The sequence below is a fragment of the Prevotella sp. E15-22 genome (genome assembly GCF_023204875.1).
GTDB lineage: Bacteria > Bacteroidota > Bacteroidia > Bacteroidales > Bacteroidaceae > Prevotella.
Genome location: NZ_CP096247.1, coordinates 2,767,947 through 2,824,247, shown reverse-complemented (window position 1 = coordinate 2,824,247; position 56,301 = coordinate 2,767,947). Strand labels below are relative to the sequence as shown.

The following is a 56,301-nucleotide window of genomic DNA, read 5'->3' as shown; positions in this document are numbered from 1 at the left end:
TTGGCAAAGACAATCTCTGCCTGAGGATGGTTGAGCAACACACGGATGAGTTCACCACCCGTATAGCCTGCTGCACCTAAGATACCTACTTTTATCATCCGTTTAATCCGTTAAATTTGTGGTCAAAGTAAATTAGCGTTTCTCGTCTTTGTGAATGCCGTAGTAAACGCGGAGTGGGGTAGAGCTGACCTTGATGAAGCCCTTGGCCTCGTCGGCTGTCCAGCCTGTCTGGGTCTCGCCATATTCGCCCAGCTTACTCTTGGTGAGGTCGTTGGCAGAATCGATGCCTACGGTCTCGAAGCCGTAAGGACGGAGCTTCAGAATGGCTGTACCAGTGACATTGCGCTGGCTGGAGGTGAGCATGGCCTCGATATCGGGCATCACTGGCTCCAGGTACTGACTCTCGTGGAGGAACATGCCGTACCAGTTGGCCACCTGGTCTTTCCAGTACTGCTGCCACTTAGAGAGGGTTGACTTCTCCAGCAGACGGTGTGCTTCGATAATCAGTTTGGGGGCGGCAGCCTCAAAGCCTACGCGACCCTTGATGCCGATGATGGTGTCGCCCACGTTGGCGTCGCGGCCAATGGCGTAGGATGCGCCAATCTCCTCGATCTTCTGGATGGCTTTCACCTTGTCGTCAAACTGCTCACCGTTGACGGCTACAATCTCACCCTTGTCGAAGGAGATCTTCAGCAGCGCCTCGTTTTCCTTGGCTGTGACGTGCTTCAGGTAAGCATCCTCAGGCAGCCCCTGAGTGGGGTCGAGGAGTTCGCCGCCACAGATACTGGTGCCCCAGATACCTACGTTATATGAATACTTCAACTTGGTGAAGTCGGCAAAATAGCCATTGGCGTTCAGGTAGTCGACCTCCTCCTTACGTGTCAGGTTACGGTCACGTGTCAAGGTGATAATCTCGACGCCAGGAGCCATCACCAGGAAGGTCATGTCGAAACGAATCTGGTCGTTGCCTGCACCTGTAGAGCCGTGTGCAATGGCATCGGCGCCAATCTCCTTGGCATAACGGGCAATGGCGATGGCCTGGAAGATACGCTCTGACGATACGCTGATGGGATAGCAGTTGTTTCGCAGCACATTGCCGAAGATCATGTACTTCAATGACTTGGCATAGTACTCCTGTGTAACATCGAGGGTCACATATTTCACAGCGCCCAACTTATAGGCGTTCTCTTCGTTCTTCTTCAGCTGCTCGGCCGAGAATCCGCCAGTGTTGGCACAAGCGGCATATACTTCGTAACCTAACTCCTTGGTCAGATACATTACATTGTAGCTGGTGTCCAATCCACCGCTGAATGCTACTACAACTTTCTTCTTACTCATATCTTTCTTTTTTTTTATTTCTCTTCTAATTCATCCAGGTGGCGAATGCGGGCCAGCACGTCGTCTGTGATCTTGGCTGGCAGATGCTCTGTTGGGTCGTAGAGCATGGCTGTGCAGATGCAGTATTTGCGTCCTGTGCGATGCAGTACATCCACGTTGACACAACCTTCGCAACCCTTCCAGAATGCTTCATCGTCGGTCAGGTCGGCAAAGGTTACAGGCTGATAGCCCAACTTGGTGTTCATGTTCATCACTGCGGCACCACTGGTCAGCGAGAAAATCTTGGCGTGGGGCCAACGGGTGCGGGCTAACGTAAAGGTCATGTCCTTGATGCGCTTGGCTAATCCCAAACCACGGAAGTCAGGATGTACGATAAGACCGGAGGTGGTTACATACTGCTGGTTCTCCCATGTCTCAATATAACTGAATCCGGCGAAGCGTCCGTCGCTCTTGCGAAGGGCAATGACGGCCTTGGCTTCTGCCATCTTCTTGGCCAGGTATTCGTGTGTACGCTTGGCAATGCCGGTGCCTCGTACCTTGGCGGCCTCGGCAATGGTGTCAAGTATGGTGTCTACATAGGCCTCGTGTTCTACATCAGCCACAAGGACTTCAATTTCTTCTTTTTCCATTTATAATAGTAATTGTGTTCATTTCATATTAGGGACGACCTTGCTGAGCGCTTCCGTCACCTCTCTATGGCTGAACCCTTCTTTTATCACCACAAAGATGTTATCGTCGCCGGCAATGGTCCCAAGTATTTGAGGTAGGTCACCGCGGTCTATATTCCAGGCAATGGCACTGGCATAGCCTGGACGCGTCTTGATGACGCCCATGTTGCCTGAAAAACTGATACTAATGAAGCCGGGAATCTGCATCATCTCGCGAGCGGAACTTGGCGTGCTCACGCGCTTGTACATGGATTCGTTGGGGAGTACATAGACGTAGTTTCCACTCATGGTGGCGGCCTTGGCTACCTTTAACTGCTTTAAATCGCGGCTTAATGTGGCCTGTGTCAACTGAAAACCCTCTTTTTGCAGGGCATTTAACAACTCTTCTTGGCTACCCATCTGCTGACTCGAAATGATGAGGCGGAGGGCTTCTAGTCTATTGTTCTTTTCCTTCATAATAGTATATTTATTCAGAATTGCGGTGCAAAATTACAAACTTTTTTGCATATAGCCAAATATTTCCGTATATTTTTCCAAAATAAATATTATTGGTATAAATATTAGTTTTACGGCCTTTGTCTTTAAAAATAATACATTTTTGGAGGCTAAATGCAAAAAATATTAAAAATATCTTGGATAATTCACAAAATAGTCGTACCTTTGCACCCGCTTTTCGTGCGCGCAGTGTGCGCACGCGGGCATTTATGTATAACTATTTAATATTTAAAGTCAAAAAACAGTATGATTATTGTACCAGTAAAAGAAGGCGAGAACATCGAGAAGGCCCTCAAGAAGTTTAAGAGAAAGTTTGAGAAGACAGGTATTGTGAAAGAGCTGCGTCGTCGTCAGCAGTTTGACAAGCCTTCTGTTCTGAAGCGCCTGAAGATGGAGCACGCCGTTTACGTACAGAAGCTCCGCGCTACTGAGGAATAATTAAAATTATTTCCTCAAAAATTTGGTAGTTTCATAAAATTTCCGTAAATTCGTTGCCGAAAACATTAGTTTGATTGCAACGCTTTATGATTGACCAGTTTCTCAACTATCTGCGCTACGAAAGGAATCGCAGCGAACTGACAGTAGAAAGGTATGAGGATAGTCTGAAGGACTTCCAACAATACTTTGAGAGACTAGAAGGTGGGCTCACATGGGCGTCTGTGGATGCCGACGTCATCCGGTCGTGGATGGAAAGTCTGATGGAAAAGGGTAATATCGCCTCGACGGTGAATACAGGGCTTTCGGCCTTGAAATCCTTTTACCGTTTCGCCCTGGCAAGGGGGTTGGTCAGTCGGGATCCGGCGCATATGGTGAAGGGTCCGAAAAAGCGGAAACCGCTGCCGCAGTTTGTGAAGGAGTCGGAACTTAACGAACTCTTGGATCAGACGGAATGGAGTGATACATATATAGATGTACGTGCGCGTACCATTCTTATTACTCTATATGAGGCAGGGTTGCGACGAAGCGAACTAGTGGGGCTTGACGATAAAGACGTTGACCTGACTGCTATGCAGTTGAAGGTTACCGGTAAACGCAATAAACAGCGCGTCATCCCCTTCGGCAAAGAGTTGGCCGAACAGCTGAGCCTGTATAAGGCTTGCCGTGATGAGCAAATCCAAAGAAATTCTTCTGCGTTCTTCCTGGGAACCAGGGGAAATCGGATAACTGCAAACGAGGTGTACAAAGTTGTTAGGGATTGTCTTTCGAAAGTGACAACCTTAAAGAAGAAGTCGCCCCATGTGCTAAGGCATAGTTTTGCAACCGCATTGCTTAATCATGATGCTGGATTGGAAAGTGTGAGGCAGTTGCTGGGACATGAGAGCCTGGAAACGACCGAGATTTACACACATACCACGTTCGAACAACTAAAGCGAGTTTATCATGAGTCCCATCCTAGGGACTAGACCTTTATAGTTTAACTTATTAAAATAGGAGGTAACTATGGAAATTAAGATTCAGTCGATCCATTTCGACGCTACCGAGAAGTTAGAGGCGTTTATCGAAAAGAAAGTCGCCAAGTTAGAAAAGTCGTACGAAGATATACAGAAAGTAGAGGTGCAATTAAAGGTCGTAAAGCCTGCTACCGCCCAGAATAAGGAAGCCAGTTTGCAAGTGGCAGTCCCTGGAAATACACTAAGAGTAGAGAAGGTTAGCGACACATTTGAAGAGAGTATAGATCTCTGCGTTGACTCTATGAGGGCTCAATTGCAGAAATTCAAGGAAAAATTGAGAAATTACTAAAAAAATCAAGGAAAAGTTTTGGTAATTCAAAAATAAGTAGTAACTTTGCAGCCGTTTTCCAACAGGTCGTAAATCTGAATAGAGAACGGCTGCTTAGAAAAGCCTCTTTAGCTCAGTTGGCCAGAGCACGTGATTTGTAATCTCGGGGTCGTTGGTTCGAATCCGACAAGAGGCTCAAAGCAAGTTGGGACGCAAGACTTTTGGGTGTTTTCCAGAGTGGCCAAATGGGGCAGACTGTAAATCTGCTGTCTTTCGACTTCGGTGGTTCGAATCCATCAGCACCCACTCTCACGAGATGGTTTTTGCGGAAATAGCTCAGTTGATAGAGCACTAGCCTTCCAAGCTGGGGGTCGCGGGTTTGAGCCCCGTTTTCCGCTCTATAAACAAAATGCTGTAATAGCTCAGTGGTAGAGCACTTCCTTGGTAAGGAAGAGGTCCTGAGTTCAACTCTCAGTTACAGCTCTCTCTGAGGACCGATTGGAGGAGCAAAAACATAAGTATATTCACAAAATTAATAAAACAACAAAACAATGGCAAAAGAGACATTTGTGCGTACCAAACCGCACGTAAACATTGGTACAATTGGTCACGTTGACCATGGTAAGACTACTCTGACCGCTGCTATCACCACTGTGCTGGCTAAGGCTGGTCTTTCTGAGGTTAAGTCTTTCGACCAGATTGACAATGCTCCCGAGGAGAAGGAGCGTGGTATCACTATTAACACTGCTCACGTTGAGTACGAGACCAAGCTGCGTCACTACGCTCACGTTGACTGCCCGGGACACGCCGACTATGTGAAGAACATGGTAACTGGTGCTGCTCAGATGGACGGTGCTATTCTGGTTGTTGCTGCTACTGACGGTCCTATGCCTCAGACTCGTGAGCACGTTCTGCTCGCTCGTCAGGTAAACGTTCCCCGTCTGGTTGTATTCCTGAACAAGTGCGATATGGTTGAGGATGAGGAGATGCTGGAGCTCGTTGAGATGGAGGTTCAGGAGATTCTCGCTCAGTACGAGTTCGAGGATGAGACTCCTATCATTCGTGGTTCTGCTCTTGGCGCCCTGAACGGTGTTGAGAAGTGGGAGCAGAAGGTGATGGAGCTGATGGATACCTGCGACACTTGGATCCAGGAGCCTCCTCGTGCTACCGATAAGCCTTTCTTGATGCCTGTTGAGGACGTATTCTCAATCACTGGCCGTGGTACTGTTGCTACTGGTCGTATCGAGACTGGTGTTATCCACGTTGGTGACGCTGTTGAGCTGCTCGGTCTTGGTGAGGATAAGAACTCAGTTGTAACTGGTGTTGAGATGTTCCGCAAGCTCCTCGATGAGGGTCAGGCTGGTGATAACGTAGGTCTGCTGCTCCGCGGTATCGATAAGAACGAGATCAAGCGTGGTATGGTGCTCTGCCATCCCGGACAGATCAAGCCTTTCAAGAAGTTCAAGGCTTCTATCTACGTTCTGAAGAAGGAAGAGGGTGGTCGTCACACTCCATTCGGAAACAAGTATCGTCCTCAGTTCTACCTCCGCACCATGGACTGCACCGGTGAGATTCACCTGCCCGAGGGTGTTGAGATGGTAATGCCTGGTGACAACGTTGAGATCACTGTTGAGCTGATCTACGCTGTTGCTCTGAACAAGGGTCTGCGTTTCGCTATCCGCGAGGGTGGTCGTACCGTAGGTTCAGGCCAGATCACTGAGGTATATGAGGACTAATCTCCTCTGATCTCTAGATCATCTAAGAATTCTAGTAACACTAGATAAAAGAAGCCCCCGCTCTAGGGTGGGGGCTTACTTACGGGAATAGCTCAGTTGGTAGAGCATCGGTCTCCAAAACCGAGGGTCGTGGGTTCGAGTCCTCCTTCCCGTGCTAAATAATAAAAGAGATGAATATTTTCAAGAAGTTTTTCAAGTATTGTCAGGTGTGCTATGATGAGTTGGCACATAAGGTAACTTGGCCTACATCTAAGGAGCTCACTGGAAGTGCTGTGTTAGTACTGTCGGCTTCGCTGATTATTGCTTTGGTTGTCTTCGTAATGGACAAGATATTTGAACAAATCATGAGCCTGGTTTATCCGGGCTAATGCTATATAGTAGATTAGGTAATGGCAGAAACTGGAAAGAAATGGTATGTCCTGAAGGCTGTTAGCGGTAAAGAGGCTAAGGTCAAGGAGTATCTGGAGGCACTGATGAAGAATAACGAAATGCTGGCTGCAAATGTAGGCCAGATTTTGCTGCCTACAGAAAAGTATGCCCAGCTTCGCAATGGAAAGCGCGTGGTCAAGGAGAAGTTGTTCCTCCCTGGCTATGTTCTCGTTGAGGCTCGCCTGGATGGTGAGACTGCTCATACACTGCGCTTTATTCCTAATGTGCTTGGCTTTTTGGGTGGAATGGATAATCCCAGTCCTGTTCGTCAGGCTGATATTAATAGAATTCTTGGCACCGTTGAGGATACTGCTATCAGAACAGAAGAGGTAACTGTACCTTACACTGTTGATGAGGCTGTGAAGGTGACCGATGGTCCTTTCAGCGGATTCAGTGGTATTATCGAAGAGGTTAACGCTGAGAAGCGCAAGTTGAAGGTGATGGTTAAGATCTTCGGACGAAAAACACCTTTGGAACTTGGATTTAATCAAGTAGAGAAAGAATAGAGCGTAATTGTTACGTGCGCCGTTCTAGTATACGGTCACTAGAGGCTTCCACTCTATGACTTATATGCAAAACATTCAAAATTATTAAAAAGAAATGGCTAAAGAAGTTGCTGGATTAATCAAATTACAGATTAAAGGTGGCGCTGCAAATCCCTCACCTCCCGTAGGACCTGCTCTTGGTTCAAAGGGTATTAACATCATGGGATTCTGCAAAGAGTTCAACGCCAGAACCCAGGATAAGGCAGGTAAGGTTCTTCCTGTTGTTATCACTTACTACGCCGACAAGTCATTCAGCTTTGTCATCAAGACTCCTCCCGCAGCTGTTCAGTTGCTCGAGGCTGCGAAGGTGAAGAGTGGAAGTGCTGAGCCTAACCGTAAGAAGGTTGCTACCGTAACATGGGATCAGGTTCGCGCTATCGCAGAAGATAAAATGGCTGACCTCAACTGTTTCACAATTGAGTCTGCTATGAAGCTGATTGCTGGTACTGCTCGTAGTATGGGTATTACTGTAAAAGGGGATTTCCCTGGTGAATAACAAATAACTTCAATTTTAAGACAATGAGTAAACTGACAAAAAATCAAAAGTTGGTAGCTGATAAGGTTGAAGCAGGGAAAGCATACTCTTTGAAGGAAGCTGCAGCATTGGTTAAGGAAATTACCACAACCAAGTTTGATGCTTCTGTTGATATCGATGTACGCTTGGGCGTTGACCCGCGTAAGGCTAACCAGATGGTTCGTGGCGTTGTTTCGCTGCCTAACGGTACTGGTAAGGTTACTCGCGTTCTCGCTCTCTGTACTCCTGATCAGGAGGCTGCCGCTAAGGAAGCTGGTGCCGACTATGTTGGTCTCGATGAATATATCGAAAAGATCAAGGGCGGTTGGACTGATGTTGATGTGATCATTACGATGCCTTCATGCATGGGTAAGCTCGGTCCTTTGGGCCGCGTGCTCGGTCCTCGTGGACTGATGCCTAACCCCAAGAGTGGCACTGTAACTATGGACGTCGCCAAGGCAGTTAAGGAAGTAAAGCAGGGTAAGATTGACTTTAAGGTTGATAAGGCCGGTATCGTGCACACATCAATCGGTAAGATCAACTTCACCGCTGATCAGATCTTCGAGAATGCCAAGGAGTTCGTCGCTACTATTATCAAGTTGAAGCCTGCTGCTGCTAAGGGTACTTATATTAAGAGTATCTTCCTTTCAAGCACTATGAGTAAGGGTATCAAGATCGATCCTAAATCAGTTGAATAACTCGTTAAAAGATTAGACAAATGAAAAAGGAAGTAAAAGATACTATCATCGTAGAACTTGGTGAGAAACTGAAGCAGTATCCTCATTTCTATCTGGTCGACCTGGCTGGACTGAACGCTGAGAAGACAAGCGACCTACGTCGCAAGTGCTTCAAGAACGAAATCAAATTGGTTGTTGTTAAGAACACCCTGCTCCACAAGGCTTTTGAGGCTTCGGAGATTGATTTCTCTCCCCTGTATGACTGCTTGAAGGGTAACACTGCTGTTATGTTCGCACAGACAGCTAATGTTCCTGCAAAACTCCTCAAGGAATATGAGAAGGACGGCATTCCTGCATTGAAGGGTGCCTATGCCGAGGAAAGCATCTTTGTTGGTGCTGACAAACTTGCCGAGTTGGTTGCTATCAAGAGCAAGAACGAGCTTATCGCCGAGGTTGTGGCTTTGCTGCAGTCGCCGATCAAGAATGTTGTTTCTGGCTTGAATGCCGGTGGCAAGGTCCACGGTCTGCTTGACGCTATCGCTGAGCGTAACAAATAAGCGAAAAAGTAATTTCATTAACATTAAAAACAATTAAAATTTTAAATAAAATGGCAGATATCAAAGCTATTGCAGAAGAGTTGGTAAACCTTACTGTAAAAGAAGTTAACGAGTTGGCAACAGTCCTGAAGGACGAGTATGGAATTGAGCCTGCTGCTGCAGCCGTTGCTGTAGCTGCTGGTCCTGCTGCTGGTGGCGCTGCTCCCGCAGCTGAGGAGAAGTCTTCTTTCGATGTAATTCTGAAGGAGGCTGGTGCTGCTAAGTTGCAGGTTGTAAAGGCAGTTAAAGAGGCTTGCGGTCTCGGTCTGAAGGAAGCTAAGGACCTCGTAGACGCTGTTCCTGCTACTGTTAAGGAAGGCCTGTCTAAGGAAGAGGCTGAGAACCTGAAGAAGGCTATCGAGGCTGCTGGTGCCGTAGTTGAGCTGAAGTAATTTAAGCACAACAATAACTTTTGGTTAGGGACTCTCCAGTAGAGGGTTCCTAACCTTTTCTTGTCTTAGTCCGGTTTACCCGGATTCCCCGGAAGTTCCGGATCAAACAAATAATCATTTATTTATGACTTCGAAAGTAATAGACAATAGAGTAAATTTTGGCAGCGTCAAGAATCCGATGCCGTTACCTGATTTCCTCGATGTGCAATTAAAGTCTTTCAAAGACTTCCTGCAGTTGGACACTCCGCCTGAGGAACGCAAGAACGATGGTCTGTATAAGGTTTTCGCAGAGAACTTCCCTATCACAGATACTCGTAACAACTTTGTTCTTGAGTTCTTGGATTACTATATTGACCCGCCCCGCTACACCATCGACGAGTGCTTGGAGCGCGGTCTGACCTATAGCGTACCTTTGAAGGCCAAGCTGAAGCTGTATTGCACTGACCCTGATCATGAGGATTTCGGTACAGTTATTCAGGATGTGTTCCTTGGTCCTATCCCTTACATGACTGCTAACGGTACCTTTGTGATCAATGGTGCCGAACGTGTGGTTGTATCGCAGTTGCACCGTTCACCTGGTGTATTCTTCGGCCAGAGCGTTCATGCTAATGGCTCACTGCTGTATTCAGCCCGTATCATACCTTTTAAGGGTTCTTGGATTGAGTTCGCTACTGACATTAACAACGTGATGTATGCTTACATCGATCGTAAGAAGAAGTTGCCTGTTACTACACTGTTGCGTGCCATCGGTTTTGAAACCGATAAGGACATCCTGCAGATCTTCGACCTGGCCGAGGAGGTTAAGGTAAGTAAGAAGGCTCTGAAGGAGGTTATCGGTTGTAAGTTGGCTGCCCGTGTGCTGAAGAGCTGGAACGAGGACTTCGTTGATGAGGATACTGGCGAAGTTGTTTCTATCGAGCGTAACGAGGTCATCATGGACCGTGAGACTGAAATCACGGAAGACAACATGATGGATATTCTTGAGAGCGGTGCTCAGACCATCTTGGTTCACAAGGACGAGTCTGTTGCTCAGGACTATTCTATCATCTTCAATACATTGGCCAAAGACCCCAGTAACTCTGAGAAGGAGGCCGTGCTTTACATCTATCGTCAGTTGCGTAACGCAGATCCTGCCGATGATGCCAGTGCACGTGAGGTTATCCAGAACCTGTTCTTCTCTGATAAACGTTATGACCTGGGTGATGTTGGTCGTTACCGTATCAATAAGAAGTTGGGTCTCGACACCGAAATGGATGTTCGCGTCCTGACTAAGGAAGATATTATTGAGATTATCAAGTATCTCATTCAGTTGATCAACTCGAAGGCTACTGTCGATGATATTGACCACCTGTCTAACCGTCGCGTACGTACCGTCGGTGAGCAGCTGTCTAATCAGTTCTCTATCGGTCTGGCTCGTATGAGCCGCACCATCCGTGAGCGCATGAACGTGCGTGACAATGAGGTGTTCACCCCGATGGATCTGATTAACGCGAAGACTATCTCGAGTGTTATCAACTCGTTCTTCGGAACCAATCCTCTGTCTCAATTCATGGACCAAACCAACCCGCTGGCCGAGGTGACTCACAAGCGTCGTCTCTCTGCTCTGGGTCCTGGCGGTCTGTCACGTGAGCGTGCTGGCTTCGAGGTGCGTGACGTACACTATACACACTATGGTCGTCTGTGTCCTATTGAGAGTCCTGAGGGACCTAACATTGGTCTGATCTCTTCTCTCTGTGTGTATGCTAAGATTAATGATCTTGGCTTTATCCAGACTCCTTATCGTAAGGTGGAGAATGGTATTGCCAATCTGAATAACGACGATATTGTATATCTGACTGCCGAGGAGGAGGAGAACTTCATTATTGGTCAGGGTAATGCACCTCTGAACGATGATGGTACGTTTATCCGTCCTGTCGTTAAGTGTCGTCAGGATGCTGACTTCCCCGTGGTTCCTCCCACAGAAGTGAACCTCATGGATGTGTCACCTCAGCAGATTGCCTCTATCGCAGCTTCGCTGATTCCTTTCTTGGAGCACGATGATGCTCACCGTGCACTGATGGGATCGAACATGATGCGTCAGGCTGTGCCCCTGCTCCATAACGAGGCTCCTATTGTGGGTACTGGTATTGAGAAGCAGGTGTGTGAGGATTCTCGCACCATGGTTACCGCCGAGGGTGATGGCGTGATTGAGTATGTGGATGCTACAACCATCCGTATTCTCTACGACCGCACCGAGGATGAGGAGTTCGTAAGCTTCGAGCCTGCTCTGAAGGAATATCGTATCGCTAAGTTCCGCCGTACCAACCAGAACATGACTATCGACCTGCGTCCTATCTGTAATAAGGGCCAGCGTGTGAAGAAGGGTGATATCCTGACTGAGGGTTATGCTACTGAGAATGGTGAGTTGGCTCTGGGTCGCAACCTGCTGGTGGCTTACATGCCTTGGAAGGGTTATAACTATGAGGATGCTATCGTGCTGAACGAGCGTATCGTTCGTGAGGACGTGCTGACCTCTGTTCACGTGGATGAGTACTCACTCGACGTGCGTGAGACCAAGCGTGGCGTGGAGGAGTTCACCTCTGATATTCCTAATGTGAGTGAAGAGGCTACCAAGGATCTGGACGAGAACGGTGTGATCCGTGTGGGTGCTCGTGTAGAGCCCGGCGATATCCTGATTGGTAAGATTTCACCTAAGGGTGAGAGCGATCCTTCACCTGAGGAGAAGTTGCTCCGCGCTATCTTCGGTGATAAGGCAGGTGATGTGAAGGACTCTTCTTTGAAGGCTAACCCCTCACTGACTGGTGTCGTTATCGATAAGAAGCTCTTCGCTCGTGCTATCAAGACTCGTCAGACCAAGCAGCAGGATAAGATCGTGCTGGCTAAGATTGATGATGAGTACCAGGCTAAGGTTGACGACCTAAAGGATATCCTGGTTGACAAGCTGCTGGAGCTCACGAAGGGTAAGACCTCACAGGGTGTGAAGGACTATACTGGTGCAGAGGTTATCTCTAAGGGTTCTAAGTTCACTATGACAAACCTGAAGAACTTGGAGTACGGTGATATCCAGACCAGCAAGTGGACAAATGATGAGCATAAGAATGAACTCATTGGTCAGCTCATCATCAACTATATGAAGAAGTACAAGCTGCTTGATGCTGAGATGAAGCGTAAGAAGTTTGCTATCACCATTGGTGACGAGCTGCCTTCTGGCATCCTGCAGATGGCTAAGGTATATGTGGCCAAAAAGCGTAAGATTGGTGTGGGTGATAAGCTCGCCGGTCGTCACGGTAACAAGGGTATCGTGTCGAAGGTCGTACGTCAGGAGGATATGCCATTCCTCGAGGATGGCCGTCCCGTTGACTTGGTTCTGAACCCGCTGGGTGTGCCTTCTCGTATGAACCTCGGTCAGATCTTCGAGGCTATCCTCGGTGCTGCCGGTAAGCGTCTTGGCGTGAAGTTTGCTACTCCTATCTTCGACGGTGCTAAGCTTGACGATCTGGCTGCTTGGACCGACAAGGCCGGTCTGCCTCGTCTCTGCTCTACTCACCTGTATGACGGTGAGACTGGTGAGCGTTTCGACCAGCCTGCTACTGTAGGTATCACTTACTTCTTGAAACTCGGTCACATGGTTGAGGATAAGATGCACGCCCGTTCTATCGGTCCGTACTCTCTCATCACTCAGCAGCCTCTTGGTGGTAAGGCCCAGTTCGGTGGTCAGCGTTTCGGTGAGATGGAGGTCTGGGCACTGGAGGCCTTTGGTGCCAGCCATGTGCTGCAGGAGATCCTGACTATCAAGTCTGATGATACCGTAGGTCGCTCAAAGGCTTATGAGGCCATTGTGAAGGGTGAGCCCATGCCTACTCCTGGTATTCCTGAGTCTCTGAACGTGTTGCTGCACGAGCTCCGTGGCTTGGGTCTGAGCGTAACCCTCGATTAAAGGTAATAAGGTAAAAAAGTAAATAAGAAAATTGAAATATGGCTTTCAAGAAAGATTCAAAGACAAAGAATAATTTCACCAAGATTACCATTGGTCTTGCTTCGCCTGAGCAGATCCTTGAGAGTTCTTTTGGTGAGGTTACCAAGCCAGAGACTATCAACTACCGTACCTATAAGCCCGAGCGCGATGGTCTGTTCTGTGAGCGTATATTCGGTCCTACCAAGGACTATGAGTGTGCCTGCGGAAAGTACAAGCGCATCCGTTATAAGGGTATCGTGTGCGACCGATGCGGTGTTGAGGTGACCGAGAAGAAGGTTCGTCGTGAGCGTAGCGGTCACATTGAGCTGGTGGTGCCCGTGGCACATATCTGGTATTTCCGCAGTCTGCCTAATAAGATCGGCTATCTGCTGGGAATGCCTACCAAGAAGCTCGATGCTGTTATCTACTACGAGCGCTATATCGTTATCCAGCCAGGTGCTCTGGAGGGTCGTAAGGATGCTGAGGGTAATCCTCTGCTGGGCTCACAGAAGTTTGACCTGCTGTCTGAGGAGGAATACAATGAGATCCTTGATAATCAGCTTTCTGAGGATAACTACTATTTGGATGATACTGATCCCAACAAGTTCGTTGCTAAGATGGGTGCAGAGGCTATCTACGAGTTGCTCCAGCAGCTTGACCTCGATTCTCTGTCGTACGAACTGCGTGACCGTGCCAACACCGACTCTTCACAGCAGCGTAAGAACGAGGCTCTGAAGCGTCTGCAGGTGGTAGAGGCTTTCCGCTCGTCTGTGGAGAAGGGCATTAACCGTCCTGAGTGGATGATCATGAAGATTATTCCTGTTACTCCTCCTGAGTTGCGTCCTCTCGTTCCCCTGGATGGCGGCCGTTTCGCTACTTCTGACTTGAACGATCTTTATCGTCGCGTGATTATCCGTAATAACCGTCTGAAGCGACTCATGGAGATTCATGCTCCTGAGGTGATTCTCAGAAATGAGAAGCGTATGCTGCAGGAGGCTGTTGACTCACTCTTCGACAACTCTCGTAAGTCGAGCGCTGTAAAGAGTGACAGTAACCGTCCTCTGAAGTCTCTCTCTGACTCACTGAAAGGTAAGCAGGGTCGTTTCCGTCAGAACTTGCTCGGTAAGCGTGTGGACTACTCAGCCCGTTCGGTTATCGTTGTAGGTCCTGAGCTGAAGATGGGTGAGTGCGGTCTGCCTAAGTTGATGGCAGCTGAGCTCTATAAGCCATTCATCATCCGTAAGCTCATTGAGCGCGGTATCGTGAAGACGGTGAAGAGCGCTAAGAAGATTGTTGACCGCCGTGAGCCTGTTATCTGGGATATCCTGGAGAACGTGATGAAGGGTCACCCTGTGATGCTGAACCGTGCACCAACACTGCACCGTCTGGGTATTCAGGCCTTCCAGCCTAAGCTGATTGAGGGTAAGGCTATCCAGTTGCACCCACTGGCTTGTACCGCGTTCAACGCTGACTTCGATGGTGACCAGATGGCTGTTCACCTTCCTCTGTCAAACGAAGCTATCCTCGAGACTCAGTTGCTGATGCTTCAGAGTCATAACATTCTGAATCCTGCTAATGGTGCTCCTATCACTGTGCCTTCACAGGATATGGTGCTTGGTCTGTACTATATCACCAAGATTCGTCCAGGTGCTAAGGGTGAGGGTCTCTCATTCTATGGCCCCGAGGAGGCTATCATCGCTCACAACGAGGGTAAGTGTGATTTGCACGCTCAGGTGAAGGTGATGGTTGACGATGTGGTTGATGGTATCAAGGTCCGTCACCAGGTAGAGACCTCTGTTGGTCGTGTCATCGTGAATGGCATCGTTCCTGCTGAGGTGGGTTATGTAAATAAGGTTATCTCTAAGAAGTCTTTGCGCGATATCATTGCCGACGTAATTAAGAACGTTGGTTTTGCCGAGGCATGTGAGTTCTTGGATGGTATTAAGAACCTGGGTTATCGTATGGCATATCTGGCAGGTCTGTCGTTCAACCTCGACGATATCATTATTCCTAAGGAGAAGGCTGACCTGATTGCTAAGGGTAATGAAGAGGTACAGCAGATTACTGACAACTATAACATGGGCTTTATTACTGACAACGAGCGTTATAACCAGGTTATTGATACTTGGACGCACGTGAACAATGATATCGGTAATATTCTGATGAAGGAAATGACCGAGGCCGACCAAGGTTTCAACGCTGTGTTCATGATGCTTGACTCTGGTGCCCGTGGTAGTAAGGACCAGATTAAGCAGCTCTCTGGTATCCGTGGTCTGATGGCTAAGCCTCAGAAAGCCGGTGCCGAGGGTCACCAGATTATTGAGAACCCAATCCTTTCGAACTTTAAGGAGGGTATGTCTGTGCTGGAGTACTTCATCTCTACTCACGGTGCTCGTAAGGGTCTGGCTGATACGGCCATGAAGACTGCCGACGCTGGTTACCTGACCCGTCGTCTGGTGGACGTCTCTCACGATGTGATTATCAACGAGGAAGACTGTGGTACATTGCGTGGATTGGAGTGCACTGCCTTGAAGAGTGGTGACGAGATTATCTCTTCTCTGTCTGAGCGTATCCTTGGTCGTGTGAGTGTACACGATGTGGTGAACCCCAAGACTGGCGACGTTATTGTTCCTGCTGGTGAGGAAATCACTGAGGCTCTGGCCGACGAGATCGAAAAGGCTGAGATCGAGATGGTTGAGATTCGTTCTGTACTGACTTGTGAGTCGAAGAAGGGTGTTTGCCGCAAGTGTTACGGTCGTAACCTGGCTACCCGTCGCATGGTTCAGAAGGGTGAGGCTGTCGGTGTGATTGCTGCTCAGGCTATTGGTGAGCCTGGTACTCAGCTGACTCTGCGTACGTTCCACGCCGGTGGTGTGGCTGCCAACGCAGCAGCCAATGCGAGCATCGTCTGCAAGTATGAGTCTGCCCGTATTGAATTCGAAGAGGTTCGTACCGTTCCATTTGATGAGGATGGTCGCGAGTGCGAGATGGTAGTGAGCCGTCTGGGTGAAATGCGTTTCGTTGATCCTAATACTAAGATTGTTCTGTCTACGGTGAACTTGCCTTATGGCTCGTCACTCTACTTTAAGAATGGCGATGTGATTAGCAAGGGTGAGAAGATTGCCCAGTGGGATCCCTTCAATGCCGTCATCGTAACTGAATATGCAGGTACACTGAAGTTTAATGATGTTATCGAAGGTGTAACCTTCCGTGCCGAGACCGACGAAACAACCGGTCTGACCGAGAAGATCGTTACCGAGTCGAAGGATAAGACAAAGGTGCCTACCTGTGATGTGCTGGATGCCAATGGCGAGAAGATTGGTACTTATAACTTCCCTGTGGGTGGTCACGTGGTTGTTGAGGACGGTCAGACAGTGAAGACTGGTGAGACGCTCGTTAAGATTCCTCGTGCAGCTGCTAAGGGTGGTGATATTACCGCCGGTCTGCCTCGTGTCACCGAGTTGTTCGAGGCTCGTAACCCATCTAACCCTGCTGTCGTATCAGAAATCGATGGTGAGGTAACCATGGGTAAGGTGAAGCGTGGTAACCGTGAGATTATTGTTACATCAAAGGCTGGCGACCAGCGTAAGTATCTTGTTTCGCTGTCTAAGCAAATCCTGGTGCAGGAGCACGACGCTGTACGTGCCGGTACTCCTCTGTCGGATGGTGCAATTACCCCGAGCGATATCCTCGCTATTAAGGGTCCCACCGCTGTACAGGAGTATATCGTGAACGAGGTTCAGGACGTGTACCGTCTGCAGGGTATCAAGATTAACGATAAACACTTTGAGATTATCGTTCGTCAGATGATGCGTAAGGTACAGATCAACGATCCCGGTGATACTTCATTCCTCGAGCAGGAGATTGTCGACAAGCTCGACTTCGCTGAGGAGAACGACCGTATCTGGGGTAAGAAGGTGGTTACCGATGCAGGTGACTCTGAGAACCTGAAGGCTGGTCAGATTGTGACTGCTCGTCGTCTGCGTGATGAGAACACTTCTCTGAAGCGTCGTGACTTGAGAACCGTACAGGTTCGCGATGCTGTGCCCGCTACATCTACACAGATTCTGCAGGGTATCACTCGTGCTGCATTGCAGACCAAGTCGTTCATGTCGGCTGCATCGTTCCAGGAAACCACGAAGGTTCTGAACGAAGCTGCTATCCGCGGCAAGCAGGATCACCTGGAGGGTATGAAGGAGAACGTGATTTGCGGTCACCTGATTCCTGCTGGTACTGGTCTTCGCGAGTTCGAGAAGATTATTGTTGGTTCAAAGGAAGAGTACGAGCGCATGCAGGCTAATCGCAAGAATGTGCTTGACTTCACAGGAGAAGCTGTGATCGAAGAGAACTAAAACGTTTTATCATATTAGAAAAAAGCCGGAAGTTTTGTACTTTCGGCTTTTTTTATTTATATTTGCAAACGAAAAAATTACTACTATGTTCTTTGAGAATGAAATGTGTAGGATGAAGGCGATAATATTTGTTATCGTTCTTTTCTTCGTTTCATGTTCTACAGGTGATGAGTCGCAGACTCGTTATCAGCGTGGAGAGATACTGGCAGAGCATAATCGCGTGGCTGATGCTATGCGTGAATACTTGTTGTCGGTAGAGGCGGATGACGATGCACAATATGTGGTGAAGGCTTTGTGTGAGTTGGGTCGTTTATCCATGGATCAGCATAATATACAACAGGCCCATACTTATTATGAGCAGGCTTTGCAAATGGTTTCTGAACAGAATGATGTAACTCAAAAGGTTCTTGTTTTACGTGACATAGGACGTTTGTCTCGTTCTGAACATCAACTGGAAGCGGCTTTAAAGTGTTTTGAAGAGGCTGACAGCTTGATTCTGTCGTCGTCAGCAGATAGTTTGAAGTTGTATGTGTATCCTGAGTATATTTCTTTGCTGATGAGAATGAATCGCGCAGATGATGCTCGTCAACTTGTGTTTCAGTTAACAAAGAATTATCAGTCGGGACCATCATGTCTGGTAGCTGGCCGCTTCTACCTGGAGATAGGTATTACGGATTCGGCCGAATATTTCTTTCAGAGATGTATGGAGACCGACAATGTGAATAGCAGGGCCTCTGCTGCTATGTATCTTGGAGAGTTGGCGGGTGAGGCTAACGACTGGGAACAGGCTTATGGCTATGCACAGGAGTGTGCCGCCTTGGTTGATTCGGCAAAACTACAGATGCAGGAGGAAAACGCCAATCTGGTGAGTTCGTTGGCCCGTCAACTGGATGTTGAACGTGAGAACTATCGACTCTATAGGATGATGGCTGTGGTTGTCTTCGCAGCTATCATGCTACTGGCTATAGTTATAATTTATGTTCGCAGTCGTATAGCTCGGCTGAAACAACAGCAGGAGAAAGACCGTCAGGCTTTGGTTAATCGTGCTCGCAGTTCTCAAGAACAGCTGGTTGAGCAGTTCCGTAACACCCGACTCTATCGTCAGATATTGATGGACGAGAGTATTAATCCTGAACAATGGGAGGAGATTATGGCTTATGTCAACACCCATGCTGATGGGTTCGCAGAGAAACTGACGGCTTTTTACCCAGCCATCAAACCACAAGAACTGCAAACGTGTATGCTGTTGAAGTTGGAATTTACTAATCAACAAATAGCTGCTGTTCTTTGTAAGACACAACAAGCCATTACAAATCTGCGTAAACGACTTTTCCAAAAGATGTTTGACAAGGAGGGGGCGGCAGACGATTTGAACCAGTTCTTGCGACTTTTCCCGACGAAAACGGGGCTGTGAAGACATTGTGAAGCGATTGTGAAGTGTTTGTGAAGTGAAATGTGAGGCTGAAAAGCGCGAAAATCGTACTTTTGCAGCAGAAATTATTTAATGTAGTACATATGAAAAAGGTATTTTTCGCATTGGTTATCTGGCTCTCTAGCCTCACGTTGACATTCGCAGAAGATGTCAATCAGGATTCATTGTTGCTCTCGCGTCAGGAGAATTTTGAGCGTTTCTCGCGTTTGTTCCCTACCGAGCGCGTGTATGTACACTTTGACAATACCTCGTATTATAAAGGTGAGAACATCTGGTTTAATGCTTATGTGGTGCGTGATGATAATCTTCATCATACGGACATTAGTAGAATACTATATGTAGAATTGCTAAATCCAATTGGTTATCCCGTTGAGACACAGAAACTGATTATTGAGAACGGTCAGGCTCATGGTTCTTTTGAACTGAAGGATACGTTGAATGCCGGCTTCTATGAGGTGCGCGCCTATACCCAGTGGATGCTGAACTTTACTACGGGCGATCCTCATGGCTGGCGCCGCTTACATTCTAATCAGGCACGTCGCCAGTGGGGCGAACGTGTGCTTCGCTATATGCAGGGTAATGCTGGTGTCTTTTCGCGTGTGTTTCCTATCTATGAGCCAGTGGATAGTGGAAACTATTACCAGCGTCGTATGCCTCAACTTGCTAAGGCTACCTCTTCGACTATTGATAGAGAGAAGAATCGCTTAAAGATTGACTTCTATCCCGAGGGAGGAAATATGATTCGTGATGTGGAAGGACGTATAGCTTATCAAGCGCATGATAGTGAAGGTCGTACACTGAACGTAGAAGGACAGTTGGTTCGTCGAGGAAAGGTAATAGGTCGATTTAAATCAGACTATGCTGGTCGTGGCGTCTTTTCAGTGACTCCCGATTCTTTGGATTCAGAGGAACTGATGAAAGGACTGGAACTGAAGGTGAACTATGCGGGAAAGGATTATTCTTTTCCTCTGCCGAAACCGAAGAGGCGTGGCTATTCACTTTGCGTATTCTCAAATAACGAACAGATGAAGACCATCGTAGCACGCAATGCTAAGACACCAGGTCAGCAACTGGGTCTTAGTGTGACCTCGCGTGGTCATACCTATTATTATGATGTAGTTGACTTGGAGAACGATCTCTCGGCTGTCATGATGATAGATAAGCATTCTCTTCAGACGGGTGTTAATGTGGTGTCACTCTTTACTTCCGACGGAAAGGTTCTGGCACAGCGACTGGTGTTTGTGAATAACCACGATATGGATGGCTATAAACTGCAACAAACGCTTTCAACATGGCAGGCGGATAGTCTGGAGCCTTATCAGAAGATGATTCTGGATTATCAGTTGGTAGACTCCAAGGGACAGCCTGTCAGAGCCGAGCACGACTTCTCGATTGCGGTTACTGATGATATTAGCCGCGAGGAGACTTATGATGATAACACAGTATTGACTTATTTGCTGTTATCGTCAGAGGTGAAGGGCTTTATTCCGCACCCAGGGTATTATTTCGAATCTGATGATGCGGAACATCGAGGAGCCCTGGATCAGTTGATGATGGTTCAGGGGTGGACTCGTTACGACTATGAACAGATGATGAGTGGCAGCGACTATGAGCCCTTGCTAGCTGTGGAACGTGGATTGACATTTGCCGCTCGTGTTTGGGATGATAACGACTATCATGCAAAAAAGCATTGGAAACTTCAAGCCAACAAGCCCTATTGGGTCTACTCTGAACTGTATATTGAGGGAGATACTGTGGCACGTGATCACTCGCTTGATAGTTTTATTCAGCCTAAGATGATTATCCTGGACTGTGAGGCCAAGATTGATTCAGCTGGAACTTTTCGCTTTAATATGGAACCGTTCTATGGCAAGGGCCAAATGGCTTTGATGCTTAACAAGAATAGCATAGAGGAAATTGGACCGACGAAGGGTGGGGTGATTGGTCATAATTTCCGTTGGAACACCATTAAACGACCCCTGTTTATGATTGGTAAGCGTATGGAGCCGCTCAACCAGTATTCGCCGCTGCCTAAGAATTATGACTATTATGAGACGGCTGCTTTGACTGATCCTATTGACCGTGACATCTTCCGCTATGGGTATATGGCTGTTAATACTAAAGAGGCGGAGCAACGAATAGCTTACGACAACAAAAGCAGGACGTATACATTGCCTAATATTCAGAAAACTGCGAATCGCCGTTGGATAGAGTTGAGTAAAGCGACTCCTGCATCTGTGATGAACGTGAAGGATATGATGACTTGGCTATGCAATATCTTTGGCGATATACAGGACTTTAAGTTCCGTACTAATACAACTTATCAGCATACTTATGGTGAGATAAATGATGATTTTGCACGCAGGATGATGAGTGAAGATTATGCATGGATGCTTGATGAATTACAAAAGGATGCAAGTGCTGGCAGGATGATTCATCCTAACGAAAGTAATCCGGCTGTTGATCAATGGATACCGCATGTGACTCATGAGTTGGAGGATCGTCCGTATTTTGCACATCTGTCTGAAATGCTTTATATATTTGGACTTGATGGTATGAATGATGTCTATGTTGATGCTAATGTTGATGGAACTATTCCTCATTTTACATCTGCTGTTGCTGGTTCACAGAGCTTGTTACCCAATGGCCTCCGTATGTTTCCGGTCAACGAGAATTTTAAGGAATTACAACTGTTTGCTGATACTAACAATCGGCAGTTGACCCATCAGCCGGGGCGCTATCACGAAGGCATCTTCCCCACAGGTAACTTTTATATGCCTGTCACTTCGGTATTCAACTTTATAACGGACAGTACTTATAGTAATACTCATCCTTTGCCAGATTTCATGGGCTTCCGCATTAATTTTCAAGGCTTCACTCAGCCTGCGGAGTTCTATCATCCTGATTATGACTGGGAGCCGGAACCTGAGGATACGGATTATCGACGTACGGTTTATTGGAACCCACAGGTGAAGACAGATGCCGATGGTCGTGCACATATTGAATTTTATAATAATGGGTTTAGTCGCCGTCTGGCAGTCTCGGCTGAGGGTATCACGGCTAATGGTCAACCTATCATGAACGGCAAATGAAGAAGATTCTTGTCATACTTGCCATTCTTGTGGCTACAGTCTTGGACGTTTCTGCTCAGCAAAGTAGAACCGTTAGTCTGCAGACGGCGGTGACCGATTCGGTATACCTCAATGTGCAACTGATTTATGCTGCCCCTCCAGAGGATGTTCTTAAGTTGAATAAGGCTTTCGTAACCAAACGTGGACAATTGAAACGCGAGAAGGTGGAGACTGGTAAACTGAGTTGTAAGAAGAAAAAGGGAGATACACTGCAGTTCGATTTCTCCCTTGTCTTTACCTATCAAGGTCGCCGTTACAGGGCTCAAGGACGCTATGCTGATACAGATGAGAAGGAACCTGACTGCTCGTTGCGCTGTGTTCCAATGAGATTAAGTGATAAGACTTTGCGTGAAGGTGAATATTCGGATAAACTATGAGAAAAAGCTTGCTCATATCCATGGTGCTGTTTTTCGGTCAGTTAATGGCTCATGCTCAGACTACACGGTTTGAGGCTACTGTGGTCGACGCGGTGACCCGTTCTCACCTGCCTTTTGCCAGTGTCTATGTCGGTCCCGAAGCATCGACCATTACAAACCTTGATGGCGAATTTGTTATTGATTGTGCTCCTGATGCTATGCTGCACATTTCTTATGTGGGCTATCGTGCTGTTCACGTGAAGGCTTCAGAATTGAAAGGCGTGGTGACGTTGAAACCCAATGAACATCTGTTGCCAGACTTGGTGGTTACACCTGTGGCTCCATTGATTAATAAAATATGTAAGGAGACACTTACGCAAATGAGAAACCACAAACGTAAGACCTCTGAGTTCTTTTATCGACAGACGGCCTTCGCTGATAGCACGTGCTATGAGTTTCTTGAAGCTTTCCTCTCTGGTGGCTCTGGGGTGGCTCTTCACGATTTACAGTTGATGACGGGACGCTATGCGGGGATTGTGCCCGACTCATCTCACTTCTATTCATATTTCGGAAATTTTTATACTTTCTCGGAGATCGTGGTGGCTGCGTCCTATAGATCGCCTTCTCCAGATGCTGATTTGGTGCCGTTGTTCCGTAATTTTAAAAAATACTATAAGTATTCATATCGGGTTATAGATGATGACGGCAACCGAGTTTTTGTTATTGATTTCTTCCCCAATCCGAGTTCGGCATCTAAATATGCAACTATTGGTTGTACACTCTTTGTGGACGAAAAAACACTGCATCTGAGACGTATTGTTGGACAAGGGTATAATTTCTGGGTGGTAACGCGTGAGCCTAAAATGGGTAGATATCATCTCAAAAACCAGCATTTGTTGCCGACGTCTTTTTTGTTTGATGTGAATTTAACGGAAGAAAGGGGCTTTCCAGAGGTGCAGTCGGTCTTCGTGCAGTCTATGCATGCTTTTAAGGGGCAGAAAATCATCACTCGGTCTACATTGTTTAACTTGAGTATGAATGAGAACGTTAAGAAGACTAGTTTCTTTCAGCGCTTGTTCAAAAAGCGTAAGGGACGAATGAGGTTTGATAGTCAGATTCAAAAGGTGATAGACAAGCAGGGGTATGACTCTACTTTCTGGGATAATAACGAGATTGTTCGTCGTACAACGGTAGAGCAGGAGGTTATGAAACTCTTTAATAATAAGCATTTGTTCGGTGTTTTTCGTTGATTTGGCATTTATTAGCACTTCATTCTTGTGGGATTCATGGAAAAGTAGTACCTTTGCTTTGTAATTTAAAAACCTTTAAAGAAATGAATGAGAACGAACAGAAGCAGCCTGGACTGCAGATAGAATTGACGCCCGATAAAGCTCAGGGCGAGTATGCTAACTTTGCAATTATTACACATTCTTCAAGTGAGTTTATCTTAGACTTCGCTCGTATGTTGCCGGGACTCCCTAAAGCTCAGGTACGTAGCCGTGTTATCCTCGCTCCCGAGCATGCAAAACGCTTACTCGGCGCTCTGCAAGAGAATATTATGCGATATGAACGCCAATTTGGCCCCATCAAAATGCCAGAACAACCACAAGGTCCCCGCACCATTGCTCCATTTGGCTCAGGTAAGGGCGAGGCATAATATATTTGTATGTCATAAGTATGCCATTTGGCATGTGTAAGTATGTCACTTATACCTGCTAAATGGCATACTTTATTTATGAAACAAGGTGCTCTTTTTCTGTGGACTTTTTGTTTTATCGCGTACGTAATATATCTATTGGCATATTGGTAAGATATAATTTAAGTTAAAAACCTTATACTTTGTTAATTTTGGTAGAAAGTGGAGGTTTTCTTTTTGTGTGTATTAGGTAGATTAAAATAAAATGTGTACCTTTGCAGCCCGAAATGTCTCCGTAAGTGGCGAGGGCATACTATATACAGGAATTTACACAATATAATATATAAATAATAAACAAAATTAAAATTAATTATGCCTACAATTTCACAATTGGTTCGCAAAGGCAGAAAGGTGATCGTAGACAAGTCGAAGTCACCCGCGTTGGACAACTGTCCTCAGCGTCGCGGTGTGTGCGTTCGCGTTTATACGACCACTCCCAAGAAGCCTAATTCGGCTATGCGTAAGGTAGCCCGTGTTCGTTTGACTAACCAGAAGGAAGTCAACAGTTACATTCCCGGAGAGGGACACAACTTGCAGGAACACAGCATCGTGCTGGTTCGTGGCGGTCGTGTGAAGGACCTTCCCGGTGTACGTTATCACATCGTTCGTGGTACTCTGGATACCGCCGGTGTTGCAAACCGCACGCAGCGTCGTTCTAAGTACGGTGCAAAGCGTCCCAAGGCTAAGAAGTAATTAACCGGTGATGGTTAAGTAGCCGAATTAAAGAAAGAAAAAGAAAAACCGTTTTGCTGGTGAATCTTAAAAAGGTTGAGTAAATGTCCGAGTGTGGACGTTGAAGAACAGACGAAGAACAGCCCTAGCAGACAAAATCATTCAAAACAAAAAAATGAGAAAAGCAAAACCAAAGAAGCGTGTGATCCTGCCGGATCCCGTGTTCAATGACCAGAAGGTCTCAAAGTTCGTGAATCATTTGATGTTCGATGGTAAGAAGTCGAAGTCATATGAGATTTTCTACAACTCTCTGGAGATTGTGAAGGACAAGATGAAGGATGCTGAGAAGGCTCCCCTGGAAATCTGGAAGCAGGCTCTGGACAACATCACTCCTCTTGTAGAGGTGAAGAGCCGTCGTATCGGTGGTGCAACATTCCAGGTTCCTACTGAGATTCGTCCTGACCGTAAGGAGAGTATCTCAATGAAGAACATGATTGCCTTTGCACGTAAGCGCAGTGGTAAGTCAATGGCCGATAAGTTGGCTGCCGAGATCATGGATGCCTTCAATAACCAGGGTGGCGCATTCAAGCGTAAGGAAGATATGCACCGCATGGCTGAGGCTAACCGTGCATTCGCTCACTTCCGCTTCTAATTTAAGGTAATAGGTTAACAGCTAAACAAGGAAACAATGGCAAAACAAGATTTGCATTTGACCCGTAATATCGGTATTATGGCTCACATTGATGCCGGTAAGACAACTACTTCAGAGCGTATCCTGTTCTATACAGGTAAGACTCACAAGATTGGTGAGGTGCACGATGGTGCAGCTACCATGGACTGGATGGCTCAGGAGCAGGAGCGTGGTATCACTATTACTTCTGCTGCTACTACCTGTAGTTGGAAGTGGAATAATAATAACTATAAGATTAACTTGATCGATACTCCGGGACACGTGGACTTCACCGCTGAGGTAGAGCGTTCACTCCGTGTTCTCGACGGTGCTGTGGCAACTTACTCTGCTGCTGATGGCGTTCAGCCTCAGTCTGAGACTGTGTGGCGTCAGGCTGATAAGTACAATGTACCTCGTATTGGTTATGTTAACAAGATGGACCGCTCTGGTGCTGACTTCTTTGAGACTGTTCAGCAGATGAAGGATATCCTGGGTGCTAACCCTGTTGTGATTCAGGTACCTATTGGTGCTGAGGAGAACTTCAAGGGTCTGGTTGACCTGATCAAAATGAAGGCTATTCTGTGGCACGATGAGACTATGGGTGCTGAGTATGATGTTGAGGAGATTCCTGCTGACCTCGCTGCAGAGTGCGATGAATGGCGTAACAAGCTGCTTGAGTCTGCTGCTGAGTTCGATGAGGCTCTGATGGAGAAGTACTTTGATGATCCTAACTCAATCACTGAGGATGAGATTATTGCCGCTATCCGTAAGGGTACTATCTCAATGGCATGTACTCCAATGTTGCTGGGTTCTTCATATAAGAACAAGGGTGTTCAGCCTTTGCTCGACTATGTATGTGCATTTCTGCCTTCTCCTCTGGATACTGAGGCAGTAATTGGTACAAACCCCAACACTGAGGAAGAGGAAAGTCGTAAGCCAAGTGAGGATGAGGCAACTTCAGCTCTTGCATTTAAGATTGCAACCGATCCATACATGGGTCGTCTGGTGTTCTTCCGCGTCTACTCTGGTAGCGTGAAGGCTGGTTCTTATGTTTACAATCCCCGTTCGGGTAAAAAGGAGCGTATTAGCCGTCTGTTCCAGATGAACTCTAATAAGGAAATTCCTATGGACTCAATCGACGCTGGTGATATCGGTGCAGGTGTAGGTTTCAAGGATATCCGCACTGGTGATACCCTCTGTGATGAGGAGAAGCCTATCGTGCTGGAGTCAATGACTTTCCCCGACACTGTGATTTCTATCGCTGTTGAGCCTAAGTCTCAGGCTGACATTGCTAAGCTGGATAACGGTCTGGCTAAGTTGGCAGAAGAGGATCCTACTTTCACTGTACGTACCGATGAGCAGAGCGGCCAGACCATTATCTCTGGTATGGGTGAGCTTCACCTCGATATTATTATCGATCGACTGAAGCGTGAGTTCAAGGTAGAGTGTAACCAGGGCAAGCCTCAGGTTAACTATAAGGAGGCCATCACTAAGGAAGTTGAGATCGAGGAGGTTTACAAGAAGCAGTCTGGTGGTCGCGGTAAGTACGCTAAGATGCTTGTTAAGGTTGGTCCCGTTGATCCTGACTATGATGTTAAGACTAACGGTGGTCTTCAGTTCGTTAACGAGGTGAAGGGTGGTAACATTCCTAAGGAGTTCATTCCTTCTATCCAGAAGGGCTTTGAGGCTGCTATGAAGAATGGTATCCTCGGCGGCTATCCTGTTGATTCTTTGAAGGTGGTTGTTGTTGATGGTGGTTTCCACCCCGTTGACTCTGACCAGCTCTCATTCGAAATCGCAGCACAGATGGCTTATAAAGAGGCTTGCGCTAAAGCTAAGCCTGTGCTGATGGAGCCTGTGATGAAGCTTGAGGTTGTTACTCCTGAAGAGAACATGGGTGACGTGATCGGTGACTTGAATAAGCGTCGTGGTCAGGTAGAAGGCATGGAAGAAGCTCGTAGTGGTGCTCGTGTTGTAAAGGCTCAGGTACCTCTGTCAGAGATGTTCGGTTATGTAACCGCTCTTCGTACCATTACTTCAGGTCGTGCTACTAGCTCAATGGAGTATGATCACCATGCTCCTCTGTCAAGTGCTATTGCAAAGACTGTGCTTGAGGAGGTTAAGGGTCGCGCCGACCTCGTTTAATTAGTAAATGTCTGGGAGTTTCTAGGTTTTCCTAGGAATTCCTGGATTATATAAAAAACTTCGCTGAGCAAATGACTCTTTAGCGGAGGTATTAATAACAAAACATATAATTGAATAGACAATGAGTCAGAAAATTCGTATTAAGCTGAAGAGCTACGATCACAAACTCGTAGACAAGTCAGCAGAGAAGATTGTGAAGGCTGTGAAGGCTACAGGTGCTGTTATTAGCGGTCCTATTCCCCTTCCTACTCACAAGCGTATCTACACCGTTAACCGCTCAACCTTCGTTAATAAGAAGAGCCGTGAGCAGTTCCAGTTGTCAGACTATAAGCGTCTGATTGATATCTATAGCTCAACAGCTAAGACTGTTGATGCGCTGATGAAGCTCGAACTTCCTAGCGGTGTTGAGGTAGAGATCAAGGTATAGTACTATCTTATTCCTCATTATATAAAGCGATGCACAGAATTGTGTATCGCTTTTTATTTTCTTATAAAAAATGCTAAAAAATGTTATAGCATACCTATGGTGTATAGGAATATTCAATAATAATGTGTACCTTTGCAGCCGCAAAAGTGGCTATTGCGCTGGCTGAATGCTAACAATACACTGAAAAAGAGCAGTTTATGACTCCAAAAGGAAGGAGTGGGCTGTTTCTGCTTTTTGTGTGTATATAGGTGTTTGAATGGCAAAATGACACTTAAAACGTGAGTAATTAACATTTGTATTTATAACATTATTATTTAAATTTTAAACTGAAATGCCAGGATTATTAGGAAGAAAAATCGGAATGACATCCGTTTTCAGTGCCGACGGTAAGAATGTACCGTGCACTGTTATCGAAGTTGGTCCTTGCGTTGTGACCCAGGTCAAGACAGTTGAGAAGGATGGCTATAAGGCTGTTCAGCTCGGTTTTGGCGAGGCTAAAGAGAAGAACACCACAAAGCCTATGATGGGCGTGTTCAAGAAAGCCGGCACAACTCCGAAGGCCCACTTGGCCGAGTTCAAGTTTGAAGAGGACTACAACCTTGGTGATACTCTCACCGTAGAGCTTTTCGCAGACGCAGAGTTCGTAGACGTTGTAGGTACTTCTAAAGGTAAAGGCTTCCAGGGCGTTGTGAAGCGTCATGGATTCGGTGGCGTAGGCCAGAGCACTCACGGTCAGGATGACCGTCTGCGTAAGCCCGGTTCTATCGGTGCCTGTTCTTATCCCGCTAAGGTGTTCAAGGGAATGCGTATGGGTGGCCACATGGGTGGCGATCGCGTGACCACGCAGAACTTGAAAGTGTTAAAGGTGATTCCCGAGCACAACCTTCTGCTTGTGAAGGGTAGCTGCGCTGGATGTAATGGTTCAACTGTTTTAATCGAAAAGTAAGAGATGGAAGTTAGTGTATTGAATATCAACGGTCAGGAGACCGGTAGAAAGGTAACTCTTAATGAGGCTATCTTTGGTGTTGAGCCTAATGACCACGTGATCTATCTGGACGTTAAGCAGTATATGGCTAACCAGCGTCAGGGTAACGCTAAGTCTAAGGAACGTAGCGAGATCTCTGGATCAACTCGCAAACTTGGTCGTCAGAAGGGCGGCGGTGGCGCACGTCATGGTGATATTAACTCACCTCTGTTGCGTGGTGGTGCTCGTGTGTTCGGTCCTACTCCTCGTGACTATAGCTTTAAGCTGAACAAGAAGGTTAAGCAGCTTGCTCGTAAGTCAGCTTTGTCTTATAAGGCTCAGGATAATGCAATATTGGTTGTTGAGGACTTCGCTTTCGAGGCTCCCAAAACAAAAGAATTCGTAAATATTGCTAAAAATCTTAAAGTTGACGGCAAGAAAATGCTCTTCGTTTTGCCAGAAGCAAATAAAAATGTATATTTGTCGGCTCGCAACCTGCAGAAGGCTCAGGTAATCGAGGCAGCTAATGTTAACACCTATAAGGTGCTTGACGCTGACGTACTCGTTATTACTGAGAAGTCACTGGAGGCCATCGACGGAATCTTAAACAAGTAAAAGGAGATTTTAGACTATGGCATTTATTATAAAACCCCTGGTCACTGAGAAGATGACCAAGATTACGGAGAAGCAGCCTAACCGCTACGGCTTCGTTGTCCGTCCTGAGGCCAACAAAATCGAGATTAAGAAGGAAGTTGAGGCACTCTACAACGTTACTGTTGAGGATGTAAACACGGTTCGTTATGCTGGTAAGCGTAGCCAGCGCTACACAAAGGCCGGCCTCGTTAAGGGACAGAAGAACGCCTTCAAGAAGGCAATTGTCACTCTGAAAGAGGGTGAAGAAATTGATTTTTATAGCAATATTGATTAATAGAAATGGCAGTACGTAAATTAAAGCCCGTAACTCCGGGTCAAAGACACAAGATTATTGGCACGTTCGAGGATATTACTGCATCCGTGCCAGAGAAGTCTCTCGTTTACGGTAAGCGCTCTACCGGCGGTCGTAATAACACCGGTAAGATGACTGTCCGTTACATGGGCGGTGGCCACAAGCAGAAGTATCGCGTTATCGACTTCAAGCGAGAGAAAGATGGTGTTCCTGCTGTAGTTAAGACAATCGAGTATGATCCTAACCGTTCAGCTCGCATTGCGCTTCTTTTCTACGCAGATGGTGAAAAACGTTACATTATTGCTCCTAATGGACTGCAGGTTGGTTCGACTCTGATGTCTGGAGCAGAGGCAGCACCTGAGATTGGTAATGCTCTTCCGCTCGCCAACATTCCTGTAGGTACGGTGATTCATAACATTGAGCTCCGTCCTGGTCAGGGTGCATTGCTCGTTCGTTCGGCTGGTAATTTTGCACAGTTGACTTCTCGTGAGGGAGACTACTGCGTGATTAAGCTCCCTTCAGGTGAGACACGTAAGGTACTCTCTGCTTGTAAAGCTACTGTAGGTGCAGTGGGTAACTCTGACCACGCTCTGGAACAGTCTGGTAAGGCTGGTCGTTCACGTTGGTTGGGTCGTCGTCCACACAACCGTGGTGTTGTTATGAACCCGCATGATCACCCAATGGGTGGTGGTGAAGGTCGTCAGTCTGGTGGTCACCCACGTTCACGTAAGGGTCTCTACGCTAAGGGTCTGAAGACACGTGCACCTAAGAAACTTTCAAACAAGTACATTATTGAAAGAGCTAACAAGAAGTAAACAAGAAAACAAGCGTAAATTATGAGTCGTTCATTAAAGAAAGGTCCGTATATCAACGTTGCTCTCGAGAAGAAAGTTCTCGCAATGAATGAGAGCGGCAAGAAGACTGTCGTGAAGACATGGGCCAGAGCATCAATGATCTCACCCGATTTCGTGGGACACACTGTTGCAGTTCATAACGGTAACAAATTTATCCCTGTTTACATTACTGAGAACATGGTTGGTCACAAGCTCGGTGAGTTCGCACCCACACGTCGCTTCGGTGGTCATGCCGGTAATAAGAAGTAATCCCAGGGATAATTAAGAATTTAAGAATTTAGAATTTAGAATTACAATGGGAGCAAGAAAACATATTAAGGCTGAAGAGAGAAAAGCAGCTCTTAAGACACAGTATTTTGCAAAGTTGAAAGGCTGTCCTTCTTCTCCGCGCAAGATGCACTATGTCGTGGATATGATCCGTGGCATGGAGGTGAATCGCGCACTCGGTGTGCTTCGCTTCTCAAAGAAGGCCGCTGCTGCCGATGTGGAGAAACTTCTCCGTTCGGCTATTAATAACTGGGAGCAGAAGAACGATCGCAAAGCTGAGGCTGGCGAACTGTTCATTACTCGCGTCTTCGTAGACGAAGGTGTTACTTTGAAGCGTATGCGCCCCGCACCTCAGGGCCGTGGCTATCGCATTCGCAAGCGCAGTAACCACGTTACTCTGTTTGTTGACGCTAAAACTAACGACGTAAAAGAATAATAGAATGGGACAGAAAATAAATCCAATTAGCAACCGTCTGGGTATCGTTAGAGGTTGGGATTCAAATTGGTTCGGAGGCAAGGACTTCGGAGATAACCTGGTAGAGGATCAGAAAATCCGTAAGTACCTCAACGAGCGTCTGGCCAAGGCTAGCGTTTCGAAGATTGTCATCGAGCGCACTTTGAAACTGGTTACCATTACTATTTGTACGGCTCGTCCGGGTATCGTCATTGGTAAAGGTGGACAGGATGTTGATAATCTGAAGGATGAATTGAAGAAGCTCTTCGACAAGGAGATTCAGATTAATATCTTTGAAGTAAAGCGTCCAGAACTCGATGCAACAATCGTTGCCACTAATATCGCTCGCCAGATTGAGGGCAAGATTGCATATCGTCGCGCTATCAAGCAGGCTGTTGCAAATACCATGCGCGCCGGTGCCGAGGGTATCAAGGTTCAGATTTCGGGACGTCTTAACGGAGCTGAGATCGCACGCAGTGAGATGATTAAGGAAGGTCGTACTCCGTTGCATACCTTCCGTGCTGACATCGATTTCTGTCAGGCAGAGGCTCTTACTAAGGTAGGTCTGCTGGGTATCAAGGTTTGGATCTGCCGTGGAGAAGTTTACGGTAAGGTTGACCTTGCACCTAACTTCGCTCAGGAGAAGCAGGGCCTCCGTGGTAACGGCGGTAACAATGGTGGCCGTAAGTTCCGTAATAAGAAAAAGTAATAATTTGTAAAGTTAGAAGCTATCATGTTACAACCTAAGAGAGTAAGATATAGAAGACCTCAGGACGGACGTGGCAATAAAGGCAACGCCCACAGAGGTACAACGCTGGCTTTCGGCTCATTTGGCATCAAGACACTTGACGCTAAATGGATTGACAGCCGCCAGATTGAGGCTGCTCGTGTGGCCATCAATCGTTATATGAATCGTGAAGGTCAGGTATGGATCCGCATCTTCCCCGACAAACCCATCACTCGCAAACCTGCTGACGTCCGAATGGGTAAGGGTAAGGGTGATCCCGCAGGATGGGTTGCACCTGTAACTCCTGGTCGTATCCTCTTCGAAGTGGAAGGCGTTCCTTTTGAGATCGCTAAGGAGGCTCTTCGCCTCGGTGCTCAGAAGCTGCCTGTGAAGACCAAGTTTGTTGTAAGACGTGACTACGATAAAAACGCTTAATTAGTATGAAGACGAAGGAAATTAAGGAGCTTGAGACCAAGGAATTGGCCGAGCGTTTGGAGACTGAGGTTGCTAAGTACAACCAGATGAAGTTTAATCACAACGTTACTCCGCTGGAGAATCCATCACTGATTAAGGCTGCACGTCGCGATATCGCACGCATCAAGACGGAACTCCGTCAGAGAGAACTTAACAAATAACAATGGTCCAGATGGAAACAAGAAATTTAAGAAAGACAAGACAGGGTGTCGTTATCAGCAACAAAATGGATAAAACCATTGTTATTGCCGCTAAGTTCAAGGAGAAGCACCCTATTTATGGTAAGTTCGTTCAGAAGACGAAGAAGTACCATGTACATGATGAGAAGAATGAGTGCAACGTAGGTGATACGGTGCTCATTATGGAAACCCGCCCTCTGTCAAAGACAAAGCGCTGGAGATTAGTTCAAATCGTTGAAAAGGCTAAGTAATTATGATACAAGCAGAATCAAGACTTACAGTTTGTGATAACAGCGGTGCACGCGAGGCTCTCTGTATTCGTGTGCTGGGTGGTACCCGCCGCCGTTATGCTAGTGTAGGCGACGTGATTGTCGTTGCTATCAAGAACGCAATCCCTACTAGTGATGTGAAAAAGGGTGCAGTGTCAAAGGCTCTGATTGTTCGCACAAAGAAGGAAATCCGTCGTGCTGACGGTTCATACATCCGATTTGATGACAATGCCTGTGTGCTGCTGAACAATGCTGGTGAGCTTCGTGGTAGCCGTATCTTCGGCCCCGTTGCTCGTGAACTGCGTGCAGTTAACATGAAGGTTGTTTCTTTGGCACCTGAGGTTCTTTAACATTAAAAAGATTAAAAGTAATGAGTAAGTTACATATCAAGAAAAACGATACCGTTATTGTCCTGGCCGGTGAGGATAAGGGCAAGACTGGTAAGGTGCTGAAGGTCTTGGTAGAAAAGGAACGTGCTATTGTTGAGGGTGTAAACTTCGTCAACAAGAGCACCAAGCCCAATGCCAAGAATCCTCAGGGTGGCTTCGAGAAGGTAGAGGCTCCCATTCACATTTCTAATTTAAGTTTGATCGACCCGAAGAGCGGTAAGGCTACTCGTGTTTCTATTAAGCACGAAGGTAAGAACGTAATTCGTGTTGCCAAAAAGTCAGGAGAGGAGATTAAGTAATGAATACAGCACAACTGAAGAATACCTATGCCGAGCAAATCGCTCCGGCTCTGATGAAGCAGTTTAACTACAGCTCTGCTATGCAGATCCCCGTCCTGAAGAAGATTGTTGTCAATCAGGGTTTGGGTGACGCTACACAGGACAAGAAGATCATCGAAGTGGCAATTAATGAAATTTCTGCCATCACTGGTCAGAAGGCTGTGGCTACCTACTCAAAGAAGGATATCGCTAACTTCAAACTTCGTAAGAAGATGCCCATCGGTGTTATGGTAACATTACGTCGTGAGCGTATGTATGAGTTCCTTGAAAAGCTCGTTCGCATTGCTCTGCCTCGTATTCGTGACTTCAAGGGTATCGAAAGCAAGTTCGATGGTCGTGGTAACTACACACTGGGTATCCAGGAGCAGATTATCTTCCCCGAGATTAATATCGATTCAGTAGATCGTATCCAGGGTATGAACATCACCTTCGTTACAACGGCTAAGACCGATGAAGAGGGTTATGCTCTGCTGAAGGCTTTCGGTCTTCCATTCAAGAACGCTAAAAACGACTAAAGAGATATGGCAAAAGAATCAATGAAGGCCCGCGAGGTTAAGCGCGCCAAGCTCGTTGCTCGCTATGCTGAGAAGCGTGCTGCTCTGAAGAAGATTATCGCTACTGCTGACGTGAACACTGAAGAGGGAGCTATGGCTGCCTATGAGGCTGCTCGCAAGTTGCAGGAGATTCCCCGCAATGCCAATCCTATCCGTCTGCACAATCGTTGCAAGGTCACTGGACGTCCTAAAGGATATATGCGTCAGTTCGGTCTGTCGCGTATTCAGTTCCGTGAGATGGCTTCAAACGGTTTGATCCCTGGCGTGAAGAAGGCTAGCTGGTAAGAATTTGGACGATGGGTTTCAGGTCTAGAGCCTGTACCCGTTGACCATTAACAGAGAAAGAGATTTTATTTTTAATATTGTCGGGGGAGTCCCGATTAATTAAACAATTATTTTTATGACAGATCCAATAGCAGATTTTCTGACGAGGTTGAGAAACGCAATCATGGCTCATCACCGTGTTGTTGAAGTACCAGCTTCAAACTTGAAGAAGGAAATTACTAAGATCCTCTTCGAGAAGGGTTACATTCTGAACTATAAGTTCATTGAGGATGGCCCCCAGGGAACTATCAAGGTTGCCTTGAAGTATGACCCTGTTACTAAAGAGAACGCCATCAAGTTCTTGAAGCGCGTATCTACACCAGGTCTCCGCAAGTACACTGGTTACAAGGATATGCCGAGAGTTATTAACGGACTGGGTATCGCAATCTTATCTACGTCTAAAGGTGTAATGACAGACAAAGAGGCCGCACAGCTGAAGATTGGTGGTGAGGTTCTTTGCTACGTTTATTAATTGGAGGATAGAATATGTCAAGAATAGGAAAATTGCCAATTAGTATTCCTGCAGGTGTTACCGTAGCTCAGGATAAGGACGGAGTCGTTACAGTGAAAGGCCCCAAGGGTGAGCTCTCGCAGAAAGTCGACAAGTCTATCATCGTAAAAATTGAGGATGGTCACGTTACCTTCGAGGTTGACGAGAACAGCCCCGTGAATATCAAGCAGAAGCAGGCTTTCCATGGTCTGTATCGTGCACTCGTTAACAACATGGTTGTTGGTGTTAGCGAGGGTTACAAGAAGGAAATGGAGCTCGTAGGTGTTGGTTACCGTGTTTCAAATCAGGGCAACCTCATTGAGTTCTCTCTGGGTTATACGCACCCCATTTTTATCCAGCTTCCTAAGGAAGTTAAGGTTGAAACTAAGTCAGAGCGTAACCAGAATCCTCAGATAGTACTCGAAAGTGCTGACAAGCAGTTGCTTGGTCTCATTTGCGCAAAAATTCGTTCTTTCCGCAAGCCTGAGCCTTATAAAGGAAAGGGTATCTTGTTTAAGGGTGAGGTTATCCGTCGTAAGTCGGGTAAGTCAGCTTCAGCTAAGTAATTAATTAAGAATTAAGTATTCAAGATTATGACGACAAAGAAAGTAGAAAGACGAATCAAAATCAAATATAGAATTCGTAAGAGCGTGTTCGGTACAGCCGAGCGTCCTCGTATGAGCGTGTTCCGCAGCAATAAGCAGATCTACGTTCAGGTGATTAACGATTTGGAAGGTAAAACACTTGCATCTGCATCTTCTGCTGGCCTCGAGGCTATGCCTAAGATTGAGCAGGCTGCCAAGGTTGGTGAGATGATTGCTGCTAAGGCTAAAGAGGCTGGCGTTGAGTCAGTTGTATTTGACCGTAACGGTTATCTCTATCACGGCCGTGTGAAGTCACTCGCTGATGCAGCCCGTAAAGGTGGTCTTAATTTTTAAACGATTATGGCAATGAACAAAGTTAGAGTAAATAGTGACGTTGAACTGAAAGACAGACTGGTTGCCATCAACCGTGTAACTAAGGTGACCAAGGGTGGACGTACCTTCACGTTCGCAGCTATTGTAGTTGTCGGTGACGGCAATGGTGTAATTGGCTGGGGACTTGGTAAGGCTGGCGAAGTTACCGCTGCCATTGCCAAGGGTGTAGAGTCTGCCAAGAAGAATCTCGTAAAGGTTCCCGTTCTCAAGGGTACTATCCCTCATGAGATGGAAGCTCGTTTTGGTGGTGCCCAGGTGTTCCTGAAGCCCGCTGCTGCTGGTACCGGTCTTGTGGCTGGTGGTGCTATGCGTGCTGTGCTTGAGAGCGCAGGTATCAAAGACGTGCTTGCTAAGTCAAAGGGTTCTTCAAACCCCCACAACCTGGTAAAGGCTACTATCGCTGCTCTTGAGCAGATGCGTGATGCCTATACCGTGGCTGGCACTCGTGGAATCAGTATGGACAAAGTATTCAGAGGATAAAGGAGATATAGACTATGGCAACAATTAAGATTAAGCAGATTAAGAGTAAGATCGGTTATCCCGTTGACCAGAAGCGTACCCTCGAGGCTCTGGGCCTTCGCAAGATTGGCCAGGAGGTTGAGAAGGAAGACACTCCCGCCCTCCGTGGTATGATTCGCAAGGTTCATCATCTGGTGACCGTTATTGACTAAACAGTAATCACACATTTTTAAAACAGAATTCTATTATGAAACTGAATAATTTGAAACCTGCAGAGGGCTCAACCCATTCACGTCGTAGAATTGGTCGTGGTCCCGGCTCTGGCTTGGGTGGTACTTCTACCCGTGGTCATAAGGGTGCTAAGGCTCGCTCTGGTTATAAGAGGAAGATTGGTTTTGAAGGTGGTCAGATGCCTCTGCAGCGTCGTGTTCCGAAGTCTGGCTTCAAGAACATTAACCACAAGGAGTATTTCGCAGTAAACCTCTCTACTCTCCAGAAACTGGCTGAGGAGAAGGGTTTTGCCAAGATTGGTGTAGCAGAACTCGTTGCTGCTGGCCTGACCAATGGTAAGGAATTGGTCAAGGTTCTTGCCAATGGCGAACTCAAAACCAAAATCGACGTGGAGGCTAACGCCTTCTCGAAGAAAGCTGAAGAAGCTATCAAAGCATTAGGTGGAAACGCAACAATAATCTAAAAACGAAAATGAAGAAGTTTATAGACACCCTAAAGAACATCTGGAAGATTGAGGACCTGCGTCAGCGCATCCTCATCACAGTCCTGTTTGTCGCAATTTACCGTTTCGGTTCTAAAATCGTGCTTCCGGGCATTGACTATAATGGACTTGAAAAGTTGCAGAGTCAGACGGCAGAAGGTCTGATGTCACTTCTTGATATGTTCTCGGGTGGCGCATTTTCCCACGCTTCAATTTTTGCGTTGGGTATCATGCCTTACATCTCGGCTTCTATCGTTATGCAGCTTCTCGCTGTAGCTGTGCCTTATTTCCAAAAGATGCAGCGTGAGGGTGAGAGCGGACGTAAAAAGATTAGTATGTATACTCGGTACCTGACAGTGGCAATCCTGCTGTTTCAGGCACCGAGTTACCTCTTTAACCTTAAGTTCCAGGTTGGTCCTGCTCTTGCATCGGGTATCGATTGGCCTGTGTTCATGGTTCCCGCTACCATCATCCTTGCCGCAGGAAGTATGTTCATCCTTTGGCTGGGTGAGCGCATAACTGATAAGGGTATAGGTAATGGTGTCTCATTGATTATTATGATTGGTATCATTGCTCGTCTTCCAATGGCCTTCTACCAAGAAGTGTCATCTCGCTTTGCGGCTATCACGGGCGGTGGTCTGGTGATGTTTATCATCGAGATTATCATTCTTTATGCAGTTGTTTGCGCAGCTATTGTTTTGGTGCAGGGCGTCCGCAAGATTCCCGTACAGTATGCTAAGCGTGTTGTTGGAAATAAACAGTATGGCGGCGCTCGTCAGTATATTCCGCTGAAGTTGTTCGCAGCCAATGTAATGCCTATCATCTTTGCCCAGGCACTGATGTTCATTCCTTTGGCTATCGCTCAGTATGCTAATCCTCAGGATGCTAGCTGGTTCATGCGCTCTATGACTGATCACCAGAGTTGGCTGTATAATGTCATCTTCGCTGTTTTGATTATCGCTTTCACTTACTTCTATACTGCTATCACGTTGAATCCAACGCAGATGGCAGAGGATATGAAGCGTAATAACGGTTTTATCCCTGGTGTTAAACCTGGTAAGGATACCGCTGAGTACATTGATACAGTGATGTCGCGTATCACTTTGCCTGGCTCACTCTTTATTGCTTTCATTGCTATCATGCCTGCTTTTGCAGGATTGTTGGATGTGAAGCAGGAGTTCGCCCAGTTCTTCGGTGGCACTTCGTTGCTGATTCTTGTTGGTGTAGTACTCGATACTCTCCAGCAGATTGAGAGCCATTTGCTGATGCGCCATTATGATGGTTTGCTCAATTCAGGACGTATTCATGGCCGTGGTGGCGTAGCCGCTTACTAAGCATGAAGATATTTCTGAAAACTGAGGATGAAATAGAGCTGATGCGTCAAGCCAACCAACTCGTTGGTAAAACACTTGGCGAATTAGCAAAGCATATCAAACCTGGTGTGACGACCCTCCAGTTGGATCGAGTGGCCGATGAGTTTATCAGAGACCACGGTGCAGTTCCAACATTTAAGGGCTTCCCCAATCCATATGGAGGGCCGTTTCCTGCCAGTATCTGCACATCGGTAAATGATGTAGTGGTTCATGGTGTTCCTAATGAGAATACGGTACTAAAGGAAGGTGATATTATTTCTATCGACTGTGGTACGCTTCTCAATGGCTTTAATGGAGATTCTGCATATACGTTCTGTGTTGGTGAAATCTCGGATGAAGTTAAGAAATTACTTCATGTAACAAAGCAATCTCTCTATGAGGGAATTAAGAACGCTGTGGCAGGGAAGCACCTCGGAGACATTAGTGCTGCTGTACAGGACTATTGTGAAGCCGAGCATTATGGCGTAGTGAGAGAACTTACTGGTCATGGTATTGGACGCGAAATGCACGAAGATCCTCCAGTTCCAAACTACGGACGACGTGGTAATGGTATTATGCTGAAAGAAGGTATGTGCATCGCTATTGAGCCCATGATAACCATGGGAAAGCGAGATATCTACTTAGGTACTGATCGTTGGAGTGTTTGTACACGAGACGGAATGCCAGCCGCGCACTTTGAACATACAATAGTCGTTCGTAGAGGTGAAGCAGAGATTTTATCATCATTTGAAGAAATAGAAGCAAACTAAAGTAATAAGCATGGCAAAACAATCCGCTATTGAGCAGGATGGAACCATCATCGAGTCGCTCTCGAATGCAATGTTCCGCGTAGAACTTGAGAATGGGGTACAAATCATTGCCCATATCTCTGGAAAGATGAGAATGCACTATATTCGAATCTTGCCCGGTGATAAGGTTAAGGTTGAGATGAGCCCCTATGATTTGACAAAAGGAAGAATTGTTTTTCGATACAAATAAACTTATTTAGAGATATGAAAACAAGAGCATCGTTGAAAAAGCGTACTCCCGACTGCAAGATCGTTCGTCGTAAGGGTCGCCTGTTCGTGATCAACAAGAAGAACCCTAAGTACAAGATGCGTCAGGGTTAAAGTGTTAAATAAGCATAACAAAGTGCGGAGGTTTGAGAAAATCTTCGTAACTTTGCATGCTTTTTAGCAAGATTTCGAAATTTTATTTTTATTTTTTATCATTATTAATTACAATGGCAATAAGAATTGTTGGAGTAGATTTGCCCCAGAATAAGCGTGGCGAAATCGCATTGACCTATATCTATGGTATTGGTCGAAGTAGTTCAGCAAAGATATTGGATAAGGCAGGCGTCAGCCGCGACCTGAAGGTTAGCGAGTGGAACGACGACCAGGCAGCCAAGATCCGTGAAATTATCGGCGCTGAATTCAAAGTAGAGGGTGATCTTCGTAGTGAGATCCAGTTGAATATCAAGCGACTGATGGATATTGGTTGCTATCGTGGAGTCCGTCATCGTAATGGTCTTCCTGTTCGCGGTCAGAGCACCAAGAACAATGCTCGTACCCGTAAAGGTAAGAAGAAGACTGTTGCAAACAAGAAGAAGGCCACTAAGTAAAGTTTAAAGTTTAAAATTTAAAGTTTAAAGTTATGGCAAAGAAAACAGTCGCTTCAAAGAAGAGAAACGTGAAGGTTACCGCTATTGGTCAGCTCCACGTTCACAGTTCTTTCAATAATATTATCGTTTCGTTGGCTAATGACGAGGGTCAGATTATCTCTTGGTCATCAGCTGGTAAGATGGGATTCCGTGGTTCTAAGAAGAACACTCCTTATGCAGCTCAGATGGCTGCTGAGGATTGCGCAAAGGTTGCTTTTGATCTTGGTCTGCGCAAGGTTAAGGCTTATGTAAAGGGTCCCGGTAATGGACGTGAGTCAGCAATCCGTGCCGTACATGGTGCTGGTATCGAGGTTATGGAGATCGTTGATGTTACTCCATTGCCACACAATGGTTGTCGTCCTCCCAAGCGTCGTCGCGTATAATAGGGCGTGAGCGTTTAAACGTTATTATATAGAAATTATTATTTGAGTTATGGCAAAGTATATTGGACCGAAATCTAAAATTGCACGCCGTTTTGGTGAACCCATCTTCGGCGCTGACAAAGTTTTGTCTAGGAGAAACTTCCCTCCTGGACAGCATGGCAATAACCGTCGCCGCAAGCAGTCGGAGTATGCAGTCATGCTGGCAGAGAAGCAGAAAGCCAAGTACACTTATGGAGTGCTTGAGCGCCAGTTCCGTATTTTGTTTGAGAAGGCTGCTAAAGCTGAAGGTATCACCGGTGAGGTGCTGCTTCAGTTGTTGGAATGCCGCCTTGATAACATTGTTTTCCGTATGGGTCTGGCTCCTACCCGTGCAGCTGCACGTCAGTTGGTAGGTCACCGTCACATTGTTGTTGATGGTAAGGTAGTCAACATTCCTTCGTACTCAGTAAAGCCTGGTCAGGTTGTCGCTGTTCGTGAGAAGTCTAAGTCTCTCGAGGTTATTGGTGATGCACTGGCTGGTTTTAATCACAGCAAGTATCCCTGGATTGAGTGGGATGAGTCTCAGAAGGCAGGTAAGTTCCTGCATCGTCCTGAGCGTGCCGATATTCCAGAGAGCATTAAGGAGCAGTTAATCGTTGAGTTGTACTCTAAGAACTAAAAATCATTGAATTAATGGCGATATTAGCATTTCAAAAACCCGATAAAGTGGTAATGTTGGATGCCAACGACAAGTTCGGCAAGTTCGAATTTCGTCCGTTGGAGCCGGGCTTCGGTGTAACCATCGGTAATGCCCTGCGCCGCATTCTCCTTTCATCGCTCGAGGGCTATGCTATCAACACCATTCGTATTGCTGGTGTTGAGCATGAGTTCTCATCTGTACCTGGTGTAAAGGAAGATGTAACCAACATTATCTTGAACCTGAAGCAAGTAAGGTTCAAGCAAATAGTTGAAGAATTCGAGAACGAGAAAGTCAGCATCACCGTTGAGAATTCTACTGAGTTCAAGGCCGGTGACATCGGCAAGTATCTGACTGGATTTGAAGTGTTAAATCCCGATTTGGTGATTTGTCATCTCGACTCAAAAGCTTCAATGCAGATAGATCTGACCGTGAACAAAGGTCGTGGCTACGTTCCCTCTGACGAGAACCGTGAGTTCTGTACAGACGTTAACGTAATTCCCATTGATTCTATCTACACTCCAATCCGTAATGTTAAGTTCGCTGTAGAGCCTTATCGTGTTGAGCAGAAGACTGACTACGATAAGCTTGTACTCGAGGTTACAACGGATGGTTCCATTCACCCAAAGGACGCCTTGAAAGAGGCTGCAAAGATCCTTATTTATCACTTCATGCTCTTCTCTGATGAGAAGATTACCCTCGAGAACAATGACGTTGAGGGTAACCAGGAGTTTGATGAGGAGATTCTGCATATGCGTCAGTTGCTTAAGACTAAGCTCGTTGACATGAACCTCTCTGTTCGTGCTCTGAACTGTCTGAAGGCTGCTGATGTTGAGACCCTTGGTGATCTCGTGCAGTATAACAAGACAGACCTCCTGAAGTTCCGTAACTTTGGTAAGAAATCGCTCACTGAGCTTGATGATTTGCTCGAGAGTCTGAATCTGTCGTTTGGAACCGATATTTCAAAGTATAAACTGGACAAGGAGTAATATAACGGCCTAAGGTTCTTAGTTATTAAGGTCCTTATGGCCTTTACAAACTCTGCGCCCAATAAAAGTAAAAAAACAAAATGAGACACAATAAGAAATTCAACCATCTCGGTCGTACTGCATCTCATCGCGCTTCCATGCTTGCCAACATGGCCATTTCGCTGATCATGCACAAAAGAATCACTACGACCGTGGCCAAGGCAAAGGCCCTCAAGAAGTATGTTGAGCCCCTGATCACTAAGGCTAAGGAGGATTCAACAAACTCACGTCGTGTAGTATTTAGCTACCTTCAGAACAAGGACGCTATCAAGGAGCTCTTCTCTACTGTAAGTGAGAAGGTTGGCGATCGTCCCGGTGGATACACCCGCATTATTAAGCTGGGTGCTCGTCAGGGTGACGCTGCTCAGGTTTGCTTTATCGAGCTCGTAGACTTCGATCCCGAGATGGCAAAGACTGAGACCAAGAAGAAGGCTACCCGTCGTTCTCGCAAGGCTACCAAAGCTGAGGCTCCTGCAAAGGAAGCTGCTAAGGCTGAGGAAGCACCCGTTGCTGAGGAGGTTGCTGCTGAGGCTCCCGCAGCCGAGGAGGCTCCGAAGGCTGAATAATTTCGATTATCAACAATCGATTATCTCAATAGCAAGATGTCTGCATCAATTATGGTGCAGACATCTTTTTTTTATGAAAATATGCTATTTTACGGACCTTTTAGTCCTATATGAAACAAAAACAAAAGAAAATGAGACGAATGAATGATGCTGTTTTTGTTGAATTGTATACCTTTGCAACGATTTAACCAATAACGTTGATTTGACCGAGAACCAATAAAGTTGATTTGACCGAGAACCAGTAAATATGATTTGACTGAAAACCAATAGCATTGATTTGATCGAGAACCAATAACACTGAGAGTAAACCTTTTTAATTATTAACTTATAAATATTAACCTCTAAACAAAAAAGTATGAAGAAAGTTTTTACTTTGATTGCAGGCATGCTTATCGTATGTGGTAGTATTACTGCACAGAAGAAGTGGACGAACCTTGTTGTTAATGGCAACATGGAAGGTGAATCACCTGCCTATGAGAACCTTGAGGCCATGCAGGCAGAAGGCGCAGCATGGAACTCTTTCTGGTCTCATGAGTTTCCTAAGAATGAAATTGGTGAGGAGCAGTATCAGGGTACCGCAACAATCGTTGTTGACCCCACGAACCCCAACAACCATTGTGCTCGTGTGGTAGCACGTAGTGAGGCCATTGCCGATTCTTGTGAAAACAAGACTGCTAATAATGGCGCTTTGGCATCTTGGGACTGTCAGTTCTTCATCTATGCTACCGAGGCTATACCTCAGGATAGAATGGTACGCTTGACCATGAAGGTACGTGCAGATAAGGCTGGTAAGGCTGAGACTCAGGCACACTGGGCTCCTGGTGACTACAACCACTATCAGTTGTTTGGTGATATTAATGTGACTACCGAGTGGCAGACCATTACTACCGACGAGATTATCGTTTCTGCCGATCAGTGTAAGGAAGGCGAGGGTAAGCACTTCCAGTCTGTTGCTTTCAACTTGTCTACTGATAAAGAAGGAAATGTATTCTACTTCGATGAGATTAAGTTGGAAGTGAAGGAACAGACTACGGGACCTGTTGGTGGCGACTGGGTAAACTTCTTCAGAAAGGGAACCTTGACCAATGATAAATTTGGTAATTTTACAACCTTTACACAGCGTAACGGTGCTGTTGGTAAAGACGAGCCTGCTGTTGTTTATGATGATCCTGTTGATGGTCAGCCTACTTTGAAGGTTTCTACCGTTGCATGGAATACCTTCGTTCAGCAGAAGGACTCTATTGGCGAACCTGCTGTTGACGATGATGGCAATCCTATCTATGACAAGTATCTTATTGTAGACGGTGATACAATCCTGTCTTCTGTAAGTAGTGATAATAAGGCCTTTAATGACTGGCAAACCCAGTTCTTTGCTATGATTGGCCACAAGTTTAGGACCAACCAGCCCTTCAGATTCAAGATGTGGGCACGCGCAGCAAGACAGGACGGTCAGCCTCTGGAAGAGGAAATCTCTATCGATACTCAGATTCACACCACACCTGGTGGCTATATCCACTATGATTTCGTTGGCTCTCTCAGCGTAGGCGAGGAGTGGACTCCATTCGAGTTCGGTTACGACGAGGAGGACCCCAAGACTATTCCTTCTCAGGGTAATGGCGGTCAGACTATCGCATTCAACTGTAACAAGAACAAGGACGTTCCCGTTGACCTCTTCTTCCGTTTCGAGGAGTTGTCTTTCCAGGACGGAGTTGTTCTTCCTAACGAGCGTGTTCTTGCTTCTTCTAGCGTAAGAGTACCTCTGTCTGCAGAGAATGAAGGTGAGACCACTGGTACTATCGATTTGAACGAGGCTCTTCAGGTTCTTGAAGTACCTGCATCTGACTTCGCTAAGTTCGTTGATGATTCTAAGACCATTAAGGTTAAGTATGTTGATGCAGTGACCGAAGATGATGCTTATGGCGATGCTCAGCTGAGCGCAGGTATCTCTATCGACGCCAACGGTAACTGGACTGAAAACCAAAACAATGTTATCACTCTCGAGGCTAATGAGGATGAGACTAAGGACGGTATCCTGGGTCTTACTATCTCTAACTACGGTGTTGCTCTGGAGGCTGGTCAGACTATCGATGCTAAGATTGCTTTCGAGAAGGACTTCTGGCGTTATCTTGTTAATGTTTCATTCGTAGAGGCCAATGCTTATGCTGGCGTAAACGAGGTGAAGGTTACTCCTAAGACCAACGTTATGTATGACCTGCAGGGTCGTCAGCTGATTAACGCTGCTAAGGGTCTGTACATTATGAACGGCAAGAAGGTTCTGGTTAAGTAAGAATCATTCATCAATAATAAAAAGCACTGCGAGTCCCAAGACTTGCAGTGCTTTTTTTGTTGATACCATACTTATGCGGTTAAAACGCCATACTTATATCGGCTAAGTATGATACTTACGCTTGCTAATGATGATACTTATGCAAGCTAAGTATATTACTTTGTATCGCAAAGAATGACGCCGTTGCCGATACTTATCGTTGCGCTTTGTTTTATGCGTATTCTTTTGCTGATAACCTTTCCATTGTCCACGACATTAAGAATAAAACTGTTTTTGCCTTTCTTGCCGTTTCTCACGTGGATGCACGAAGGATTGTCGGATGCCAGAAACGCTTTCAGTCCATTACCCTTGATAAAGAACCTCAGTGAATGGCCAATAGCATGATTCTCGTCGGCTGTAAAGGCAGCCGATGCTCCTTCCTTGGTAATTGTAGTCTCGTTGCAGAAAACGGGGCTGCCGAGGCTTGTATTGACGTTTCTGACGACACAGTCCCTTGTGCCGACAAAGTTGCAGAGGAGAAAAAACTTCGTACCATCAGGATCAGCAACTATTACGCCGCTCCATCCTTCTGGCGTAGCAACTTGTCTGCAATCATCATAAAGTCGCTTTGTTGCATCAGCCGTCGTGTTGCTATAGTATACCACGGTCCGTTTGTCAACCCTGTCGTTCTGCTCGTAATGACGGACGGAGTCATTATATAGCGCATAGAGTTTTGCCGTGAGCACCGAGTTGTTGTTAGCGCGTTCGCCAAAGGCCATCTGTTTGTTGCAGCCAAGTGTAACGATGCCCAGCGTATTGTCAATGTTAACCCATGGCGTACTCATAGTGGTGAACGCCGCTCCGTCAAGTTCTCTCTGTCCATCTTGTGCATAGAACATACGCTTCGTTTTCGTCATCTCGTCCACACTGATGGCCATCAGTCCTCCCTTCTCTGTTGTAATGCTGCACGGCATGTTTGCACGGACATAATCCATGTAGACGACTGCATTGCCAGGTGTAGAGTAGATGGCGAAGCGGTTGTTCAGCGCATTGTCGTTGGTGTTCAGTTCACCGTTCATGATGTAACTATCCCCGTGTAGGCCGTAGACCCCCGACACTACGGGCGTGGCATTCGTTCGCTTTCCCTTTACGTCGTACCAGCCAATGAAATTGCCCGTATTGTTGGCACGGAAGGGGACGATGAGGTTGGTGGACGATGGAGCAAGTGATGCGAAGTCAGACTGATTGACGTCCGAAGTAGTATTTGACACCATGGGCGCGATATAGCCCGTATAACTACGAAGCCCCTGGCTCCACGAAAAACAAGTAAAGCGACTGTTGGTAGCCGCACGCACGATGTTTTGCGATGATAGAACCTTTGCACCAGCATACTCGTTACAGAACTCAGACCATGGAGTGGGAGAGAGGTCGGCCGTAGACATCATCTCGTGCATTAACCACGTCATCATCACACGATGAGCTTGTACCCCCATGCGGCGGGCACCTACGTCGGCACGCAGCAACCACGAGCCGTCGCTGGTTGTTTGCTGTCGATGTTTAATCATCTGGTATGCCAGGTTCTCCAGCATCAACGCATGCGGATCGCGCAGGAAACAGGCGTTGGTAGAGTAGGACGTAATCTGGTCGTAAAGAAAGAGACTCCAGTCGTTGCCGTTAGGCATGGCCAGTTCACCATCGCTGAGAGCTAGCCAATATAGCACCTCCTTCATCACCTTGTCATTGTTGTGCATCAGTGCGTTTGTTTTCCATCTCTCCTGTCCATAAAGTCCCTGTTGGAATAGTTTCAGAGCCAATGCCGCCTCACCCAGTTCCTGAATGACCACGTTCTGATAGCTTGTGTGGAAATAGTTGTGGTTTTGCAGAGTATAGTCATCGTAAAGGTTCTGTCCTCTGTACAGGTCTCTCACCGTCTTGTTGTCATATTCAGGATCGATGACGGTGTTGTCGCTGGCATCATCCTTTTGCGAATAACTGTTGATAGCAAACTCACGCAGTCGTTCAAACCAACGAGGAGCCAGTGCGTCGTTAGGAAATAGTCCTAATGTGACAGCCAATACGTCAGCCTCCCAGCCATTCTCCTCGGCCTTAGTATCGCCAGCATAACCAGTGGGAATATGGCGTTCCAGTTCGTAGTTACATTCTGCCTTCAGCAACTTGTAGATATAGCCCTTCTGCTTGTCGTTCAGTCTGTCCCATTGGAAGAAGGCCGAGTAGGCCACGCTCATGGCCCATAGCGAGCTTTCCCATACAGCATCGTTGGCAGAAGTAGAGCCCCAGTAGTTGTTGCCTTTACATACCTTCAACTTGTTTGCTTTATGCGTGCTGTATGCAAAGACAAGACTCTTCATCGCCATCGTCTCGAGGTCGTTCCATGTTACACCCTGAGGCAGTGTTACCTTGTCCTTGCCATATTTCACGAGAAACGCGCAGATCATCGACAAGTCGGCATTAGGTCGAACCCCCCGTTCGTCGTTGGCCATGGTGTTCTCGCCCTTGAAACAACCGCAGAGTTCGTTCTGACTGTTAGGCGCCTGGCACTCCTGAAAGTCGTTCTTCATGTAAGAAGCAAAGTTGGCCAGCATCTGAATCAAGTCGGCCTTCATGGCACTTTCGCCATTTGATGCCATTGTCGAGGCGATAAGACCAAAGAGTGCTATCGCCAGTGTTAGTAGTTTCTTCATAAGTAGTTTTGTTTTTGCTGTTCGTCAGAACAGGCCTGAGTCGTTAAAAAGATACAGTACGCTCGTCGTTGTCGTTCACACCGATGGTCACCTTCACAGCATCCTCCGGCAATAACTCCTCGATGAGTTCCGGCCATTCAATGAAACAAAGCGCGCCCGAGTAAAAATAGTCCTCATACCCCATGTCGTATACCTCGTCCAACTTCTTGATGCGATAGAAGTCGAAGTGAAAAATAGGCTGTCCTTTAGCCTCATATTCGTTGACGATGGCAAAGGTAGGACTGGTAATCACATCCTCTACACCCAGTTCCTCGCAGATGGCCTTCACAAACGTTGTCTTTCCTGCACCCATCTTGCCATAGAAAGCAAACACCTTGCTCTCACCAATGTTTTCAATAAACTCGCGAGCCGACTCGCGGATGGTGTCTATACTCTTAATCTTGATTTCCATAGTCTTTTATCTTTTCTTTCCTGTCATTGTAATGAGCGGAATAATCATCTCCTCCATTGAGATGCCGCCATGTTGAAATGTGTCCTTATAGTATGATACGTAATAGTTGTAATTATTCGGATAGGCAAAGAACGAGTCACCCGTGGCAAAAACGTAGCTTGTCGATAGGTTGGGCGACGGCAGTTGTGCCTGTGCAGGGTCTTTTACCACAAAGAGATCCTTTGAGTCGTACCCCAGACTCTTGCCCAACTTGTACCGCAAGTTGGTGTTCGTGTTTCTGTCGCCCACAATCTTCACCGGTTTTGTGCATCGGATGGAACCATGGTCGGTGGTCACAATTACCTTATAGTTTGTCTGCGCCAGCCAGCGGAAGAACTCAGCAATGACCGAATGGCGGAACCATGACAGAGTGATGCTACGGTAGGCCGACTCGTTGTTGGCCAGTTCGCGCACCATCTTCGATTCCGTTCGAGCATGACTCAGCATGTCGATGAAATTGAATACCACTACATTCAGGTCGTTCTTGTCCAGTTGGTTCAACTGTTGCATAAACTTCTCAGCATCGGCCGACGAGTTAATCTTGTTATACGAGAACGACTCATGTCTGCGATAACGTTCCAGTTGTGTCTTGATCAGAGGTCCTTCGTTCAGGTTCTTGCCCTCCTCCTCATCTTCATCAACCCATAGTTCAGGAAACATCTTCGCAATCTTGTTGGGCATCAAACCGCTGAAGATGGCATTACGTGCATATTGAGTTGCAGTAGGCAGAATCGAGAAATACAGGTCCTCGTCCAGGTCAAATTGGTCGCCAATCTCTTGTGCCAGCATGCGCCACTGGTCGTAACGGAAATTGTCCATCACCACAAGGAACACCTTCTCCTTCTGGTTCAGATGAGGGAATATCTTAGTTTTGAAAATCTCAGGAGAGAGTAGCGGGTGATGGTTGGCGTCAGCGTTGGCAGGGATGTTCGGGTTGTTAAGGGCAGACACCCAGTTCAGGTAGTTTTTCTTCACGAACTTCGCAAACCCAATGTTAGCTTCCTCTTTCTGCATGGCCAGCATCTCTGTCATCTGCGAGTCGGTGCTCGACAGTTGTAGTTCCCAATGCACCAACTGTTTATAAACAGTCATCCAGTCCTGCCATGTGTTGCAGTCCATTATCTGCATGGCAATCTGCTGGAACTGCTGCTGATATCGACTCTGCGTAACCTCTGTTTCTATCTCCCGGCGGTGAATGTTTTTCTTGAGCACCAGCAGAATCTGGTTGGGGTTCACGGGCTTTATCAGGTAGTCGGCAATCTTTTGTCCGATGGCCTGCTCCATGATATTCTCCTCCTCACTTTTGGTCACCATGACAATGGGTGTGGCAGGCGAAATCTCTTTGATGCGCTGAAGAGTCTCCAGTCCGCTGAGTCCTGGCATCTGCTCGTCCAGCAACACTAGGTCGAACGACCGCTCCTTACATATGTCAATGGCGTCTGTACCATTGCTAACAGTCGTCACGTCGTAGCCCTTTTTCTCGAGAAAGATGATGTGGCCCTTCAGTTGTTCCACCTCGTCGTCTACCCAAAGTAATTGTCCGTTTGTCATTTCCCTTCAAGAATGTTGGTTTTACCAAAGATCAAAGTCATCATCATCCTCTATTGGAGCATTTTTCCGTGGCTCGTCCTCCATGGTCTCGTCACTCTCTTCGTTCTCCTCATTACCAATATAGGTGGGGATGTTCAGTAGTTCCTCGTTGCTAATTGGCATCGGCAGGAACACCCGTTCATAGAATGTGTCATAGTCCTTATAGCTATACCTGCTGCCAATCAGCGTCAGGTTATGCTCGCTGATAACCAGACTGCGACAATGTCTTAAAGCACGCGCCATTGTTTCGGAAGCATAGAGCTGACGCGCATATTGCAGTGCTTCGTCGAAACTTAGGAAACCACGTATAAGCATGCGGCAGAAGCCTTGCTCACGTTCTATCTCTAGGTCGAAATTACGCACCAGGAAGTTCGAGAAGTTAAATCGTGCCATCTCGTAAAGCAACTGATTCTCGTTGACCGAGTCAGGCTGGTAACCCAGCATAAAGAGGAACGGCACGTTACGGTCGGCCGATAGTGTGTCGGTGCTTGTAGAGTCAAGATCCAGTGTCACGTCACGCCTTGACCATATATCGTCCAGGTTAAAGGTGCCGCCATGTAGCGTTCTGCCCTCCTGCACGCCTTTGATAATCATGCCCGCCATCTCGGTCACCTCGCTCTGCGGATATTTCTCTATCACAGTCTTCAGCTCGTTCACGCAACCTTTGGCGTCGCCTTCGTTCAGCAGACTCAGTCCGTTGATGAAGATAAATTTCGCTCTGTTGTCACCCAGGGGGAATCGCTCCTCCGACAACTTCGCATTGGCATGGATAATATTGTGCTTTCCTTCTTTGAAGGCATCGTAGGTGGCCCCGTAGATAGAGTCTTCTATATGCTCGCCAAAGCGTGCGTTCTCTTCAAAGTATGGGTCGTTGAGCAGAATGGTCCATTCACTCTCAGGATAACTCTCTATCAGTCGTGCCAGGCAATTGTTGGCAGCCACGGAATCACCCTGTCTTGAATACAATAAGAAGAGGTGATACCATGCCTGATCCAGGTTCTCGAAGTCAGGATAGTGCCCTGTTAGTCTCACCAGTTGCTTCTCTGCCAAAGCCAGGTTCTCAAGTTTATCCTTGAAGATGACGCCCGAGTTATACAGTCCATCCATAATAATCAGGTCGCTCTCGGCTTTTTGCTCGTCAGAGAAAGGAATTTGTGCCAGGTAGTATTCGCGGTTATGTGGATCGTTTGCCAGCGAATCGCTCTCGGTAGCAAGGCTGTCGGCAGGTGTCTCCATGTCAGCCAGTGAATCCATGTTCTCCAGCGAGTCGGGAACCTCGGTATCGTCCGGCATACTTAAACTGCCTACCACCGTTTTGTTGGTGCGCTGCCAGTCGTCGGCATTCTCGCGCTTTCCCCATTGCTTTTGGAAGGTCTGTTTACCTTGGCTCACAGCCATCTGGTTGTAGAAATACCACTGACCGTTGCTCACCGCGGCAGTGTTTGTTGGCTTGTTCGTTTGTAGGCGATTGCCAGTGTTCTCTTGCTTTGCCAAAGCCTTTTCAACCTCAGCCTCCTGTGCTTTCTTCCGCTCCTCCTTCTCTTTCTTCTTCAATGCTTCAATCACGCGGTCGATGGCGGCCATGCGGTCCTTCTCGCTCATGTTGGCCAACTCCTGCAGCGAGTCTTGCAGGTGTACAGCATCCGTAAAAGGCACCAGTTCATCAAGCACCTTTGAGCGTTTCGATAGCTCCTCGTAGTCAGGCCGCTCCTTATCCAGTAGTCCTATCGCCTCGCCATAGCATCGCTGTGCGTCATTATATTTCTCCTTGGTCCAATACAGGTCACCCAGTTTCAGCAACAACACACCCTTCTCAATGCCATTGCGTGTGGCTTTCTCGTTACCTTTCTCATAGGCTGCGATGGCTTTTATGGTGTCGCGTTGCATCATGTGTATATTGCCGATAGCATAGTACACCTGATCCAGATAATCCTTGTTATTATCCGAATGGGCCATACGGTTCAAACGGGCAATCATCTTTTTATAGTTGCCCTTTGCCATAACCTCTGTTTGAGCAATGCGAGCGTTGAACTCCAATTCGTACGGAGGGTTCTGTCGGATGGCTTTCTGATAGGCCTTATAAGCCTCCTCGCGTTTGCCCAATGTGCTCTGTATCTGCCCCATCAGGAACCACTCGCGCGCCTTCTGTGTCTTGCGCTTCTCGTGACGGATGGTCTGTCGCAGATAGGGTACAGCCTTCTCAAACTCACCCGTTTTCAGGTAATAGTCCGCATAAGTGGCATCCCAGTCTTTCTTAGCTTGATAGTGCATAGAGTCGCGACTCATGTTGCGTATCACGTCCTCCGCATCGTAGAGCCAGTCCAGCTCCACGTAACAACGGGCCAGCCAAGCACGTGCAATACCATTCTGCAGTGGTTGCGTCTGATAGAGTCGGGCCATGTAACTAAACGTGGCAGCAGCCTCGTCAAACTCCCCTTTCTGGTATTGCGCCTGTCCCATCATGAGCCAAGCTTTCCATAGGAATGGGTTATACTCCTTGCGTCCCAGCCATTCCTTGTCGCGTGCCGTCTTACGTCTTGTCTTTGTCCATTCCGGCTTTGCCTTGATGGAGTGAAGCTTAATGGTCTTCTCCATCTTCTCAATGGTTCGGTCAAAGTTTCCTTTACCCAATGTACGACTTTGTTTGCTCCCCACGGTGTTTAGTGGCAGAATCTCGGTGAAGTTGTCCTTATGTCCCTTCTCCTTCTCAAGTGTACCGTCAGTATAGGCCAATGAACCATTGTAGTATGTGTTGTATTTGGCTGTAAACGATTGCCAGAATCGGCTTTTTGCTGTGTTTTTATGCGCAGAGCATGCCACCATCAGAATGCTGATGGCGAAGAAAAGTACTATGTATGAGTATCTGCGCATCAATAATAAAACTCCTAATCTTCTGTTTTATTGCCTTCCTTAAGTTTTTTCTCCTCCATCAGGCAGGCAATCTTACAGTCGCCCGACACCTTACTGCTGCACGAAGCGCAGTCGTGTGCCTCTACGATAGGTTCGTCAGTACCTCCTTTTGATAGCATGGAAGCCAGTGCGGCTACGAGCCCCAGCATGATGAGGGCTCCAAAACAAATCATTGCAAATTGCATGTATATAATGTCGAATGTTGAGTTACAATTGTTGGATAGTAAAGTTGGCAGCCCTCAGATCATCCCAGAACCGCGGATACGACTTTGAAACCACCTGTGGGTTATTGATGCAGATAGCATTCTTCATGGCCAGTGGGGCAAAAGCCAGTGCCATGCGGTGGTCGTCGTAGGTGTCAATGGCAGTCTGTGTGCCGATGACCTGAGTCGTCGTTCCATCCCATTTCAGTTCGCGTCCGTCAATGTCCTCCAGTAAGTAACCAAGCTTACTCATCTCTTTCTTCAAGGCTGCCATGCGGTCAGTCTCTTTTATCTTTAGTGTCTGTAACCCGGTAAAGTGGAAAGGTATGCCCAATGCGCAGCAGGTGCACACAAAGGTCTGCGCCAGGTCGGGGGCGTTTACGAAGTCGTATTCCAATCGGTTCACCCTGTGTCCACTCTTCGTCAGCGTTACCTTTGTCGGAACGCCCGACTTCTTGGTGCCGAAGGTCGTCTTGACTCCCAGCAGACTGAATATATAGCGAACGCTCGAGTCGCCCTGCTTCGAACCATCCATCAGACCTTCCAGACAGATCTCTGCCTCAGGGTCGTCGCTCAGCGCCATAATCTCGTACCAATAGCTGGCAGCGCTCCAGTCGTTCTCGATGACGTATGGCCTACTCTCATAGGGCTTGGGCTGAATGGTGATAGTGTCTACAGAAGTCCATTCAGCATCTGCGCCAAACTCGCGCATCGTCCATAGTGTCAGGTCGATGTATGGGCGTGAGATAATGTCGCCCAGCAGTCGCAATGATAATCCTTTACGCAGCATCGGACCAATGAGCAACAGTGCCGATATGTATTGCGAACTGATGTTGCCAGCCACCTCCAGCGAACCGCCGTCCAAAGTGGAACCTTTTATCCGAAGTGGTGGAAAACCCTCTTCCTTTTCATAGGCAATGTCAGCTCCCAGTTGTCGCAGTGCGTCAACCAGAATCTTGATGGGGCGGTGTTGCATGCGGTCTGTTCCAGTGATGGTGTGCTCGCCATGCTCCGTAGTTGCCAGGAAGGCCGTCATAAAGCGCATGGCCGTGCCCGCAGCTTTGATGTCAATGACCTCGGGCATTTGTTCCAGTGCATGGATAACCACCTCTGTGTCGTCACAGTCGCTTAGGTTCTCTGGTAGCATGCTACCTCCTGTCAGCGCATGAATAATGAGGGCTCTGTTTGATATGCTTTTCGATGCGGGCAGTTTGATGGTGGCCTGCAGTCGCTCCGGTTTAGTAATGCTGTATGTTGTCATTTCAATGAATTAATGATGGTACAAAAGTACCAAATTTTATCGAAATAGCCAAACGTTTCTCCTATCAATCCGTGCCCTCTCACAAAAAATTATGATTAAAGATTTGGCAGTTAGTTATATTCTCAGTAATTTTGTGGCCAGAAACATGGACTTTAACAATCTTATAACAACGATTAATGATGCACTGTGGGCGTATCTGCTCATAGGTGTTTTGGTAGGCTGCGGACTTTGGTTCACATGGCGCACGCGTTTTGTTCAGTTCCGAATGGTGGGCGAGATGATTCGTTTGCTGGCCGATTCCGCCGTCGATACGGCAGGTGGCGCAGGCTCTGGCCGCAAGCATATCTCGTCGTTCCAGGCCTTTGCCGTCAGTGTTGCTACCCGTGTTGGCACCGGTAACTTGGCGGGTGTGGCCTCGGCTATAGCTGTTGGTGGCCCAGGTGCCGTATTCTGGATGTGGGTCATTGCCCTTGTCGGTTCGGCCACGGCTTTTGTTGAGTCTACGCTTGCCCAGTTGTTCAAGCAAAAACATAAGGATTCCTTTATCGGTGGTCCTGCCTATTATATTCAGCGTGGTCTGCATCAACGCTGGATGGCAGTTCTTTTTGCCGTGCTTATCACCTGTCAGTTTGGTCTTTCCAATAACTCTATCCAGGCCAATACCATCTGTGGCGCTATGAACGAGGCTTTTGGATGGTCGCCTTTCTGGGTGGGCGTCATACTGACGGTCACGGCACTGTTTATTGTCTTTGGCGGTATTCAGCGCATTGCTCACGTCAGTAGTGTCCTTGTTCCCGTCATGGCCATCGGCTATGTGGTGCTGGCTGTGGTGATTGTTGCCATGAATATTGGACAGATACCCCATGTGCTTCGCATCATCCTACTCGATGCATTTGGTATAGAACAGGTGGCTGGAGGCGGACTTGGTGCTACCATCATGTATGGTGTCAAACGTGGTCTGTTCTCTAACGAGGCTGGTGAGGGCAGTGCGCCTAATGTGGCTGCCACGGCAGCCGTGTCGCACCCTGTCAAGCAGGGACTCATTCAGGCCTTGGGTGTTTTCACCGACACCCTTCTTGTTTGCTCGTGTACGGCCTTTATCATATTAATCAGTGGACTCTATTCTATTCCAGAATTGAATGGCATTGCCCTTACACAGTCAGCCTTGCAAAATGAGATTGGCGCCTTGGGCCCCATTTTTGTGGCCATAGCCATCTTTCTTTTCGCTTTTTCAAGTATTATTGGCAACTATTACTATGGCGAAGCGAATATCCGCTTTATCACCTCTAATACCCGGGTGATGACCATCTATCGCATTTGTTCTGCAGGTGTGATGGTGATGTTTGGTGCCATGGCCAGTTTCGAGTTAGTGTGGAATATCGTTGATTTCTTCATGGCTTGCCTCACGGCTTGTAACCTCGTTGCCATCGTCCTGCTGGGTCGCTATGCTTTCCGCCTGCTCGATGATTATCGTCAGCAGAAACGGCAGGGTATTAAAGAACCTGTGTTTCATCGAGACCAGTTTCCAGAGCTTGAAAAAGATTTGGATTGCTGGGAGTAAAGAAGAGAATGAACCCTAAAACCATAAAAAAAGATGAAAAAACTAATCCTTTCGCTGGTGGCGCTCCTTGCTACTGCCACCATGTCAGCACAGAAGATGCTGGTGCTTTATTATTCCGAGACTGGTACAACCAAGACGGTTGCCCAGGAGTTGCAAAAACAATTGATTGCTGATATCGAGAGTATCGAGTGTGTCACGCCCTATACGGGAAACTTCCAGGAAACCATTCAGCGTGGACAGCGTGAGATGCAAAGTAAAGAATGGCCAGCATTAAAACCTCTTACCAAGAAAATTGCCGACTATGACGTTGTCTTTCTGGGTTATCCCA

The 56,301-nt window shown here is 46.9% G+C and carries 63 protein-coding genes and 5 tRNA genes (2 of these 68 running past the window's edge); 58 read left to right on the top strand and 10 right to left on the bottom strand.

Annotation, left to right across the window (positions count from 1 at the left end; translation table 11 throughout):
- The 4 genes in view from argC to argR are tightly spaced (at most 34 nt apart) and all read right to left on the bottom strand, a layout consistent with a single transcriptional unit that may run on beyond the window.
- Window positions 1-98, bottom strand: the start of a protein-coding gene (gene argC / locus M1D30_RS11640) for an N-acetyl-gamma-glutamyl-phosphate reductase (protein ID WP_248504135.1). Its footprint begins 868 nt before the window's first position; 98 of the gene's 966 nt are visible here — the first part of the coding sequence; its start codon is at window positions 96-98; its stop codon lies beyond the left edge, outside the window.
- A 34-nt stretch (window positions 99-132) separates the two neighbouring features.
- Window positions 133-1,338 (bottom strand): argininosuccinate synthase, encoded by a 1,206-nt coding sequence (locus tag M1D30_RS11635; RefSeq protein WP_248504133.1) that lies wholly within the window; start codon window positions 1,336-1,338, stop codon window positions 133-135.
- 14 nt (window positions 1,339-1,352) lie between these two features.
- Entirely contained in the window at window positions 1,353-1,967 is a 615-nt protein-coding gene (locus M1D30_RS11630) for a GNAT family N-acetyltransferase (RefSeq protein ID WP_248504120.1), read from the bottom strand.
- A gap of 18 nt (window positions 1,968-1,985) precedes the next feature.
- The gene (gene argR, locus M1D30_RS11625; protein ID WP_248504119.1) at window positions 1,986-2,462 is read right to left on the bottom strand and encodes an arginine repressor; all 477 of its coding nucleotides are present in this window, start codon (window positions 2,460-2,462) and stop codon (window positions 1,986-1,988) included.
- Between the two features lie 285 nt (window positions 2,463-2,747).
- On the opposite strand from argR, the gene rpsU reads away from it, so the two are divergent.
- The 56 genes from rpsU to M1D30_RS11345 all read left to right on the top strand — a co-directional run bounded on the left by rpsU (window position 2,748) and on the right by M1D30_RS11345 (window position 45,277).
- Complete coding sequence (rpsU, locus tag M1D30_RS11620; RefSeq protein WP_248504117.1) at window positions 2,748-2,939, top strand: 30S ribosomal protein S21; 192 nt, start codon at window positions 2,748-2,750, stop codon at window positions 2,937-2,939.
- A gap of 86 nt (window positions 2,940-3,025) precedes the next feature.
- Window positions 3,026-3,904: a tyrosine-type recombinase/integrase gene (locus tag M1D30_RS11615; protein ID WP_248504115.1), complete on the top strand. Its 879-nt coding sequence runs from the start codon at window positions 3,026-3,028 to the stop codon at window positions 3,902-3,904.
- 37 nt (window positions 3,905-3,941) lie between these two features.
- Window positions 3,942-4,241, top strand: a complete 300-nt coding sequence (gene hpf, locus M1D30_RS11610; protein WP_248504113.1) for a ribosome hibernation-promoting factor, HPF/YfiA family — start codon at window positions 3,942-3,944, stop codon at window positions 4,239-4,241.
- 101 nt (window positions 4,242-4,342) lie between these two features.
- A tRNA-Thr gene (locus M1D30_RS11605) sits at window positions 4,343-4,416 on the top strand.
- A 27-nt stretch (window positions 4,417-4,443) separates the two neighbouring features.
- Window positions 4,444-4,526 (top strand) — tRNA-Tyr (locus M1D30_RS11600).
- A 19-nt stretch (window positions 4,527-4,545) separates the two neighbouring features.
- Window positions 4,546-4,618 (top strand) — tRNA-Gly (locus M1D30_RS11595).
- 13 nt (window positions 4,619-4,631) lie between these two features.
- Window positions 4,632-4,703, top strand: a tRNA-Thr gene (locus M1D30_RS11590).
- A 68-nt stretch (window positions 4,704-4,771) separates the two neighbouring features.
- A complete protein-coding gene (gene tuf, locus M1D30_RS11585) occupies window positions 4,772-5,956 on the top strand; it encodes an elongation factor Tu (protein ID WP_248504111.1) in 1,185 nt (394 codons plus the stop codon).
- Between the two features lie 81 nt (window positions 5,957-6,037).
- A tRNA-Trp gene (locus M1D30_RS11580) sits at window positions 6,038-6,110 on the top strand.
- Window positions 6,111-6,132: 22 nt separating this feature from the next.
- Window positions 6,133-6,324: a preprotein translocase subunit SecE gene (secE, locus tag M1D30_RS11575; RefSeq protein ID WP_248507836.1), complete on the top strand. Its 192-nt coding sequence runs from the start codon at window positions 6,133-6,135 to the stop codon at window positions 6,322-6,324.
- 21 nt (window positions 6,325-6,345) lie between these two features.
- On the top strand, window positions 6,346-6,891 hold the full coding sequence (gene nusG, locus M1D30_RS11570) for a transcription termination/antitermination protein NusG (RefSeq protein WP_248504109.1): 546 nt from the start codon (window positions 6,346-6,348) through the stop codon (window positions 6,889-6,891).
- A 94-nt stretch (window positions 6,892-6,985) separates the two neighbouring features.
- A complete protein-coding gene (rplK, locus tag M1D30_RS11565) occupies window positions 6,986-7,426 on the top strand; it encodes a 50S ribosomal protein L11 (protein WP_248504107.1) in 441 nt (146 codons plus the stop codon).
- Window positions 7,427-7,449: 23 nt separating this feature from the next.
- Entirely contained in the window at window positions 7,450-8,142 is a 693-nt protein-coding gene (rplA, locus tag M1D30_RS11560; RefSeq protein ID WP_248504105.1) for a 50S ribosomal protein L1, read from the top strand.
- A gap of 20 nt (window positions 8,143-8,162) precedes the next feature.
- The gene (gene rplJ, locus M1D30_RS11555; RefSeq protein WP_248504103.1) at window positions 8,163-8,678 is read left to right on the top strand and encodes a 50S ribosomal protein L10; all 516 of its coding nucleotides are present in this window, start codon (window positions 8,163-8,165) and stop codon (window positions 8,676-8,678) included.
- 50 nt (window positions 8,679-8,728) lie between these two features.
- A complete protein-coding gene (gene rplL / locus M1D30_RS11550; RefSeq protein ID WP_248504101.1) occupies window positions 8,729-9,109 on the top strand; it encodes a 50S ribosomal protein L7/L12 in 381 nt (126 codons plus the stop codon).
- 124 nt (window positions 9,110-9,233) lie between these two features.
- On the top strand, window positions 9,234-13,046 hold the full coding sequence (gene rpoB, locus M1D30_RS11545) for a DNA-directed RNA polymerase subunit beta (protein WP_248504099.1): 3,813 nt from the start codon (window positions 9,234-9,236) through the stop codon (window positions 13,044-13,046).
- Window positions 13,047-13,084: 38 nt separating this feature from the next.
- Window positions 13,085-17,416 carry a DNA-directed RNA polymerase subunit beta' gene (gene rpoC / locus M1D30_RS11540; RefSeq protein WP_248504097.1) on the top strand — a complete coding sequence of 1,444 codons (4,332 nt, stop codon included), beginning with the start codon at window positions 13,085-13,087 and terminating at the stop codon, window positions 17,414-17,416.
- A gap of 112 nt (window positions 17,417-17,528) precedes the next feature.
- Window positions 17,529-18,830 (top strand): lipopolysaccharide assembly protein LapB, encoded by a 1,302-nt coding sequence (locus M1D30_RS11535; RefSeq protein ID WP_248504095.1) that lies wholly within the window; start codon window positions 17,529-17,531, stop codon window positions 18,828-18,830.
- Between the two features lie 101 nt (window positions 18,831-18,931).
- Window positions 18,932-21,940 (top strand): hypothetical protein, encoded by a 3,009-nt coding sequence (locus M1D30_RS11530; protein ID WP_248504093.1) that lies wholly within the window; start codon window positions 18,932-18,934, stop codon window positions 21,938-21,940.
- Window positions 21,937-22,356 carry a hypothetical protein gene (locus tag M1D30_RS11525; protein ID WP_248504091.1) on the top strand — a complete coding sequence of 140 codons (420 nt, stop codon included), beginning with the start codon at window positions 21,937-21,939 and terminating at the stop codon, window positions 22,354-22,356. The genes M1D30_RS11530 and M1D30_RS11525 overlap by 4 nt, the downstream gene beginning before the upstream one ends.
- Entirely contained in the window at window positions 22,353-23,585 is a 1,233-nt protein-coding gene (locus M1D30_RS11520; RefSeq protein WP_248504089.1) for a carboxypeptidase-like regulatory domain-containing protein, read from the top strand. The genes M1D30_RS11525 and M1D30_RS11520 overlap by 4 nt, the downstream gene beginning before the upstream one ends.
- Window positions 23,586-23,668: 83 nt before the next feature.
- A complete protein-coding gene (locus tag M1D30_RS11515) occupies window positions 23,669-23,992 on the top strand; it encodes a DUF3467 domain-containing protein (RefSeq protein WP_248504088.1) in 324 nt (107 codons plus the stop codon).
- A gap of 351 nt (window positions 23,993-24,343) precedes the next feature.
- A complete protein-coding gene (rpsL, locus tag M1D30_RS11510; protein WP_013063973.1) occupies window positions 24,344-24,724 on the top strand; it encodes a 30S ribosomal protein S12 in 381 nt (126 codons plus the stop codon).
- 154 nt (window positions 24,725-24,878) lie between these two features.
- A complete protein-coding gene (gene rpsG / locus M1D30_RS11505) occupies window positions 24,879-25,355 on the top strand; it encodes a 30S ribosomal protein S7 (RefSeq protein WP_248504086.1) in 477 nt (158 codons plus the stop codon).
- A gap of 36 nt (window positions 25,356-25,391) precedes the next feature.
- Window positions 25,392-27,518, top strand: coding sequence for an elongation factor G (fusA, locus tag M1D30_RS11500; RefSeq protein ID WP_248504084.1), 2,127 nt, complete (start codon window positions 25,392-25,394; stop codon window positions 27,516-27,518).
- Between the two features lie 121 nt (window positions 27,519-27,639).
- A complete protein-coding gene (gene rpsJ, locus M1D30_RS11495) occupies window positions 27,640-27,945 on the top strand; it encodes a 30S ribosomal protein S10 (RefSeq protein WP_248504082.1) in 306 nt (101 codons plus the stop codon).
- 331 nt (window positions 27,946-28,276) lie between these two features.
- The gene (gene rplC / locus M1D30_RS11490; RefSeq protein WP_248504081.1) at window positions 28,277-28,891 is read left to right on the top strand and encodes a 50S ribosomal protein L3; all 615 of its coding nucleotides are present in this window, start codon (window positions 28,277-28,279) and stop codon (window positions 28,889-28,891) included.
- Between the two features lie 3 nt (window positions 28,892-28,894).
- On the top strand, window positions 28,895-29,524 hold the full coding sequence (gene rplD, locus M1D30_RS11485; RefSeq protein WP_248504079.1) for a 50S ribosomal protein L4: 630 nt from the start codon (window positions 28,895-28,897) through the stop codon (window positions 29,522-29,524).
- 16 nt (window positions 29,525-29,540) lie between these two features.
- Window positions 29,541-29,837 (top strand): 50S ribosomal protein L23, encoded by a 297-nt coding sequence (rplW, locus tag M1D30_RS11480; RefSeq protein WP_248504077.1) that lies wholly within the window; start codon window positions 29,541-29,543, stop codon window positions 29,835-29,837.
- 5 nt (window positions 29,838-29,842) lie between these two features.
- Window positions 29,843-30,670: a 50S ribosomal protein L2 gene (gene rplB / locus M1D30_RS11475; RefSeq protein ID WP_248504075.1), complete on the top strand. Its 828-nt coding sequence runs from the start codon at window positions 29,843-29,845 to the stop codon at window positions 30,668-30,670.
- A 21-nt stretch (window positions 30,671-30,691) separates the two neighbouring features.
- Window positions 30,692-30,958: a 30S ribosomal protein S19 gene (gene rpsS, locus M1D30_RS11470; protein WP_237820508.1), complete on the top strand. Its 267-nt coding sequence runs from the start codon at window positions 30,692-30,694 to the stop codon at window positions 30,956-30,958.
- A 46-nt stretch (window positions 30,959-31,004) separates the two neighbouring features.
- The gene (rplV, locus tag M1D30_RS11465) at window positions 31,005-31,412 is read left to right on the top strand and encodes a 50S ribosomal protein L22 (RefSeq protein WP_248504073.1); all 408 of its coding nucleotides are present in this window, start codon (window positions 31,005-31,007) and stop codon (window positions 31,410-31,412) included.
- 4 nt (window positions 31,413-31,416) lie between these two features.
- On the top strand, window positions 31,417-32,139 hold the full coding sequence (rpsC, locus tag M1D30_RS11460; protein ID WP_248504072.1) for a 30S ribosomal protein S3: 723 nt from the start codon (window positions 31,417-31,419) through the stop codon (window positions 32,137-32,139).
- 24 nt (window positions 32,140-32,163) lie between these two features.
- Window positions 32,164-32,592 (top strand): 50S ribosomal protein L16, encoded by a 429-nt coding sequence (gene rplP, locus M1D30_RS11455; RefSeq protein WP_091818931.1) that lies wholly within the window; start codon window positions 32,164-32,166, stop codon window positions 32,590-32,592.
- 5 nt (window positions 32,593-32,597) lie between these two features.
- Entirely contained in the window at window positions 32,598-32,792 is a 195-nt protein-coding gene (gene rpmC / locus M1D30_RS11450) for a 50S ribosomal protein L29 (RefSeq protein WP_248504071.1), read from the top strand.
- 2 nt (window positions 32,793-32,794) lie between these two features.
- A complete protein-coding gene (gene rpsQ / locus M1D30_RS11445) occupies window positions 32,795-33,061 on the top strand; it encodes a 30S ribosomal protein S17 (RefSeq protein ID WP_091818933.1) in 267 nt (88 codons plus the stop codon).
- Window positions 33,062-33,063: 2 nt separating this feature from the next.
- A complete protein-coding gene (gene rplN, locus M1D30_RS11440; RefSeq protein ID WP_237825762.1) occupies window positions 33,064-33,429 on the top strand; it encodes a 50S ribosomal protein L14 in 366 nt (121 codons plus the stop codon).
- Window positions 33,430-33,449: 20 nt separating this feature from the next.
- Window positions 33,450-33,767 (top strand): 50S ribosomal protein L24, encoded by a 318-nt coding sequence (gene rplX, locus M1D30_RS11435; protein ID WP_248504070.1) that lies wholly within the window; start codon window positions 33,450-33,452, stop codon window positions 33,765-33,767.
- Window positions 33,767-34,321 (top strand): 50S ribosomal protein L5, encoded by a 555-nt coding sequence (rplE, locus tag M1D30_RS11430; protein WP_248504068.1) that lies wholly within the window; start codon window positions 33,767-33,769, stop codon window positions 34,319-34,321. The genes rplX and rplE overlap by 1 nt, the downstream gene beginning before the upstream one ends.
- Window positions 34,322-34,327: 6 nt before the next feature.
- A complete protein-coding gene (gene rpsN / locus M1D30_RS11425) occupies window positions 34,328-34,645 on the top strand; it encodes a 30S ribosomal protein S14 (protein ID WP_248504067.1) in 318 nt (105 codons plus the stop codon).
- A gap of 115 nt (window positions 34,646-34,760) precedes the next feature.
- Window positions 34,761-35,156 (top strand): 30S ribosomal protein S8, encoded by a 396-nt coding sequence (rpsH, locus tag M1D30_RS11420; RefSeq protein WP_248504066.1) that lies wholly within the window; start codon window positions 34,761-34,763, stop codon window positions 35,154-35,156.
- Window positions 35,157-35,170: 14 nt separating this feature from the next.
- A complete protein-coding gene (gene rplF / locus M1D30_RS11415) occupies window positions 35,171-35,740 on the top strand; it encodes a 50S ribosomal protein L6 (RefSeq protein ID WP_248504065.1) in 570 nt (189 codons plus the stop codon).
- A gap of 27 nt (window positions 35,741-35,767) precedes the next feature.
- Window positions 35,768-36,112, top strand: coding sequence for a 50S ribosomal protein L18 (rplR, locus tag M1D30_RS11410; RefSeq protein ID WP_091818940.1), 345 nt, complete (start codon window positions 35,768-35,770; stop codon window positions 36,110-36,112).
- Between the two features lie 6 nt (window positions 36,113-36,118).
- Entirely contained in the window at window positions 36,119-36,631 is a 513-nt protein-coding gene (gene rpsE / locus M1D30_RS11405) for a 30S ribosomal protein S5 (RefSeq protein WP_248504063.1), read from the top strand.
- Window positions 36,632-36,645: 14 nt separating this feature from the next.
- Window positions 36,646-36,822: a 50S ribosomal protein L30 gene (rpmD, locus tag M1D30_RS11400; RefSeq protein WP_248504061.1), complete on the top strand. Its 177-nt coding sequence runs from the start codon at window positions 36,646-36,648 to the stop codon at window positions 36,820-36,822.
- 35 nt (window positions 36,823-36,857) lie between these two features.
- A complete protein-coding gene (gene rplO / locus M1D30_RS11395) occupies window positions 36,858-37,304 on the top strand; it encodes a 50S ribosomal protein L15 (RefSeq protein ID WP_248504060.1) in 447 nt (148 codons plus the stop codon).
- Between the two features lie 8 nt (window positions 37,305-37,312).
- Window positions 37,313-38,656 carry a preprotein translocase subunit SecY gene (gene secY / locus M1D30_RS11390; RefSeq protein ID WP_248504058.1) on the top strand — a complete coding sequence of 448 codons (1,344 nt, stop codon included), beginning with the start codon at window positions 37,313-37,315 and terminating at the stop codon, window positions 38,654-38,656.
- A gap of 2 nt (window positions 38,657-38,658) precedes the next feature.
- Entirely contained in the window at window positions 38,659-39,444 is a 786-nt protein-coding gene (gene map, locus M1D30_RS11385) for a type I methionyl aminopeptidase (protein ID WP_248504053.1), read from the top strand.
- 10 nt (window positions 39,445-39,454) lie between these two features.
- Window positions 39,455-39,673: a translation initiation factor IF-1 gene (gene infA, locus M1D30_RS11380; RefSeq protein WP_091818946.1), complete on the top strand. Its 219-nt coding sequence runs from the start codon at window positions 39,455-39,457 to the stop codon at window positions 39,671-39,673.
- Between the two features lie 14 nt (window positions 39,674-39,687).
- Complete coding sequence (gene rpmJ / locus M1D30_RS11375; protein WP_009160995.1) at window positions 39,688-39,804, top strand: 50S ribosomal protein L36; 117 nt, start codon at window positions 39,688-39,690, stop codon at window positions 39,802-39,804.
- A gap of 113 nt (window positions 39,805-39,917) precedes the next feature.
- On the top strand, window positions 39,918-40,298 hold the full coding sequence (gene rpsM / locus M1D30_RS11370; RefSeq protein ID WP_027448994.1) for a 30S ribosomal protein S13: 381 nt from the start codon (window positions 39,918-39,920) through the stop codon (window positions 40,296-40,298).
- A 32-nt stretch (window positions 40,299-40,330) separates the two neighbouring features.
- Window positions 40,331-40,720, top strand: coding sequence for a 30S ribosomal protein S11 (gene rpsK / locus M1D30_RS11365; protein ID WP_248504051.1), 390 nt, complete (start codon window positions 40,331-40,333; stop codon window positions 40,718-40,720).
- A gap of 49 nt (window positions 40,721-40,769) precedes the next feature.
- Window positions 40,770-41,378: a 30S ribosomal protein S4 gene (rpsD, locus tag M1D30_RS11360; RefSeq protein WP_248504050.1), complete on the top strand. Its 609-nt coding sequence runs from the start codon at window positions 40,770-40,772 to the stop codon at window positions 41,376-41,378.
- Between the two features lie 14 nt (window positions 41,379-41,392).
- Complete coding sequence (locus M1D30_RS11355; protein WP_248504045.1) at window positions 41,393-42,385, top strand: DNA-directed RNA polymerase subunit alpha; 993 nt, start codon at window positions 41,393-41,395, stop codon at window positions 42,383-42,385.
- 80 nt (window positions 42,386-42,465) lie between these two features.
- A complete protein-coding gene (rplQ, locus tag M1D30_RS11350; protein ID WP_248504043.1) occupies window positions 42,466-42,990 on the top strand; it encodes a 50S ribosomal protein L17 in 525 nt (174 codons plus the stop codon).
- A gap of 355 nt (window positions 42,991-43,345) precedes the next feature.
- Window positions 43,346-45,277 carry a hypothetical protein gene (locus M1D30_RS11345; RefSeq protein ID WP_248504042.1) on the top strand — a complete coding sequence of 644 codons (1,932 nt, stop codon included), beginning with the start codon at window positions 43,346-43,348 and terminating at the stop codon, window positions 45,275-45,277.
- 155 nt (window positions 45,278-45,432) lie between these two features.
- On the opposite strand, the gene M1D30_RS11340 is transcribed toward M1D30_RS11345, so the two are convergent.
- The 6 genes from M1D30_RS11340 to M1D30_RS11315 are packed head-to-tail and all read right to left on the bottom strand — an operon-like array spanning window position 45,433 to window position 54,412.
- Window positions 45,433-47,958, bottom strand: coding sequence for a hypothetical protein (locus M1D30_RS11340; protein ID WP_248504040.1), 2,526 nt, complete (start codon window positions 47,956-47,958; stop codon window positions 45,433-45,435).
- Between the two features lie 43 nt (window positions 47,959-48,001).
- Window positions 48,002-48,409, bottom strand: a complete 408-nt coding sequence (tsaE, locus tag M1D30_RS11335; protein ID WP_248504038.1) for a tRNA (adenosine(37)-N6)-threonylcarbamoyltransferase complex ATPase subunit type 1 TsaE — start codon at window positions 48,407-48,409, stop codon at window positions 48,002-48,004.
- A gap of 6 nt (window positions 48,410-48,415) precedes the next feature.
- Window positions 48,416-49,999, bottom strand: coding sequence for a bifunctional response regulator/alkaline phosphatase family protein (locus M1D30_RS11330; RefSeq protein ID WP_248504033.1), 1,584 nt, complete (start codon window positions 49,997-49,999; stop codon window positions 48,416-48,418).
- A 21-nt stretch (window positions 50,000-50,020) separates the two neighbouring features.
- Window positions 50,021-52,909: a tetratricopeptide repeat protein gene (locus tag M1D30_RS11325; protein WP_248504032.1), complete on the bottom strand. Its 2,889-nt coding sequence runs from the start codon at window positions 52,907-52,909 to the stop codon at window positions 50,021-50,023.
- A 14-nt stretch (window positions 52,910-52,923) separates the two neighbouring features.
- Window positions 52,924-53,121, bottom strand: a complete 198-nt coding sequence (locus tag M1D30_RS11320) for a hypothetical protein (RefSeq protein ID WP_248504031.1) — start codon at window positions 53,119-53,121, stop codon at window positions 52,924-52,926.
- Between the two features lie 34 nt (window positions 53,122-53,155).
- Window positions 53,156-54,412 carry a 3-phosphoshikimate 1-carboxyvinyltransferase gene (locus tag M1D30_RS11315; RefSeq protein WP_248504029.1) on the bottom strand — a complete coding sequence of 419 codons (1,257 nt, stop codon included), beginning with the start codon at window positions 54,410-54,412 and terminating at the stop codon, window positions 53,156-53,158.
- Between the two features lie 145 nt (window positions 54,413-54,557).
- Here M1D30_RS11315 and M1D30_RS11310 point away from each other — a divergent pair, with 145 nt between their 5' ends.
- Together M1D30_RS11310 and M1D30_RS11305 are read left to right on the top strand one after the other, a co-directional pair.
- Window positions 54,558-55,973, top strand: coding sequence for a sodium:alanine symporter family protein (locus tag M1D30_RS11310; protein WP_248507835.1), 1,416 nt, complete (start codon window positions 54,558-54,560; stop codon window positions 55,971-55,973).
- Between the two features lie 33 nt (window positions 55,974-56,006).
- Window positions 56,007-56,301, top strand: partial view of a flavodoxin gene (locus tag M1D30_RS11305; protein ID WP_248504028.1) — the 5' portion only. Its footprint extends 245 nt past the window's final position; 295 of the gene's 540 nt are visible here — the first part of the coding sequence; it begins with the start codon at window positions 56,007-56,009; its stop codon lies beyond the right edge, outside the window.

Coding starts and splice junctions, on each gene's coding strand:
- secY (WP_248504058.1), top strand. CDS start 37,313: ATGAAGAAGTTTATAGACACCCTAAAGAACATCTGGAAGATTGAGGAC.
- rpsS (WP_237820508.1), top strand. CDS start 30,692: ATGAGTCGTTCATTAAAGAAAGGTCCGTATATCAACGTTGCTCTCGAG.
- rpoB (WP_248504099.1), top strand. CDS start 9,234: ATGACTTCGAAAGTAATAGACAATAGAGTAAATTTTGGCAGCGTCAAG.
- M1D30_RS11320 (WP_248504031.1), bottom strand. CDS start 53,121: ATGATTTGTTTTGGAGCCCTCATCATGCTGGGGCTCGTAGCCGCACTG.
- rplP (WP_091818931.1), top strand. CDS start 32,164: ATGTTACAACCTAAGAGAGTAAGATATAGAAGACCTCAGGACGGACGT.
- M1D30_RS11310 (WP_248507835.1), top strand. CDS start 54,558: ATGGACTTTAACAATCTTATAACAACGATTAATGATGCACTGTGGGCG.
- rplB (WP_248504075.1), top strand. CDS start 29,843: ATGGCAGTACGTAAATTAAAGCCCGTAACTCCGGGTCAAAGACACAAG.
- M1D30_RS11615 (WP_248504115.1), top strand. CDS start 3,026: ATGATTGACCAGTTTCTCAACTATCTGCGCTACGAAAGGAATCGCAGC.
- rpmJ (WP_009160995.1), top strand. CDS start 39,688: ATGAAAACAAGAGCATCGTTGAAAAAGCGTACTCCCGACTGCAAGATC.
- map (WP_248504053.1), top strand. CDS start 38,659: ATGAAGATATTTCTGAAAACTGAGGATGAAATAGAGCTGATGCGTCAA.
- M1D30_RS11520 (WP_248504089.1), top strand. CDS start 22,353: ATGAGAAAAAGCTTGCTCATATCCATGGTGCTGTTTTTCGGTCAGTTA.
- M1D30_RS11330 (WP_248504033.1), bottom strand. CDS start 49,999: ATGACAAACGGACAATTACTTTGGGTAGACGACGAGGTGGAACAACTG.
- rpsE (WP_248504063.1), top strand. CDS start 36,119: ATGGCAATGAACAAAGTTAGAGTAAATAGTGACGTTGAACTGAAAGAC.
- rpsQ (WP_091818933.1), top strand. CDS start 32,795: ATGGTCCAGATGGAAACAAGAAATTTAAGAAAGACAAGACAGGGTGTC.
- rpmD (WP_248504061.1), top strand. CDS start 36,646: ATGGCAACAATTAAGATTAAGCAGATTAAGAGTAAGATCGGTTATCCC.
- rplO (WP_248504060.1), top strand. CDS start 36,858: ATGAAACTGAATAATTTGAAACCTGCAGAGGGCTCAACCCATTCACGT.
- M1D30_RS11635 (WP_248504133.1), bottom strand. CDS start 1,338: ATGAGTAAGAAGAAAGTTGTAGTAGCATTCAGCGGTGGATTGGACACC.
- tuf (WP_248504111.1), top strand. CDS start 4,772: ATGGCAAAAGAGACATTTGTGCGTACCAAACCGCACGTAAACATTGGT.
- rpsC (WP_248504072.1), top strand. CDS start 31,417: ATGGGACAGAAAATAAATCCAATTAGCAACCGTCTGGGTATCGTTAGA.
- rplW (WP_248504077.1), top strand. CDS start 29,541: ATGGCATTTATTATAAAACCCCTGGTCACTGAGAAGATGACCAAGATT.
- M1D30_RS11525 (WP_248504091.1), top strand. CDS start 21,937: ATGAAGAAGATTCTTGTCATACTTGCCATTCTTGTGGCTACAGTCTTG.
- nusG (WP_248504109.1), top strand. CDS start 6,346: ATGGCAGAAACTGGAAAGAAATGGTATGTCCTGAAGGCTGTTAGCGGT.
- M1D30_RS11345 (WP_248504042.1), top strand. CDS start 43,346: ATGAAGAAAGTTTTTACTTTGATTGCAGGCATGCTTATCGTATGTGGT.
- rpsG (WP_248504086.1), top strand. CDS start 24,879: ATGAGAAAAGCAAAACCAAAGAAGCGTGTGATCCTGCCGGATCCCGTG.
- rplQ (WP_248504043.1), top strand. CDS start 42,466: ATGAGACACAATAAGAAATTCAACCATCTCGGTCGTACTGCATCTCAT.
- rplR (WP_091818940.1), top strand. CDS start 35,768: ATGACGACAAAGAAAGTAGAAAGACGAATCAAAATCAAATATAGAATT.
- rplX (WP_248504070.1), top strand. CDS start 33,450: ATGAGTAAGTTACATATCAAGAAAAACGATACCGTTATTGTCCTGGCC.
- M1D30_RS11530 (WP_248504093.1), top strand. CDS start 18,932: ATGAAAAAGGTATTTTTCGCATTGGTTATCTGGCTCTCTAGCCTCACG.
- rpsN (WP_248504067.1), top strand. CDS start 34,328: ATGGCAAAAGAATCAATGAAGGCCCGCGAGGTTAAGCGCGCCAAGCTC.
- rplA (WP_248504105.1), top strand. CDS start 7,450: ATGAGTAAACTGACAAAAAATCAAAAGTTGGTAGCTGATAAGGTTGAA.
- M1D30_RS11340 (WP_248504040.1), bottom strand. CDS start 47,958: ATGAAGAAACTACTAACACTGGCGATAGCACTCTTTGGTCTTATCGCC.
- rplV (WP_248504073.1), top strand. CDS start 31,005: ATGGGAGCAAGAAAACATATTAAGGCTGAAGAGAGAAAAGCAGCTCTT.
- rpsM (WP_027448994.1), top strand. CDS start 39,918: ATGGCAATAAGAATTGTTGGAGTAGATTTGCCCCAGAATAAGCGTGGC.
- M1D30_RS11515 (WP_248504088.1), top strand. CDS start 23,669: ATGAATGAGAACGAACAGAAGCAGCCTGGACTGCAGATAGAATTGACG.
- rpsU (WP_248504117.1), top strand. CDS start 2,748: ATGATTATTGTACCAGTAAAAGAAGGCGAGAACATCGAGAAGGCCCTC.
- rpsD (WP_248504050.1), top strand. CDS start 40,770: ATGGCAAAGTATATTGGACCGAAATCTAAAATTGCACGCCGTTTTGGT.
- rpsK (WP_248504051.1), top strand. CDS start 40,331: ATGGCAAAGAAAACAGTCGCTTCAAAGAAGAGAAACGTGAAGGTTACC.
- rpsL (WP_013063973.1), top strand. CDS start 24,344: ATGCCTACAATTTCACAATTGGTTCGCAAAGGCAGAAAGGTGATCGTA.
- argR (WP_248504119.1), bottom strand. CDS start 2,462: ATGAAGGAAAAGAACAATAGACTAGAAGCCCTCCGCCTCATCATTTCG.
- M1D30_RS11325 (WP_248504032.1), bottom strand. CDS start 52,909: ATGCGCAGATACTCATACATAGTACTTTTCTTCGCCATCAGCATTCTG.
- hpf (WP_248504113.1), top strand. CDS start 3,942: ATGGAAATTAAGATTCAGTCGATCCATTTCGACGCTACCGAGAAGTTA.
- M1D30_RS11355 (WP_248504045.1), top strand. CDS start 41,393: ATGGCGATATTAGCATTTCAAAAACCCGATAAAGTGGTAATGTTGGAT.
- fusA (WP_248504084.1), top strand. CDS start 25,392: ATGGCAAAACAAGATTTGCATTTGACCCGTAATATCGGTATTATGGCT.
- infA (WP_091818946.1), top strand. CDS start 39,455: ATGGCAAAACAATCCGCTATTGAGCAGGATGGAACCATCATCGAGTCG.
- rplK (WP_248504107.1), top strand. CDS start 6,986: ATGGCTAAAGAAGTTGCTGGATTAATCAAATTACAGATTAAAGGTGGC.
- rplN (WP_237825762.1), top strand. CDS start 33,064: ATGATACAAGCAGAATCAAGACTTACAGTTTGTGATAACAGCGGTGCA.
- rplF (WP_248504065.1), top strand. CDS start 35,171: ATGTCAAGAATAGGAAAATTGCCAATTAGTATTCCTGCAGGTGTTACC.
- rpsJ (WP_248504082.1), top strand. CDS start 27,640: ATGAGTCAGAAAATTCGTATTAAGCTGAAGAGCTACGATCACAAACTC.
- rplJ (WP_248504103.1), top strand. CDS start 8,163: ATGAAAAAGGAAGTAAAAGATACTATCATCGTAGAACTTGGTGAGAAA.
- rpmC (WP_248504071.1), top strand. CDS start 32,598: ATGAAGACGAAGGAAATTAAGGAGCTTGAGACCAAGGAATTGGCCGAG.
- tsaE (WP_248504038.1), bottom strand. CDS start 48,409: ATGGAAATCAAGATTAAGAGTATAGACACCATCCGCGAGTCGGCTCGC.
- M1D30_RS11315 (WP_248504029.1), bottom strand. CDS start 54,412: ATGACAACATACAGCATTACTAAACCGGAGCGACTGCAGGCCACCATC.
- M1D30_RS11630 (WP_248504120.1), bottom strand. CDS start 1,967: ATGGAAAAAGAAGAAATTGAAGTCCTTGTGGCTGATGTAGAACACGAG.
- rplD (WP_248504079.1), top strand. CDS start 28,895: ATGGAAGTTAGTGTATTGAATATCAACGGTCAGGAGACCGGTAGAAAG.
- rplE (WP_248504068.1), top strand. CDS start 33,767: ATGAATACAGCACAACTGAAGAATACCTATGCCGAGCAAATCGCTCCG.
- rplL (WP_248504101.1), top strand. CDS start 8,729: ATGGCAGATATCAAAGCTATTGCAGAAGAGTTGGTAAACCTTACTGTA.
- rpsH (WP_248504066.1), top strand. CDS start 34,761: ATGACAGATCCAATAGCAGATTTTCTGACGAGGTTGAGAAACGCAATC.
- rpoC (WP_248504097.1), top strand. CDS start 13,085: ATGGCTTTCAAGAAAGATTCAAAGACAAAGAATAATTTCACCAAGATT.
- rplC (WP_248504081.1), top strand. CDS start 28,277: ATGCCAGGATTATTAGGAAGAAAAATCGGAATGACATCCGTTTTCAGT.
- M1D30_RS11535 (WP_248504095.1), top strand. CDS start 17,529: ATGAAGGCGATAATATTTGTTATCGTTCTTTTCTTCGTTTCATGTTCT.